The 57,671-nt window shown below is 40.2% G+C and carries 51 protein-coding genes (1 of these 51 running past the window's edge); 35 read left to right on the top strand and 16 right to left on the bottom strand.

Annotation, left to right across the window (positions count from 1 at the left end):
• From CH76_RS04345 to CH76_RS04365, 5 genes are all read left to right on the top strand, one after another.
• The coding region (locus CH76_RS04345) for an RluA family pseudouridine synthase (protein ID WP_036143504.1) at nucleotides 1-826 on the top strand (826 nt) is incomplete at its 5' end.
• A 94-nt stretch (nucleotides 827-920) separates the two neighbouring features.
• Nucleotides 921-2,291 (top strand): magnesium transporter, encoded by a 1,371-nt coding sequence (mgtE, locus tag CH76_RS04350; RefSeq protein WP_036143628.1) that lies wholly within the window; start codon nucleotides 921-923, stop codon nucleotides 2,289-2,291.
• Nucleotides 2,292-2,355: 64 nt separating this feature from the next.
• A complete protein-coding gene (locus tag CH76_RS04355; protein WP_036143506.1) occupies nucleotides 2,356-3,930 on the top strand; it encodes a sensor histidine kinase in 1,575 nt (524 codons plus the stop codon).
• 2 nt (nucleotides 3,931-3,932) lie between these two features.
• Nucleotides 3,933-4,604 carry a response regulator gene (locus CH76_RS04360; RefSeq protein ID WP_036143511.1) on the top strand — a complete coding sequence of 224 codons (672 nt, stop codon included), beginning with the start codon at nucleotides 3,933-3,935 and terminating at the stop codon, nucleotides 4,602-4,604.
• Between the two features lie 114 nt (nucleotides 4,605-4,718).
• On the top strand, nucleotides 4,719-6,023 hold the full coding sequence (locus tag CH76_RS04365) for a CitMHS family transporter (protein ID WP_036143515.1): 1,305 nt from the start codon (nucleotides 4,719-4,721) through the stop codon (nucleotides 6,021-6,023).
• A 32-nt stretch (nucleotides 6,024-6,055) separates the two neighbouring features.
• On the opposite strand, the gene CH76_RS04370 is transcribed toward CH76_RS04365, so the two are convergent.
• Genes CH76_RS04370 through CH76_RS04380 form a run of 3 tightly spaced genes read right to left on the bottom strand, consistent with a single transcriptional unit; the run spans nucleotide 6,056 to nucleotide 7,779 of the window.
• Nucleotides 6,056-6,490 carry a GNAT family N-acetyltransferase gene (locus CH76_RS04370; protein ID WP_036143518.1) on the bottom strand — a complete coding sequence of 145 codons (435 nt, stop codon included), beginning with the start codon at nucleotides 6,488-6,490 and terminating at the stop codon, nucleotides 6,056-6,058.
• 1 nt (nucleotide 6,491) lies between these two features.
• Entirely contained in the window at nucleotides 6,492-7,004 is a 513-nt protein-coding gene (locus CH76_RS04375) for a 2'-5' RNA ligase family protein (protein ID WP_036143521.1), read from the bottom strand.
• A 55-nt stretch (nucleotides 7,005-7,059) separates the two neighbouring features.
• Nucleotides 7,060-7,779 carry an esterase family protein gene (locus tag CH76_RS04380; RefSeq protein ID WP_036143524.1) on the bottom strand — a complete coding sequence of 240 codons (720 nt, stop codon included), beginning with the start codon at nucleotides 7,777-7,779 and terminating at the stop codon, nucleotides 7,060-7,062.
• Nucleotides 7,780-7,884: 105 nt separating this feature from the next.
• Between CH76_RS04380 and CH76_RS04385 the strand changes: the two genes are divergently transcribed.
• The 4 genes from CH76_RS04385 (at nucleotide 7,885) to lpdA (ending at nucleotide 11,210) form a co-directional block, all read left to right on the top strand.
• On the top strand, nucleotides 7,885-8,466 hold the full coding sequence (locus CH76_RS04385) for a phosphatidylglycerophosphatase A (protein ID WP_036143527.1): 582 nt from the start codon (nucleotides 7,885-7,887) through the stop codon (nucleotides 8,464-8,466).
• An 84-nt stretch (nucleotides 8,467-8,550) separates the two neighbouring features.
• The gene (locus CH76_RS04390; protein ID WP_036143530.1) at nucleotides 8,551-9,153 is read left to right on the top strand and encodes a thermonuclease family protein; all 603 of its coding nucleotides are present in this window, start codon (nucleotides 8,551-8,553) and stop codon (nucleotides 9,151-9,153) included.
• 105 nt (nucleotides 9,154-9,258) lie between these two features.
• On the top strand, nucleotides 9,259-9,783 hold the full coding sequence (locus tag CH76_RS04395) for a YceI family protein (protein ID WP_036143533.1): 525 nt from the start codon (nucleotides 9,259-9,261) through the stop codon (nucleotides 9,781-9,783).
• Nucleotides 9,784-9,872: 89 nt separating this feature from the next.
• Nucleotides 9,873-11,210 (top strand): dihydrolipoyl dehydrogenase, encoded by a 1,338-nt coding sequence (gene lpdA, locus CH76_RS04400; RefSeq protein ID WP_036143631.1) that lies wholly within the window; start codon nucleotides 9,873-9,875, stop codon nucleotides 11,208-11,210.
• Between the two features lie 36 nt (nucleotides 11,211-11,246).
• Here the strand turns inward: lpdA and CH76_RS04405 are convergent, their stop codons facing one another.
• Nucleotides 11,247-11,522: an amphi-Trp domain-containing protein gene (locus CH76_RS04405; RefSeq protein ID WP_036143536.1), complete on the bottom strand. Its 276-nt coding sequence runs from the start codon at nucleotides 11,520-11,522 to the stop codon at nucleotides 11,247-11,249.
• Between the two features lie 109 nt (nucleotides 11,523-11,631).
• On the opposite strand from CH76_RS04405, the gene CH76_RS04410 reads away from it, so the two are divergent.
• Complete coding sequence (locus CH76_RS04410; protein WP_036143539.1) at nucleotides 11,632-13,011, top strand: right-handed parallel beta-helix repeat-containing protein; 1,380 nt, start codon at nucleotides 11,632-11,634, stop codon at nucleotides 13,009-13,011.
• Nucleotides 13,012-13,013: 2 nt separating this feature from the next.
• Nucleotides 13,014-14,402 (top strand): aldehyde dehydrogenase, encoded by a 1,389-nt coding sequence (locus tag CH76_RS04415; RefSeq protein WP_051910234.1) that lies wholly within the window; start codon nucleotides 13,014-13,016, stop codon nucleotides 14,400-14,402.
• 36 nt (nucleotides 14,403-14,438) lie between these two features.
• Here CH76_RS04415 and CH76_RS04420 read toward each other — a convergent pair whose 3' ends face one another.
• Nucleotides 14,439-16,007 (bottom strand): nitrogen regulation protein NR(II), encoded by a 1,569-nt coding sequence (locus CH76_RS04420; RefSeq protein WP_036143542.1) that lies wholly within the window; start codon nucleotides 16,005-16,007, stop codon nucleotides 14,439-14,441.
• 129 nt (nucleotides 16,008-16,136) lie between these two features.
• Here CH76_RS04420 and CH76_RS04425 point away from each other — a divergent pair, with 129 nt between their 5' ends.
• From CH76_RS04425 to CH76_RS04450, 6 genes are all read left to right on the top strand, one after another.
• On the top strand, nucleotides 16,137-17,606 hold the full coding sequence (locus CH76_RS04425) for a UDP-N-acetylmuramoyl-L-alanyl-D-glutamate--2,6-diaminopimelate ligase (protein WP_036143545.1): 1,470 nt from the start codon (nucleotides 16,137-16,139) through the stop codon (nucleotides 17,604-17,606).
• A 105-nt stretch (nucleotides 17,607-17,711) separates the two neighbouring features.
• Entirely contained in the window at nucleotides 17,712-19,286 is a 1,575-nt protein-coding gene (locus CH76_RS04430; RefSeq protein ID WP_036143548.1) for a peptide chain release factor 3, read from the top strand.
• A 59-nt stretch (nucleotides 19,287-19,345) separates the two neighbouring features.
• Nucleotides 19,346-22,405, top strand: a complete 3,060-nt coding sequence (locus CH76_RS04435; protein ID WP_036143550.1) for an efflux RND transporter permease subunit — start codon at nucleotides 19,346-19,348, stop codon at nucleotides 22,403-22,405.
• Nucleotides 22,406-22,419: 14 nt separating this feature from the next.
• The gene (locus CH76_RS04440) at nucleotides 22,420-23,520 is read left to right on the top strand and encodes an SDR family oxidoreductase (RefSeq protein ID WP_369792359.1); all 1,101 of its coding nucleotides are present in this window, start codon (nucleotides 22,420-22,422) and stop codon (nucleotides 23,518-23,520) included.
• Between the two features lie 230 nt (nucleotides 23,521-23,750).
• The gene (locus tag CH76_RS04445) at nucleotides 23,751-24,518 is read left to right on the top strand and encodes a TerC family protein (RefSeq protein ID WP_036143556.1); all 768 of its coding nucleotides are present in this window, start codon (nucleotides 23,751-23,753) and stop codon (nucleotides 24,516-24,518) included.
• A gap of 80 nt (nucleotides 24,519-24,598) precedes the next feature.
• Nucleotides 24,599-25,945 (top strand): TrkH family potassium uptake protein, encoded by a 1,347-nt coding sequence (locus CH76_RS04450; protein WP_036143557.1) that lies wholly within the window; start codon nucleotides 24,599-24,601, stop codon nucleotides 25,943-25,945.
• A gap of 43 nt (nucleotides 25,946-25,988) precedes the next feature.
• Here the strand turns inward: CH76_RS04450 and CH76_RS04455 are convergent, their stop codons facing one another.
• Nucleotides 25,989-27,728: a B12-binding domain-containing radical SAM protein gene (locus CH76_RS04455; RefSeq protein ID WP_036143559.1), complete on the bottom strand. Its 1,740-nt coding sequence runs from the start codon at nucleotides 27,726-27,728 to the stop codon at nucleotides 25,989-25,991.
• A gap of 168 nt (nucleotides 27,729-27,896) precedes the next feature.
• On the opposite strand from CH76_RS04455, the gene CH76_RS04460 reads away from it, so the two are divergent.
• Complete coding sequence (locus tag CH76_RS04460) at nucleotides 27,897-28,343, top strand: MarR family winged helix-turn-helix transcriptional regulator (RefSeq protein WP_036143562.1); 447 nt, start codon at nucleotides 27,897-27,899, stop codon at nucleotides 28,341-28,343.
• 37 nt (nucleotides 28,344-28,380) lie between these two features.
• Here CH76_RS04460 and CH76_RS04465 read toward each other — a convergent pair whose 3' ends face one another.
• The 3 genes from CH76_RS04465 to CH76_RS04475 form a co-directional block, all read right to left on the bottom strand.
• A complete protein-coding gene (locus CH76_RS04465; protein WP_036143563.1) occupies nucleotides 28,381-29,079 on the bottom strand; it encodes a hypothetical protein in 699 nt (232 codons plus the stop codon).
• Between the two features lie 52 nt (nucleotides 29,080-29,131).
• Complete coding sequence (locus CH76_RS04470) at nucleotides 29,132-29,746, bottom strand: CPBP family intramembrane glutamic endopeptidase (RefSeq protein WP_036143565.1); 615 nt, start codon at nucleotides 29,744-29,746, stop codon at nucleotides 29,132-29,134.
• Between the two features lie 86 nt (nucleotides 29,747-29,832).
• Nucleotides 29,833-30,045: a DUF2187 family protein gene (locus CH76_RS04475; protein WP_051910235.1), complete on the bottom strand. Its 213-nt coding sequence runs from the start codon at nucleotides 30,043-30,045 to the stop codon at nucleotides 29,833-29,835.
• Nucleotides 30,046-30,200: 155 nt separating this feature from the next.
• Between CH76_RS04475 and CH76_RS04480 the strand changes: the two genes are divergently transcribed.
• From CH76_RS04480 to CH76_RS04505, 6 genes are all read left to right on the top strand, one after another.
• Nucleotides 30,201-30,389, top strand: a complete 189-nt coding sequence (locus tag CH76_RS04480; RefSeq protein WP_036143567.1) for a hypothetical protein — start codon at nucleotides 30,201-30,203, stop codon at nucleotides 30,387-30,389.
• A gap of 150 nt (nucleotides 30,390-30,539) precedes the next feature.
• Complete coding sequence (locus CH76_RS04485; protein WP_036143570.1) at nucleotides 30,540-31,400, top strand: NAD(P)-dependent oxidoreductase; 861 nt, start codon at nucleotides 30,540-30,542, stop codon at nucleotides 31,398-31,400.
• A 61-nt stretch (nucleotides 31,401-31,461) separates the two neighbouring features.
• Nucleotides 31,462-32,766, top strand: coding sequence for an MFS transporter (locus CH76_RS04490; RefSeq protein ID WP_036143572.1), 1,305 nt, complete (start codon nucleotides 31,462-31,464; stop codon nucleotides 32,764-32,766).
• Between the two features lie 74 nt (nucleotides 32,767-32,840).
• Nucleotides 32,841-33,749 carry a chemotaxis protein gene (locus CH76_RS04495; RefSeq protein WP_036143575.1) on the top strand — a complete coding sequence of 303 codons (909 nt, stop codon included), beginning with the start codon at nucleotides 32,841-32,843 and terminating at the stop codon, nucleotides 33,747-33,749.
• A gap of 105 nt (nucleotides 33,750-33,854) precedes the next feature.
• Complete coding sequence (locus CH76_RS04500; RefSeq protein WP_036143577.1) at nucleotides 33,855-35,402, top strand: Ppx/GppA family phosphatase; 1,548 nt, start codon at nucleotides 33,855-33,857, stop codon at nucleotides 35,400-35,402.
• The gene (locus CH76_RS04505; RefSeq protein WP_036143579.1) at nucleotides 35,402-37,546 is read left to right on the top strand and encodes an RNA degradosome polyphosphate kinase; all 2,145 of its coding nucleotides are present in this window, start codon (nucleotides 35,402-35,404) and stop codon (nucleotides 37,544-37,546) included. The genes CH76_RS04500 and CH76_RS04505 overlap by 1 nt, the downstream gene beginning before the upstream one ends.
• A 33-nt stretch (nucleotides 37,547-37,579) precedes the next feature.
• Here CH76_RS04505 and CH76_RS04510 read toward each other — a convergent pair whose 3' ends face one another.
• Nucleotides 37,580-38,476, bottom strand: coding sequence for a hypothetical protein (locus CH76_RS04510; RefSeq protein ID WP_036143581.1), 897 nt, complete (start codon nucleotides 38,474-38,476; stop codon nucleotides 37,580-37,582).
• A 199-nt stretch (nucleotides 38,477-38,675) separates the two neighbouring features.
• Here CH76_RS04510 and fadH point away from each other — a divergent pair, with 199 nt between their 5' ends.
• From fadH to CH76_RS04565, 11 genes are all read left to right on the top strand, one after another.
• Complete coding sequence (gene fadH, locus CH76_RS04515; RefSeq protein WP_036143584.1) at nucleotides 38,676-39,443, top strand: 2,4-dienoyl-CoA reductase; 768 nt, start codon at nucleotides 38,676-38,678, stop codon at nucleotides 39,441-39,443.
• Nucleotides 39,444-39,542: 99 nt separating this feature from the next.
• Nucleotides 39,543-39,980, top strand: a complete 438-nt coding sequence (cbpB, locus tag CH76_RS04520) for a cyclic-di-AMP-binding protein CbpB (RefSeq protein ID WP_036143586.1) — start codon at nucleotides 39,543-39,545, stop codon at nucleotides 39,978-39,980.
• A 49-nt stretch (nucleotides 39,981-40,029) separates the two neighbouring features.
• Entirely contained in the window at nucleotides 40,030-40,923 is an 894-nt protein-coding gene (locus CH76_RS04525; protein WP_036143588.1) for a LysR family transcriptional regulator, read from the top strand.
• Between the two features lie 127 nt (nucleotides 40,924-41,050).
• Complete coding sequence (locus CH76_RS04530; RefSeq protein WP_036143590.1) at nucleotides 41,051-43,333, top strand: hypothetical protein; 2,283 nt, start codon at nucleotides 41,051-41,053, stop codon at nucleotides 43,331-43,333.
• Nucleotides 43,330-44,265, top strand: coding sequence for an ABC transporter ATP-binding protein (locus CH76_RS04535; RefSeq protein WP_036143592.1), 936 nt, complete (start codon nucleotides 43,330-43,332; stop codon nucleotides 44,263-44,265). The genes CH76_RS04530 and CH76_RS04535 overlap by 4 nt, the downstream gene beginning before the upstream one ends.
• Nucleotides 44,262-45,104 (top strand): ABC transporter permease, encoded by an 843-nt coding sequence (locus tag CH76_RS04540; RefSeq protein ID WP_036143594.1) that lies wholly within the window; start codon nucleotides 44,262-44,264, stop codon nucleotides 45,102-45,104. The genes CH76_RS04535 and CH76_RS04540 overlap by 4 nt, the downstream gene beginning before the upstream one ends.
• An 11-nt stretch (nucleotides 45,105-45,115) precedes the next feature.
• Nucleotides 45,116-46,369 carry a hypothetical protein gene (locus tag CH76_RS04545; RefSeq protein ID WP_036143596.1) on the top strand — a complete coding sequence of 418 codons (1,254 nt, stop codon included), beginning with the start codon at nucleotides 45,116-45,118 and terminating at the stop codon, nucleotides 46,367-46,369.
• An 11-nt stretch (nucleotides 46,370-46,380) separates the two neighbouring features.
• Nucleotides 46,381-47,373, top strand: a complete 993-nt coding sequence (locus CH76_RS04550) for a MoxR family ATPase (protein ID WP_036143598.1) — start codon at nucleotides 46,381-46,383, stop codon at nucleotides 47,371-47,373.
• A complete protein-coding gene (locus tag CH76_RS04555) occupies nucleotides 47,370-48,218 on the top strand; it encodes a DUF58 domain-containing protein (RefSeq protein ID WP_036143600.1) in 849 nt (282 codons plus the stop codon). Before CH76_RS04550 ends, CH76_RS04555 begins: the two co-directional genes overlap by 4 nt.
• A gap of 11 nt (nucleotides 48,219-48,229) precedes the next feature.
• Entirely contained in the window at nucleotides 48,230-49,945 is a 1,716-nt protein-coding gene (locus CH76_RS04560) for a BatA and WFA domain-containing protein (RefSeq protein WP_036143602.1), read from the top strand.
• Nucleotides 49,929-52,478, top strand: coding sequence for a VWA domain-containing protein (locus CH76_RS04565; RefSeq protein ID WP_036143604.1), 2,550 nt, complete (start codon nucleotides 49,929-49,931; stop codon nucleotides 52,476-52,478). The genes CH76_RS04560 and CH76_RS04565 overlap by 17 nt, the downstream gene beginning before the upstream one ends.
• Nucleotides 52,479-52,509: 31 nt before the next feature.
• On the opposite strand, the gene CH76_RS04570 is transcribed toward CH76_RS04565, so the two are convergent.
• The 6 genes from CH76_RS04570 to CH76_RS04595 form a co-directional block, all read right to left on the bottom strand.
• Nucleotides 52,510-53,703 (bottom strand): tetracycline resistance MFS efflux pump, encoded by a 1,194-nt coding sequence (locus CH76_RS04570; RefSeq protein WP_036143607.1) that lies wholly within the window; start codon nucleotides 53,701-53,703, stop codon nucleotides 52,510-52,512.
• Nucleotides 53,704-53,797: 94 nt separating this feature from the next.
• The gene (locus tag CH76_RS04575) at nucleotides 53,798-54,871 is read right to left on the bottom strand and encodes a PotD/PotF family extracellular solute-binding protein (RefSeq protein ID WP_036143609.1); all 1,074 of its coding nucleotides are present in this window, start codon (nucleotides 54,869-54,871) and stop codon (nucleotides 53,798-53,800) included.
• Nucleotides 54,868-55,665 (bottom strand): ABC transporter permease, encoded by a 798-nt coding sequence (locus CH76_RS04580; RefSeq protein WP_036143611.1) that lies wholly within the window; start codon nucleotides 55,663-55,665, stop codon nucleotides 54,868-54,870. The genes CH76_RS04575 and CH76_RS04580 overlap by 4 nt, the downstream gene beginning before the upstream one ends.
• Complete coding sequence (locus CH76_RS04585; protein WP_152553286.1) at nucleotides 55,662-56,468, bottom strand: ABC transporter permease; 807 nt, start codon at nucleotides 56,466-56,468, stop codon at nucleotides 55,662-55,664. Before CH76_RS04585 ends, CH76_RS04580 begins: the two co-directional genes overlap by 4 nt.
• A complete protein-coding gene (locus CH76_RS04590; protein WP_036143614.1) occupies nucleotides 56,461-57,564 on the bottom strand; it encodes an ABC transporter ATP-binding protein in 1,104 nt (367 codons plus the stop codon). Before CH76_RS04590 ends, CH76_RS04585 begins: the two co-directional genes overlap by 8 nt.
• 22 nt (nucleotides 57,565-57,586) lie before the next feature.
• On the bottom strand, nucleotides 57,587-57,671 hold the end of the coding sequence (locus CH76_RS04595) for a helix-turn-helix domain-containing protein (protein WP_036143616.1). The gene runs 452 nt beyond the window's last position; 85 of the gene's 537 nt are visible here — the last part of the coding sequence; its start codon lies off the right edge, out of view; the stop codon is at nucleotides 57,587-57,589.

Genomic DNA, 57,671 nt, shown 5'->3' on the forward strand with positions numbered 1-57,671 from the left:
AGCAGTTGCGGCGTATGGTGTTTCTAAGCGTGCATTAACGGCAATAAAGTTTACAGGCGGAAAAATTACAGTAAACGGTGTCGAACAAAATGTACGTTACCCTCTAAAAGTAGGGGATGAGGTTGTTATAACCTTTCCACCAGAGGAAAGAAGCGCAGGGCTCATACCAACCTATCAGCCATTACACATCGTCTATGAAGACGAGGCATTGTTGATTATTGATAAACCTGCTTACCAAAGCACGATACCTTCACGTGAGCACCCTACTAATAGTGTAGCTAATGATTTATGTGGTTATTTTGAGCAACAACAACTGCCATCAACAGCTCATATTGTTACGCGTTTAGACCGTGATACGTCGGGTTTAATGTGCATTGCTAAACATCGCCATGTCCATCATATAATGAGTGAGATGCAACAACGTGGTGAACTAAGCAGACAATACGAAGCTATCGTAGCAGGTCATGTGGCGAGCAACCAATCCATCATTGCGCCAATAGGCCGCAAAGAGGGAAGTATAATTGAGCGTACTGTGTGTGAACATGGGCAATATGCGCATACAGATGTTACAGTAGTAGAGTATGCTTTTTTACAGGAGTTGCCGATTACGCATGTGGCACTTCAATTATATACAGGGCGCACACATCAAATTCGGGTGCATATGGCTCATATTGGTCACCCACTTGTAGGTGACACTTTATACGGTGGCAGTACAAAATTACCGCGACAGGCATTGCACTGTGCTTGCATTCAATTTAAACATCCACTCACACAGCAGCCTATGCATTTTAAGAGCAAATTACCATCAGATATGGCAATAAGCTGATGTGATAAAAAAAGAGTTTGCCCAAATGACGAGAGACTACTATTATAAGTACAGTAGACAATGAGCTATTGGAAGGAGGAGACATGACGTGACAATGGAAAAAACAGAACACGAAGAGATTGCCTATGACGAAGGACATTTATTAGAAATGTTACAAGACGCGGACAGCGCAACATTTCGTGATGAATTTTTATCTTTGCACTCGTACGATCAGGCGCAGTTTTATGAAAAGGTGGGCCCTGATATACGTAAGCAGCTCTATGCGATTTTGTCTCCTAAAGAGATGGCAGATTTGTATGAGGGCTTAGAGGTAGACGATGATGAGTACGAAGCATTTTTACGTGAAATGGATACGGCATACGGAGCAGAGATGCTGTCGCAGATGTATACCGATGATGCTGTAGACGTACTTAATGAGTTAGACGATGACCATCGTGAAAGTTACCTCGAAATGATGGACGATGATGTTGTAGACGAAATTAATGAGCTACTTGGCTATGCAGAGGATACGGCTGGTTCTATTATGACAACGGAATATGTTGCAATCCCTGAGGCATCCACTGTAGCAACCGCCATGACTATTTTACGTAAAGAAGCACCGAATGCGGAAACCATTTATTATGTATTCGTCGTAGATGAGGCGCATCGTTTAACAGGCGTTGTTTCGTTACGTGATTTAATCATAGCTGACCCAGCAGCGCGCATTCACGATATTATGAACGAGCGTGTTGTGATGGTGCATGTAAAGGATGACCAAGAAGAAGTCGCACAAATTATGAAAGACTATAACTTTTTAGCGACACCTGTTATTGATGATGCAGGCGTGCTCCTTGGTATTATTACTGTCGATGATATTATTGATGTTATTGATGAAGAAGCCTCTGAGGATTACTCAAAACTAGCCGGTATCTCGGATATGGACAAGTTTGATATTAATCCATTTCAATCGGCAGCAAAGCGTTTGCCTTGGCTTGTAATCTTGCTGTTTTTAGGTATGCTTACAGCCAATTTAATGGGGCAGTTTGAGGCAACGCTCGAAAAAGTAGCATTGCTAGCAATATTTATCCCTCTAATTGCAGGGACAAGTGGTAACAGCGGTACACAAGCGTTAGCAGTAGCTATTCGTGGTATTGCAACAGGTGATCTTGAAGAAGAAAGTAAGCTCAAACTTTTAATACGTGAATTATTTACAGGTATGATTATGGGTGTAGTATGTGGTTTATTAATCATTGGTATTGTGTACTTTTGGAAGGGCGAGCTACTGTTAGGTATGTTAGTAGGCGCAGCGATTTGCTGTTCAATTATTGTGGCAACATTAGCAGGCTCATTTATTCCATTATTAATGCACCGTTTAAAAATTGACCCAGCAGTAGCATCAGGTCCATTTATTACGACATTAAACGATATTACGAGTATTTTAATTTACCTTGGCTTAGCAACGGTATTTTTAAGTCAAATTGGTTAACCTACTAGGGTTGTTTAGTAAGCATAGCTTATTAAACAGCCCTACTTTTATATAGGAGGGCATAATGAAGCTAACATTTAATAGTAAATTGGCTTTGGTAATGACAGTGTTTGTTGTTTTTGTAGGTACAATCCTTACCATTGTCGTTTATACCTTTATGAAGGATGTTGTAAAAAATCAGACGGGTGACAGAGCCTTAGCTGTTGCTGAGAGTGTAGCTCATATTCCATCAGTGCGCGCAGCATTTGATAGTGAAAATCCGACCGCAACTATTCAACCAATTGTGTCACCCATCATGGCGGCAACAGGAGCAGAGTTTATTGTAGTTGGTGATCGAGAAGGCATTCGAATTGCACATCCTATTGCTGAAAATATCGGTAAGCCTATGATGGGTGCGGATAATGACCGTGCTTTTTTAGGGGAGTCATATATTTCGGAGTCCGTGGGCTCCCTTGGCGAGTCATTGCGTGGTAAGGTGCCGATTAAAAATGAAGCGGGTGATATTGTAGGCGTAGTATCCGTTGGTTTTTTTATTAAAGACATTGAAACAATCACGCTTATTGCCACTAAAAAATTGGGCTATATGTTGCTGTTGATTACGCTTGTAGGTGTGGCGGGAGTATTTACAATTTCATATGTATTAAAACAACAATTACACGGGTTAGCGCCTGACGAAATGGCTAAGCAATTTATTGAGAAGGAAAATATTTTGCAGTCCACACAGGAAGGGGTAATTGCTACAAATAAAGACGGGCAGATTACACTTGCCAATTATCAAGCCGAAAAATTATTAGGTATTGATGCCACTTCCTTAGTTGGACAGCAAGTGGCACAAATTTTACCGCAAACGCATGTAGCAGAAGTTGTAGCTACTGCTCAAAAATTGCGAGACTACGAAGTTACTATTGCCGAGGATGTGCTGTTAATTAATGCGATACCTATGATGGAAGCGGGGAGGTTGCATGGTGTTGTAGCAACGTTTAGAAGCAAAAATGATATGGACTGGTTACAACAAGAGCTCACTAAAACACGTCAGTATGCCAACGCATTACGTTCACAAACGCATGAGTTTTCAAATAAGCTTCATGTGATTTATGGGCTACTGCAATTAAACGAGCGCGAAGAAGCAATGGCGATGATTAAAAGAGAGAGTGAGCTTTCAACTACGATTATTTATCGCTTGATTGATAATATTGTGGACACCTATGTCAGCGCGATGTTGATTGCTAAGCTTCACGTAGCACAAGAGAAGCATATTAGCGTTATTATAGACGATACAAGTGAGCTTTCAACGCCACTTAGTGTTGCGCAGCGTCATGCTTTACTAACCGCACTTGGTAATGTACTAGATAATGCTATGGAGGCTGTTAGTGAACAAGATGAGCCACGTATTTATTTATATTTTACTGATATAGGCAATGAAATGATTTTTGAAGTAGAAAATAGTGGTGTTATGGCGACACCAAGCAATAAAGAAGTAATTTTCACACGTGGCTACACAACAAAGTCAAAAGGAGAAACGCATGGCGTTGGACTTGCTGTATCACGTGAGCTATTACGTGGGGTAAAAGGGGATATTTATGTAGAAGATAGTCAAGAAGATACGTGCTTTATTATTACAGTACCAAAGGGGAGTTAGCCATGTATAATGTGGTAATTGTGGAGGATGATTTTTACGTAGCAAGCTTGCATAAAAAATATGTTGAGCAACATGCAGATTTTACTGTAGTGTATAGCGCGCGGACAGGAGCAGAGGTATTAGCATATTTAGCTACGCACCCCGCGCCTCATTTAATTTTATTAGACCGCTACATTCCAGATGTAATAGAACTAGATTTGTTATGGACGCTTCGTACAATGTATAGGTCAGTAGATATTATTATGATTACAGCCGCAAAGGATGGCGAAATGATTAGGCAAGTGCTACGAGCGGGTGTGCTAGATTATTTAATTAAGCCAGTAGAGTTAACGCGCTTTACAGCAAGTCTTGAGCGCTTTGCGGCACGTACACATCAGTTGCAACAAGGGCAAGTGGGGCAACAAATGATTGATGCCCTACTTGGTATTACGCATGAAGCAAAAGAGCAACAACAATATCCTAAAGGTATTGATGCTTCTACACTACATAAAGTTGAAGCTGCGTTACAGGAAGCAAAGCAGGGCCTCACAGCCGTTGCTTTAGCTGCAACACTCGGTATGAGCCGTTCAACTGCACGCCGTTATTTGGAGTATTTAGTTTCGGTTAATCGTTTAGTAGCAGAGTTACAATATGGGGATGTAGGCAGGCCAGAGCGCCATTATAAAAACGTATGAACAAAATGAACAAAATGCAACCTATTACCAAAATATTCACCAATAATTCTGACATATGGTAAATTGAAAACAGATTTTTAAAATGAAATCGTTTTCATACAAGGGGGAAAGCATATGTTAAGTATTATTGGTTTAATTGCTATTTTAACAATTATTATTTTATTAATTAGTAACCGTGTAACACCAATCGTTGCTTTAGTACTTGTACCAATCGTCGCTGCAGTTGTGGCAGGATTTGGTGCAGAAGAAATTGGTGAGTTTTTTAAAACAGGTTTAAGCTCAGTGATGAACGTAGTTGTTATGTTTATCTTTGCTATTTTGTATTTTGGGGTAATGCAAGATGTGGGGCTATTTAATCCGTTAATCAACTTTATGATTAAGATTTCTAGAGGTAATATTATTGCGGTAGCTGTAGCAACCGTTGTCATTGCGGCAGTAGCGCATTTAGATGGCTCAGGTGCTTCAACATTTTTAATTACAATTCCGGCTCTATTACCATTATATAAGCGCCTTCGTATGAGTCCATATTTACTATTGTTACTAGTAGGTATGAGTGCGAGTATTATGAATATGGTGCCATGGGCAGGGCCATTAGGCCGCGCAGGCAGTGTCATTGATATGGATCCAACAGCTTTATGGCGCCCATTAATTCCCGTACAATTAACAGGTCTTGCCATGCTAATAGTATTAGCTGTTTTATTAGCACTGCGCGAAAAACGTCGTATTGCTAAGTTACCACCATTAGCTGAAGCGCCAGTAGAAGTAGAGGAGGCTAATGAGCAACTAGCTAGTGAGTTAGCACGCCCTAAATTATTATGGGTAAATGCACTGTTAACAGTTGGGATAATTGCTATGCTTGTAAAAGGTATTGTACCTGCTGGTTTTGTATTTATGGTCGGCTTAAGTATTGCCTTACCGCTTAACTTCCGCGGTGTAGATAATCAAATGGCACGTGTTAAGGCACATGCGCCAAGTGCGTTAATGATGGCTTCGATTATTTTAGCGGCAGGTTCTTTCTTAGGTATTTTAAATGGTACAGGTATGCTTGATGCATTAGCGACAGATCTTGTGCAAATTTTACCTGTTGCTGTTGTGCCATTTTTACACATTATTATTGGTATCTTTGGTGTACCGTTTGATTTAGCGCTTAGCACAGATGCTTATTACTTTGCGTTACTACCGATTGTTGAGCAAATTGTTACAGGCTTTGGCGTGTCTTCTGTATCAGCCGTAAATGCTTTAGTTATTGGTAATATTATTGGTACATTTGTCAGCCCTTTCTCGCCAGCACTATGGTTAGCGCTAGGATTAGCGGGTTTAGAGATGGGTAAGCATATTCGTTATTCGTTCTTTATTATGTGGATGTTTAGTATTGCACTTGTATTATTTGCTGTACTAATTGGTGTTATTGGTATGTAAAATAAAAAGGAAACGCAGCTGCGTTTCCTTTTTTAGATCGTTTTTTCCATTGAACGATGAGGGATACCCGCATCTAAAAATTCGACAGAAGTAACGACGAACCCTAATTTTTCGTAGAAGGGAATAGCGTAAGTTTGTGCATTCAGCTTCATTGCAGTGAATGGTAGCGTATGCACATGCTTTTCGATTTCCTGCATAATAAGCAAACCAAGGTTTTTACCACGGTAGTCGCGTTCAATACAAACGCGTTCAATTTTGGCAACGCCTGGCTCACTTTCACGTATGCGTGCTGCGCCGACAACTGTGTCGTTTTCGTATAAAACGAAGTGCACCACATCATCACTCGTGTCGAAGTCGTCAATCTCTAGATGTAATGGAACATTTTGCTCTTCAACAAAGACTTTTTTGCGTACAGCAAAGGCGTCTTTTTTTTGTTGCTCGGTACGAGCGATAATTACGTTGTACACATTATTCCTCTCCCGTCAGTCGAAATGTATCGTAAGTTGACCAAGAACCGTTTTCTAGTTGGTACATCAGGTGAATGCGATCAATCGCTTCCTTAGCATCAACGCCCACCATGCGGAGCTGACCAATAATATCATCATGCTCAGCATCTGATAAATCTTGTCCGATAGTAATGTGTGGTGTGAAAACATGCTTTTGTTTGTGCTGTAGCGTATCTACTAATGCATTATGAATCGCATTAATTTGTTCAGTTGGCTCAATGCGGAAATAAATCGCATTGGTTACTGGTGAAAATGTACTAATGCGCGTTGCATGCATATCAATTGGTGCAAAACGTTTAGCAATTTCGCTGACCTTGTCAACGATTGTATCTAGCTCAGTTTCTTCTGCCGTAAATGAATCAATGAATGTAAAATGCGGCGGAATTTGTGAGTAATGTGTATCATAGCGCTTGCGATAGTGATTAGCTAAATCTTGAATTTTTTTGGATGGAAAAGCGACAATACCGTATTTCAATATTCGTTACCTCCCGATAAAAGCGTATTTTTGTCTAGTATAACAGAAAGATTCGTTAATTAAAATTTTTAATCAGCGCACGACGTAAGTCAGGCTTCCAGTATTTCCATGTATGAATGCCGTTAAACTCCTCGTAAAATAGCGGATAGCCACGCTCTACCATTAGCGCGTGTAGCTCGCGGTTAGGTGTAAGGAAGTCCTCATACGTGCCAGCTGTTGTTTTAACACGGTCTTCGCCTGTGCCAATGATATGATAAATCGAGATTTGCGTGGGTGTAGTAAACTCACGTACAGCCTGCATAACATCCTCATCCACATAAGGGGATTGTAAAATAGCTTTACCAAAAATATTAGGATACGTTAGTGCAGCCATTAAGGAAATCGTCGCCGCCATTGAGTCACCGATTAAGGCGCGCCCCATTGCTAGCTCATTAGTCGCATAATTACTATCCATATAAGGCACTAGCTCATCGGCTAAAAATTTTAAATAGCTGCGGTATTTACTGCCGCTTGGAATATATTTATCTTTGCGGTCGTGCACATCGCGGTAGGGTACGAAAACAATAATAACGTCTTCAATCTCCATATTATCAATTAATTCGTCGGCTAAGCGTGTTATGCCACCAAGTTGAAAATAATCGTTGCCATCAGAGGCAATTAATAATTGGTACGCTGTTAATGGGGTGTAGTTAGCTGGCACATAAACATAGAGCTGAAGCTCCTCTTGTAGGGCGTCACTAAAAAATACAACATCTTGAATTGAACCTTTGTCCACATCTGCCACTCCTCACATAAGTTGTATCGAAATTGTACCATATTAAAAAACTAAAGGTATAATAGAGGAGTTGTACGAAAATAAATTGAGAAAAGAGGTCAAATTATGCATGACAAAAGTATCCGTGTACACTCAGAGGAGGTAACACGCGCAACGAAGGAAGCGTTAATTCGTCGAGGTGTAATGATTGAAGATATCGCAGACATTGTGTATGAAATGCAAAGCCCTTATAACGAAGGCTTAACAATGCAACACTGCATCAGCTCAGTGGATCGTGTATTAAATAAACGTGAGGTGCAGCATGCTGTGCTTGTGGGTATTGAACTAGATGAATTAGCAGAAAAGAAAATGCTGTCAGCACCCCTACAACAAATTATTGAATCAGACGAAGGCTTATTTGGTGTGGATGAAACTATCGCACTTGGCTCGGTATTTACATATGGTAGTATCGCAGTAACGACATACGGGCATTTGGATAAGCAAAAGGTAGGGATTATTAAAGAGTTAGATACAGTACCTGGCGACCATGTGCATACATTTTTAGATGACTTAGTTGGCAGTATTGCTGCTTGCGCTGCATCACGTATTGCGCATCGCTGGCGTGACCTTGAGGAGATGGGGCAAACATTTGCGTCCGTTGATCCTACAGGCTTTGGTAAGAAGGTTAAAAAACTAGCAGAAATTTAAATGATATCGACAAAGTCTTTAGCGGCTTTGTCGATATTTTTCTTGTATAATGGAAAACGAAAAAAGAAAGGTGAGGAAATTAATATGAAAATGAAGGACGTTAAGTCATTAATTTCAGGCGGTGCTATTTTAATTGGTATTGTACTGTACATGATTTTTGCGGATCCACCGCCTGATAAAGATGCACTGCCGGACCATATTACGATTGAACAAGTTGAGCAAGCGACGGGTAAGGAGCGTATCGAAGTTGATTTTATTCAAGCGTATGATGGCGACACAGCCCAAATCAAAGTGGATGGCAAAAAAGAAAAGGTGCGTTTTTTAATGGTAGATACACCTGAAATGAATTACCAAAAAGGCGATCCAATGCCACTAGCAGAGGACGGCAAGTATTTTACAAAGAAATTATTAATGGAAGCACGTCATGTTTATGTAGTGTTTGATGAAGGCAAAGAAACGGATCACTATGATCGTTGGTTAGCTTATATTTTTGCAGATGATAAACTTGTGCAAGAAGAGCTATTAAAAGAAGGCTTAGCAGCAGTGCGTTTTGTAAATCCAGGTAATGATACATTTGAAAGCGAATTTAAAGCTATTGAACAAAAAGCACAAGACGCTAATAAAGGCGTTTGGAAATATGATAACTATTTACAACGTGACGGCTTTCACCCAGAAGTGGTGCAATAAAAAAGTATGCGGCTCTTGGAGCGGCATACTTTTTTTGTTGAAAAGTGTTTTGAATTCGAGATAAGTGGTAATATATATAATAACCACACATTAGGAGGAATTAGCATGGCAACTTATAACGTAGATACAAATCACTCAAGTATTGAATTCGTAGTAAAGCATATGATGGTGAGTAAAGTAAAAGGCTTTTTTGAATCCTATGATGCACGTATTGAGGCAACAAACTTAGAAGATTTAACAACTGCAGCAGTGACATTTAATATTAATGTAGACAGTATTAACACTCGTAACACTGACCGCGACAACCATTTGCGTTCTGCAGACTTCTTCGATGTTGAAAAACATCCAACGATTGAATTTACTTCAACAGATATTACACGCGATGGTGATGATTATAAGCTAACAGGCGACATGACGATTCGTGGTATTACAAAACCTGTTACCTTTGAGGTAGAGTACAATGGTAAAGGCAAAACACCAGACGGCGTAGAAGTGTACGGCTTTGAAGCAGAGGCTAAGCTTAACCGTGAAGACTTTGGCTTAACATGGAACGCAGCACTTGAAACAGGTGGCGTGCTTGTCGGTAAGGACATTAAAATCCGCGTACAATTAGAAGTAAATCCAGCCTAAGAGTAAGGGTGTTTCGCTTTAGCGAAATGCCCTTTTTTGCGTTGCAAAGGCAAAATGTAAATGCTATGGTAAACGCAGAGGTGAAGCGTATGAAAAATTATGATTTAGCGATTATTGGTGCAGGACCTGGTGGCTATATTGCAGCTATCCATGCAGCTAAAAATGGTATGAAGGTAGCGCTAGTTGAGCGCAAAAAAGTGGGCGGTGCTTGTTATAATGTTGGCTGTATTCCGTCGAAAATTATGTTAGAGCACAGTAAACTCGTTCAATCTATTGAACGTGGGCGCACATGGGGTATTAACACACCAAAGACGGAGATTGATTTTCCTAAATTAATGCGTCGTAAGGATACAATTGTTAATGAGTTAATTGACAATATCCAGCACTACATCGAAAAAAACCAAGTGTTCTTTTATGCGGGTGAGGCAAGTGTTGCGGATGATTTAACGATAACAGTTGGTGAGGAGCGCTTTACTGCAACAGATATTATGCTAGCTACAGGCAGTAAGCCGTTTGTGCCACCATTTGAAGGGCTAGAAACAACGAGCTATTATACAACGGACACATTTTTTGATATGACGGAGTTGCCAAAAGAACTTACGATTATTGGTGGCGGAGTTATTGCGATTGAAATGGCCTTTGCATTAGCACCTTTAGGTACAAAAGTAACTGTGCTTAACCATAGTGAGGATATTTTACAAACAGAGGAGCCTGATGCGCGCCCAATTATTAAAAAGCGCATGGAGGAGTTAGGCATTAATCTTGTGCTTGATTTTAAATTTGAGCGCTTTGAGGGTAATGTTATTCATACATCTATTGGCGAAATGCCATTTGAAAATTTATTATTTGCTACAGGTCGTCGTCCTAATGTCGAAATCGCTGAGGCACTTGGCTTGGCGTTTGATGGACGCTTAATTGATGTTAATTTACACTGCGCAACATCTAAGCCGCATGTTTATGCGATTGGTGATTTAATTGGTGGCGTACAGTTGGCTCACTCAGCAAGCGCTGAGGGCATCCATGTGGTGGAGCATTTACTAGGACGTAATCCTAAACCTGTACAACAAGACGAAATCCCACGCTGTGTATATACACACCCTGAGATTGCCACATTTGGTTTGCTAGCACATGAGGTTAAAGAGCCTTATACGATGATTGAGTTGCCTTTACGTACAAACTCTAAAGCATTGATGGAAGGTAATACGGAAGGCTTTGTTAAATTAATCGTAGCAGATAATGACCGTCGCATTTTAGGCGCTTGTGTCATGGGCGATAAATCTACAGAGCTACTTAACTCCATCCTAGCTGCTAAAACAGCAGGTGCAGATATTGATATGGTAGCAAATATGATTTACCCACACCCAACGATGTCTGAGCATATTGGTGAAGCTGCGCGTGAAGTGTTTGGACGCGGCATTCATATTTAAAGCAAAACCACGAGCAAAATCGCTCGTGGTTTTTATTTATTCGATGATTAGGCTGCGCTTGTGGTCGTTAGGGCGCCATTCTAGTTCAATCTCAAATTTGTATTTGCCGTTTCTTTCTTGGTATTCGACTTCTAGTAACGGTGATGCTGAGGGTTCGACCTCATGCGTTTGCTCACCTTGGGTTAAGGTAAATTTACCTTCTTGCTCAAGTTTGTCTGCAATGGTGCGTAAAAAGGTTGCTACCTCTTGCTTAGACATGCGTTGTTTGTAGTCAATCATGATGTTCGCTCGTGTGCTCTTTTTTGTTGTCATCACTATCACTCCTATCATGGTATTGCCTAAATTATATAATACTTAGCGTAGCATTTCCATAATACAATAATGGTGATAAAGACCGATATAAAGAGGAGGAGGGGATTAGATGTCTATTTTAGATAACTTACAACGTATTAAGGATCAATTATTTAACCGCAAGCATCCATTTGCAGAGGAGAGCATTCGCTTTAAAAAAACATATGTGACAGGGTACACGATGCTACTATGCGTTGATGGCTACCCGAGCGAAATGGCCAAGGACGAGCTACATAAAACATTACAGCTATTTGATATTCCTGTAGACTTTGCTAAGCTAGCCATTCAACAAGCGATGGCGGCTGAGGAAGCTTTAGTGCATAATATTTTGCAAATTTTGCGAGTGCCCGTACATAAATTAGTATTTATGCTGGATTTATACGAATCCGCACAGCGTGATAATAAAATTACTGACAAGGAGCAAGCTTTCCTTGTATTATTTGAAGAATTATTGCAGCTAACGTATGCCGAAATTCATTTCGTACGTAACTTCCGTATGGCCATGCTAAGAGATGATCATGATGTTGCAGGTAAGGTAGTACAAGCGGCACTTGAGCAAGAGGTTGAAGTACCATTAAATGAACTGAGCTATTTTTTACCAGGTTTTGTGTATGAGGAGCGCTTAACTACAATGTCGCTCTTTACAGGGCAAAAGCGTAAGCTAACTTATGCTACACAATTGCAAGGTGAGATTACAGTGGGGCAAGGCGCAGAGCTTGATTTAAATGGTATGACTGTAACTTTTGGCAACAATGCTTCTATTATTGTAGATGGTGGCGTATTGAAAGCGGACGGCGCAACTTTACAAGCGTCAATGGATGCTAATCAAACTATGCTCTCAATACGCAATGTTACACAGTTAACTCTAATGGATGTAACGTTTAATGGCGCAAATAATGTGCGCGCATTACAAATGGATAATGCGCAAGTAACACTAGAGGGCTGTACATTTGAAAAGTGCTTTGCAGAGGAGCGCGGAGGAGCGATTTATTTTGCCAATAGCGAACAATTTGCATTGCGTGATTGTACGTTTGAGCAATGCTCAACTTTAGGTAAGGGCGGTGTACTTTATATTGCAGGTACAGAGGCTACGCATATGAGGTCACGCACCTTCTTTGGTTTCCGCACGGGTGGCAAGGTCAAGCGTGTTAATTTATTAATTGATAACTGTACGTTTATAACGAGCCGTGCAGAGATGAGTGGCGCATTGCATATGTATGAAGCAACAGCACAAGTGCGCAACTCTAGCTTTACAGCCTGTACTTCACGTACAGGAGGTGCAGCCATTGATGCGTACGCATGTAGCGTTAAGGGCGAAAATAATACGTTCATACAGTGTCAAGCAGGGCTTAACGAGGCAGTTGTAGTTGTAAAAGGTGATACAATTGAAGCGCCAGCCGCATTTGGAACTTTTGAGGAGTGCGAGCCGCAAAATTTATTACAAAAGTGAGGATGATGATTATGCAACAACTCATTACTGAGCATATTACCGAACAGCGTCGTTATTATTTAAGTGGCGCAACGCGTGATAGTGATTTTCGTAAGCAACAATTACTCAAATTGAAGGCCACGATTTTAAAGTATGAGCAAGCGATTACGTCAGCCCTTTATGAAGATTTACACAAGAGTGAGTTTGAGGCCTATGCCACAGAAATTGGGCTAGTGCTAGAGAGCATTAATTATATGGTAGCCAATGTGGACGAGTGGATGACGCCAGAGACAGTAAAAACAGCACTACCTTATCAACCAGGTAAAAGTTTTATTATGCGTGAGCCTTACGGGGTAACTTTAATTATCGCGCCTTTTAATTATCCTTTCCAATTAGTGATGGAGCCGTTGATTGGTGCAATTGTTGGTGGTAACACAGCCGTCGTAAAGCCATCCGAAATGACTGCTGCAACAACTAAGGTAGTTAAACAAATTATTAAAGAAACTTTTGAGCCGCATTATATTGCTGTAGTAGAAGGTGAGAAGGATGTTGTACAGGCATTAGTTCATGCGCCCTTTGATTATATTTTCTTTACGGGTAGTGTGGCAGTAGGTAAAGTAGTAGCTCGTGCCGCTGCTGAACGATTAACGCCGATTGGTTTAGAACTAGGTGGTAAATCGCCTGCAATTGTTGACCATACAGCTAACCTTACGATTGCTGCAAAGCGTATCGCTTGGGGTAAGTTTACTAACGCGGGTCAAACGTGTGTTGCGCCTGATTATGTGATGGTACATCGCAACGTTGCTGAGCGTTTTGTAAAGGAATTAAAAAAGGCAATCCGCACATTTTATGGTAAGGATGCGAAGCAGAGCGAGGATTATGGCCGTATTGTTAATGACCGTCATTTTACGCGCTTAATGAAATTAGTTGGTGCGGAGCATGCAAGCATTTGTTATGGGGGGATGCATGATGCAGCTACGCGTTATATTGAGCCAACCCTTTTATACGATGTGGATTTTTCGCATGCGAGTATGCAAGACGAAATCTTTGGCCCAATCTTACCGATTATTATTTATGATGACCTAGGCTTTGCCCTTGCAGAAATCGCGACGAAGCCAAAGCCACTTGCGGCCTATTTCTTTTCAGAGCATAAGGGTGCACAGGACTACTTTTTAGCGGCGCTTAGCTTTGGTGGTGGCTGCATTAACGATACTATTACTCATGTGGGCAGCACGTCGTTACCATTTGGTGGCGTTGGTACTTCAGGGGTAGGTGCGTATCATGGTAAGGCTAGCTTTGAAAGTTTTACACATGCTAAATCCATTTACCAGAAATCAACTAAGCTCGAAACAAATTTATTATTTCCACCGTATAATGACCGTGTGAAGCTCGTGAAAAAGATTATGAAATAAAAAATGAAGTGCTCCTAATAGGGGCGCTTCATTTTTTTATTTACAGGGAAAGGCGATAGTAACGGTAGTACCAACGTTAGCTTCACTATCAATTGTAATCGTGCCGCCGTGTTCTTGTACAATTTTATTTGTAATAATCATACCGAGCCCTGTACCAGTTTGTTTAGTTGTATAAAAGGGGCTGAAAATATGCTGTAGTGTTTCTTTATCCATGCCAATGCCTGTATCAGCAATAGAAATGGCAATCATATTTTTTTGTTCAAAGAAGCGGATGTATACTTCTCTTTGTGGCATATCTTGCAATGCTTCAATCGCATTTTTAATAAGATTAAGCAATACTTGTTTTATTTGGTTTTCACTGCCGCTGATTTGTTTTTGGTGAGCCTCCCAGCTAATACTAAAGTCAATTTTATGCTTATCAAAAGAATGCGTTAAAAATTCCTCAGTTTCGCGGAGCACATCATCTAAATAAAAGTTTTCGGGTACACGTGCCTGCGGCTTTGATAAAATTAAAAACTCTTCTACGATTAAATCAATACGCTCAATCTCCTTTTGCATAATAGAAAATTGGTCATAGTAGGGTGAGTTAGTATCACTGCTCATCATTTGTACGAAACCTGATAATACGGTCATAGGATTACGGATTTCATGCGCTAGCCCTGCAGCTAATTCGCCTGCAAGATTTAGTTTTTCAGTTTCGCGGAGCAGGCGCTCATTTTCTTTTAAGTACGAGATGTCACGCGAGATTAAAGACGTTGCAGTAACTTCGCCTTGCTCATTTAAAATTGGGGATAGTGAAATTTGCGCTTCAAAATATGAGCCGTCTTTTCGTTGGTCATATGTCTCAATGAGTTGATAGCTTTCGCCGCGCATTAACCCTTGCCTGCGTAGCTCAGCTGCAAATGTATTCTCCTTTGGTACAAGCGGTAGCTTTTTGCCGATGCACTCTTTGCGTGTCCAGCCATATAAATCTTCAAAAGCGCGGTTAACTTGGATGATGCGCCCTTCTAAATCAAACACAGCAATACTGTCTTTTGCGGAGTTGAAAAATAAATGCAAGTAAGCGTCTGACCATGCCATTTGTTTTTCTTTAGAGTCATGTAACACTTCCATCGAACGCCATGAGCGTTTTAATAAATAAAATTGTAGCCACGCGAGTAGCGTCATTAAAGCAAGTGTAAATAATAAATAATACGCAGAAGTGATATCAATCGACACTTTTTGCGGTAAAATTTTTAATAAAATCACGCTTTCGATGATGGCTACTACAGAGATGGTAATGTTAATAGCGAGTGACTCGTAAACAGAAGCCATTAAAATAAATAAAACAAACCATGTAATGCCAATATAGTGGCAGTGTAAATAGTTAAAAATTAAAATAGAAATATTACTACCAATTAATAAAATCCACTGCATAATTTGCGGCGGAATTTTTGTAAGACGTAGCCCTAAAAATAGTAAGCAAAATGACAGACCGACATAGGGTAAATGTGTGAAAAACGGAAAAATCGTTGTGAGTACAGCGAGTGAATAAACAACAGTGCCAACGATATATAAAAAGAGAAAAAGCTTGTTACGATTATTTAAAAAAGTAAATTGTTCCATCACTAACTCCTTTTGTATGATGATATCCATCATACATGATTCAACAGTATCAAGAAATCAAAAATTTTGTTATGATTATAAGAAAAGAAGTGGCACATAGCGTTAGTATGTGAAATGGAGGAACGAACAATGTATGCAGGCGAATTATTAACGGTTTTACCTGTCAAACGCGTGATTGGTGAAGTACCGTCCCACGTTACAGAAATTGCGATTGACTCGCGCGCCTTACAGCAAGACAGTATGTTTATTTGTATTAATGGATATACGGTGGATGGGCATGATTATGCGCATAAGGCAATTGAGGCAGGCGCAACAATTATTGTGACAGAAAGAGAGCTTGAGTTACCTGAGGGGGTTACGCAGGTTGTTGTACGTGATACGACACGCGCACTCGGTTTATTAGCCGCAAAATTTTATGATTACCCATCGCAAGATATGTTTATGATTGGTGTTACAGGTACCAATGGTAAAACATCAGTGACAGGCATTATTCAAAATATGTTACAAAGTATGGGTACTAAAGCAGCGTTAACGGGTACGATTGGTTTTAACCTTAATGGTATTTTGTATGAGTCGGCCAATACGACAAGTGATGCACTTAGTACACAGCAAATGATTTTCCGTGCCAAAATGGAAGGCTGTCGTGTTATGACGATGGAAGTATCGTCGCATGGCTTAGCACTTGGCCGTTTAGCCGGCGTTGACTATGACGTTGCAATATTTACAAATTTAACGCATGACCATTTAGATTTCCACGGTACAATGGAAGACTACGGTCAAGCGAAGGGTTTATTATTCTCTCAGCTTGGGCAAGATTTAGAGAAAAATAAATACGTTGTATTGAACGCCGACGACCCTTGGGCAGAGCGCTACGCTAAAATGACGCCATTCCCTGTATGGCGTTACGGCTTTGATAGCCCGCGTGCTGACTTTAAGGCCAGCAATTGCTCATACGAGGATTTTAAAACACATTTTGATATGCAAACACCAGAGGGGACCTTCCGCGTACACATGAACTTACTTGGTGACTTTAATGTGTATAACGTATTAGCAGCGGCTACAACGTTTTATGCACGCGGCCATGCTATTGAGCAAATCATTGAGCACATTGAAATGCTACCACCTGTTAAGGGACGCATGGAAAAAGTGCCGAGCGATTTACCAATCGAAATCTTTATTGACTACGCTCATACACCTGATGCGATTGAAAAGGCCATTCAAGCAGCGGAGCCATATAAACAAGGTAAAATCATTTTCCTTGTAGGTACAGGTGGTAACCGTGATAAATCAAAACGTCCTGCTATGGCAGAAAAAGCCTCGCGCGCAGAGTACGTTATTTTAACAACAGACGACCCACGTTACGAAGAATATGACAGTATCACAGGTGATCTTGCTAAAGGTATGACGCATGATAACTTTGCTTGCATTGGTGACCGTGCAGAGGCTGTACGTCATGCAATTGAAGTAGCCGAGCCTGGTGATATGATTATTTTTGCAGGTAAAGGGCATGAGGACTTCCAAATTATCGAAAACACGAAATACCCACATAGTGATGCAGACATTGCTATCGAAGCTGGGATGAAAAAATTTAACGTGTGAGAGGGGGGCACAGCCCCTCTTTTTATTTGCACAAATTGGTGAAAACAGTTGTCAGCATAAGGAATAATCTTTTATGATGGCTAAGATAGGAAAAGGAGATTACTAATGAATAATTTAAAACAAGAAATTGAAGCACGTCGCACGTTTGCAATTATCTCTCACCCCGATGCGGGTAAAACAACCATTACAGAAAAAATGTTGTACTTTGGTGGCGCAATTCGCGACGCTGGTACAGTTAAAGGTAAAAAGTCAGGCAAGTTTGCGACATCTGACTGGATGGAAATCGAAAAACAACGTGGTATCTCAGTAACATCTTCTGTGATGCAGTTTGATTTTAACGATTGCCGCGTAAATATTTTAGACACACCAGGGCACCAAGATTTCTCTGAGGATACGTACCGCACATTAATGGCAGTAGATAGTGCTGTCATGGTAGTCGATGCAGCTAAAGGTATCGAGGTACAAACGTTAAAACTATTTAAAGTTTGTCGTATGCGTGGTATTCCGATTTTTACATTTATTAATAAATTAGACCGTCAAGGTAAAGAGCCATTAGAGTTAATGGAAGAGTTAGAAGAAGTGCTTGGTATTCAATCGTATGCAATGAACTGGCCAATCGGTATGGGTAAGGAGTTTTTAGGTATTTATGACCGCTACAATAAGCGTATTGAGCAGTTCCGTACAGATGAAGACTCGCGCTTCCTACCATTAGATGAAGACGGCGAGTTAGCGGTAGATAATGATATGAAGAAAACATCTTACTATACGCAAGCTATGGAAGACATTATGTTATTAGAAGAAGCGGGCAACCAATTTTCTGAAGAAAAAATTCGTCGCGGCGAATTAACACCAGTATTTTTTGGTTCGGCTTTAACAAACTTTGGTGTACAAACTTTCCTTGAAACATATTTACAGTTTGCGCCAATGCCACAGCCACGCTTAACACAAGAAGAAACAATCGTTGATCCAATTGAGTCACCAGAGTTCTCAGGCTTTATTTTTAAAATCCAAGCCAATATGAACCCAGCCCACCGTGACCGTATCGCTTTCGTACGTATTGTATCAGGTGAGTTTGAACGTGGTATGAATATGACACTATCACGTACGGGTAAATCATTTAAAGTGACACAATCGACACAATTTTTAGCGGATGATCGCGAAACGGTAGATAAAGCAGTTGCCGGCGATATTATCGGATTATATGATACAGGTACGTACCAAATCGGTGATACAGTTGTGGGTGGTAAGAAGACTTTTAAATTTGAGGCGCTACCACAATTCACACCAGAATTATTTATGAAGGTAACAGCGAAAAACGTTATGAAATCGAAGCACTTCCATAAAGGTATTTTACAATTAGTACAGGAAGGCGCAATTCAATATTACAAAACATTGCACACAGAGGAAGTTATTTTAGGTGCGGTTGGTCAATTACAATTTGAGGTATTTGAACACCGTATGAAAAACGAATATAACGTTGAGGTTCGTATGGAGCCAATGGGTAATAAAATTGCACGTTGGATTGAAAACGAAGAAGACGTTAAGGAATCAATGTCATCAGCACGTAGTATGTTAGTACGCGACCGTTATGACAATTATGTTTTCCTATTCGAGAACGACTTTGCTATGCGCTGGTTTGCTGATAAAAACGACAATATTAAATTATATAGCTTACTGTAAAACAAAACGCGAATTAGGTACGTCCTTATTCGCGTTTTTTATAGAAAGGAATTGGTAGGATGAATATTAGTAATTTTTCGATTAAACGACCGACCCTAACGATTGTTTCGATGTTACTGATTATTTTATTAGGTGGCATTTCGCTACTAAAAATACCAGTAACACTTATACCAGAGTTAAATCCGCCGATTGGTGTAGTCGTTACCTCATACCCAGGAGCTAGTCCTGAGGAGGTTAATGAGAAGGTTACCAAGCCGCTTGAAGCAACGCTTGCTACCTTGCCAGGCATCGAGCGGGTGCAATCAACCTCACAGGAAGGCTCCAACCTAATTGTGCTGGAGTTTAACTGGTCAACCAATATTCAAGACGTACAGCTTGATGTATTGCAGCGTATTGATATGACACCGTTACCTGATGATGCAGGGAAGCCGAGCTTTTTAAAGTTTGACCCATCACAGTTTCCAGTTATTCAATTAGCGTTACGTGCACAAGATACGGATGCAGATATACGCGTCGTGGCTGAAGAGTTAGAGCAAGAGCTACTGCGTACAGAGGGTGTAGCTAGTGTTAATATTTCAGGTAAAATTGTAGAGGAAGTTACGATTACGTTAGACCCTAAAACGATGGAAGAAAAGGGGCTAACGCAAGCGGACATTGTCCAAATTGTACAGGCTAATAATGTTTCCATGCCAGGTGAGCCTGTCGAAACTACAGATGGTCAGCTACTCACGACACGTATTATTAGTACGCTAACATCACCAGAGGATATTGAGGCACTCATTGTATCTGTTAATCCATTAACAGGTGAGGCATTAACCGTAGGTGACGTAGCAAAGGTAGTACGTGGTGAGCAACCATCTACTAGCGAAACTTATGCTAATGAGCGACCTGCTGTGCTAATGTCTGTGCTACAAGAGTCAGGAGCCAATACGGCAGATGTGTCGGAGCAATTTAAAGTAAAGCTCGATGAATTATTACAAGACGAACGTTATAAAGGTATCGAAGCAGATGTGCTATTTGACCAAGGTGATTATATTAATATCGCCATTGCAAATATTGGTCAGTCTATGATTGTTGGTGGCTTGTTTGCTATGCTTGTATTATTTGTCTTTTTACGTGGCATTAAGAGCCCTATTATTATTGGCGTAGCCATTCCTTACTCAGTCATTGTGACATTTGTGTTGATGTACTTTGCTAACTTCTCACTTAATATTATGACGCTTGGTGCGTTAGCGCTCGGGATTGGTATGCTAGTGGATAACGCCATTGTAGTCATCGAAAACATCGAACGACACCTTGGCTTGGGCGAGGACCCTATCGAAGCGGCTAAAAAAGGTACGAAGGAGTTAGCTACAGCAATTACAGCATCGACCTTAACAACCATTGCCGTTTTTGTGCCTGTATTATTTATTGAGGGGCTCATTGGGCAAATTTTTACAGAATTTGCGCTAACGATTTCGTTTAGTTTATTTGCATCATTAATGGTGTCACTCACAGTTGTGCCAATGCTAGCGAGTCGTATGTTAAAAACAAAAACTGAAAATATTGTAGAGAAACGTAGTCGCTCAGGCTTTTATACACGCTATGCGCGCGTAGTTAAACAATCTTTAAAACATCGTGCACTTGTACTAAGTGTGATTTTTGTACTGTTCATTGCCTCAGCCTATGCATTAATGACGCGTGGTACAGAGTTTTTACCAGCGACGGATGAGGGCTTTGCCTCAATTAATGTACAATTACCAAACGGTGCTTCATTAACCGAAACAAAAAAAGTAGTGGATTTGGTTGAGGAGCGTTTAAAAGAGGAAAAGGATGTTGAGGTGTATGTTAGCTTAATTGGTTCAACACAGGAGTCGGCAGCACGAGGACAAAATGTCTCTAATCGTGCTGAGATGTATGTGAAAATGAAGCCAGCGAGTGAGCGTAAACGTACAATATTTGAGTTTGCCGAAGAAGTAGAGGGTGATATTGCTAAGCAGATTAATGAGGACGTAAGTGTGCAGTTTAATGTTTCTACGTCATCAGGCTCAGCACCACAGCAATTGACCTTCCGTTTAACTGATACCAATAGTAAACGTTTAGCAGAGAGTGCAGATACATTAAAGGCTGCACTTGAGAAGAAGGATGGTATAACAGAGGTCTCTCATGACTTAGAAAACACCATCGAAGAAATTCAAATTGAAGTGAACCGTGAAGCGGCTAAGGATTTAGGTTTTGTGCCTGCACAAATTGCTCAAACGGTAAATCAAATGACGCGCGGTCAAGTTACAACGCAGATGATTACGGAAGACGAGCAGGTGCTTGTTGTAACGACAGGCTTTGGTGATGCTTATCGTAAAGATGTTAATGCGTTAAAAGAAATGCAACTTCGTTCACCAGCAGGTACATTTGTTAAGTTAAAAGAAATTGCAGATGTAGAAGTAAAGGAAGGGCCTGTTTCGATTCGACGTTCAGATCAAACTTCAGCCGTTGCGTTCTTTGTAAAATATGCATCAACTGAATCATTAGGTAATATGTCGAAAAAAGTTGACGAAGTAATTGCAAAAACAAAATTGCCTGCAACAACTGACGTTGCCTTTAGTGGTGACCGTGAGCTTTATGATAGCTCAATTGATGACATGATTATGGCTTTGATTTTAGCTGTACTGCTTGTGTACTTTGTAATGGCAGCTCAGTTCGAATCGTTTAAATACCCATTTATTATTATGTTCACTGTACCATTGATGGTTATTGGTGTAGCAATAGCCTTCTTACTAACAGGTACAATTATTAGTGTAACGGCTGTTATTGGTATATTAGTGCTCGTCGGTATTGTTGTAAATAATGGTATTGTCTTTGTAGACTATATTAATCAGAAGAAGGCGCAAGGTGTACCTTCATATGAGGCCATTATTATGACAACAGAGGACCGCTTACGACCTGTTATTATGACAGCAGCTACGACGATTTTAGGTTTGCTACCATTAGCGCTTGGCATTGGTGAAGGTACAGAGATGAATCAGCCAATGGGTATTGCGGTAATTGGTGGGTTATTAACATCAACCTTATTTACGTTATTTGTAGTACCAATTATTTATAGCTTGTTTGATAAAGAAACACGTAAAATGAATCGTCGTTAAACGAAGCAAAGGGGATGTTTTCGTTGAGAACTTATTTTTACACAGGTTTTCCTGGATTTATCACGAGCCGCTTAATTGCGGAGGCATTTGAACAAAATATTTGTGATGAGGCGTATGTGGTAGTGGAGGAGTGCCAAAGCTTAAATGCCGAGGTAGTCGCTGCTACGTTGTTAACACGCTATCCTACAAAGCAAATTCATATTATAGAGGGCGATATTACGCTTCCTAACTTAGGTTTAACAGATGTAGTAGTAGAGGAGCTAGCACCGAAAATTTCGGTGCTATGGCATCTTGCAGCGATTTATGATTTGGCTGTAACACGCACCCTAGCATGGCGTGTGAATGTGCATGGCACATCAATGGTCAATGATTTTGCTAAGCAGTTGCCAAATTTATCGCGCTATATGTACTTTAGTACAGCGTATGTGGCAGGTACACGCACAGGTAAGCTCAAGGAAACGGAGCTATCTACACCTGCAGCTTTTAAAAATTATTATGAAGAAACTAAGTTTGAAGCAGAGCTACTTGTTGAGGATTGTAAAGCAGAGCTACCAATTACTATATTACGCCCAGGCATCGTATGTGGTCATGCTACAACAGGCGAGACAAATAAATTTGATGGGCCGTACTTTTTAATGAATCTGATTGATCGTTTAAGTAAGCTACCCACTGTACCTTATGTTGGTAAGTCAAAAGCAAAAACTGAGCTCAATGTCGTGCCTGTTAATTATATTATTGAGGCTGCTACGTATTTAGCGTTGACTGACGAAGCGATTGGCGAGACAGTTCATTTAACAGATCCTAACCCACACCCTATCCAAGAAGTTTATCGCATTATGGTGAAGGAGATGACAGGGCAATATCCATTTGGCAATATCTCATTAAATGTAGCTCGTCGAGTACTAGCAAATAAAAAGCTACGCATTTATTTTGGTGTTGAGCAACAAGCGCTCGATTATTTAGCATGGCAGGCAAATTTTGATACTACAGTAGCTGAACGTCTATTAAAAAATAGTACAGTGAAATGTCCAGATTTTATTGCTATTTTACCTGTGTTGATTACCTTTTACGAAGCACATAAAAAGGATAGCGCAAAGCAGGTTAAAATCTTATAAAATATTTGCGCTACTTATGTACGCATGCTATAATTATTGTACAAATGAATAGACCTTATTGACATTTCGTCAAAGGGGAGTAGCTATAAACGATACTTATCGTTTACTTTACGTTCGTCATTACGTGATACTATCACCGGACGTAATAACATTAACTTGTTTAGCAAGACCTTTGCCTATCATAGGCAGGGGTCTTTTTGTTTTGTATAAAACAAAAGGAGTTGTTGAACATGGAAGCAATATTATTAGAGTATGCATGGGTACTATTGGTGCTTGTTGCATTAGAAGGTTTACTAGCAGCGGATAACGCTATTGTTATGGCAGTAATGGTAAAACATTTACCACCAAAGGAACAAAAGAAGGCATTATTTTACGGGTTAATTGGTGCATTAGTCTTCCGCTTTGCGGCACTATTTTTAATCGCAACACTCGTTAAGTATTGGCAAATCCAAGCAATTGGTGCAGCATACTTATTATTTATTTCAATTAAAAGTTTGTACGGTATTTGGAAGCATAAAGATGTTGAGAATGCCGACATCCAACCGAAGAAGGAATCAGGTTTTTGGATGACGGTAGTAAAAGTTGAGATTACGGATATCGCCTTTGCGATCGACTCAATGTTAGCTGCAGTAGCTATCGCGATGACGTTACCACACTTAGGTAACTTTGATATTGGTGGCATTAATGGTGGTCAATTCCTTGTGATGTTCTTTGGTGGTGTGATTGGTCTAGTTATTATGCGTTTCGCGGCACAATGGTTTGTTAAGGTGCTTAACGATTACCCATCACTTGAAGCAGCAGCCTTTATGATTGTTGGTTGGGTTGGTGTGAAGCTTGTAGTGTTAACACTTGCACATCCTGGCGTAGGCTTAATTGCAGAGAGCTTCCCGCACTCAACACTATGGAAAGCAACGTTCTGGATTGTGTTACTGGGCATTGCTTTAGGCGGTTATTTTACCGGCTTACGAAATAAAAAGAAAGCTGAGAAAAATGCTTAACGTCTGCTAAAAATACGCTATACTGAGGGAAGAACAGTTTTTGAGCTGTTCTTCCTTTTATTTTGTAAGGAGGTTAGTTCATGCCGTGGAAGAAGGAAAAGAAGGGGATAACGCCGTTCCGTTTAATAGTATCGTATTACTTTATTGCGATGTCGATTTCTTTCTTGTTACTCCGCTTGCCGTGGGTACATCAACCAGGGGTTGAAGTATCGCTGATAGATAGTCTTTTTACAGCGGTTAGTGCAGTAAGTGTAACGGGCTTAACGACTATTACGATTGCAGAGTCCTATACTACCTTTGGTTTTGTCATGCTGTTAGTTATTTTACAGCTAGGTGCTATTGGTATTATGTCGCTCGGTACATTTGTATGGTTGTTAGTCGGTAAAAAAATCGGCATGCGCGAGCGCCAATTAATTATGATTGATCATAACCAATCTAATATTTCTGGTGTCGTTAATTTAATTCGAGAAATTATAAAAATCTTATTTGCCATAGAGTTGTTTGGTGCAGTTGTACTGTCCATCCATTATTTAAAGTATTTTGATACATGGCAAGAGGCAGTTGTACAAGGGGTGTTTGGTGCAATATCTGCTACAACAAATGGTGGCTTTGATATTACAGGATTGAGCCTATTACCATTTCATAATGATTATTTTGTGCAATTTATTACTATGCTACTTATTGCGCTTGGTGCAATTGGCTTCCCTGTATTAATTGAGGTTAAGCAGTATTTACGTAGTAAAAAAACAAACTTCCGTTTTAGTTTATTTACCAAAATTACTACATCAACCTATGCCATTTTATTTGTGGTAGGTGCGCTTGTGATTTTAGTATTGGAGTCTTTCCAGTCATTTAAAAATATGACGTGGCATGAGGCGTTATTTTCTGCGATGTTTCATTCCGTATCAGCTCGTTCAGCGGGTTTAACAACTTTTGATGTTACTACTTTTGGCGAGTCCACCAATTTATTTATTAGCTTTTTAATGTTTATTGGTGCTTCGCCAAGTTCAGTGGGTGGCGGTATTCGTACGACGACTTTTGCGATTGCGATTTTATTTTTAATTACCTTTGCACGAGGGAAAGAAGATATTCAAGTATTTGGGCGAGAGATTTATTTGATTGATGTTTTTCGTTCGTATGCGGTAATTATCTTAGCTATTTTTATGGTCCTGGTTGCTACTATTATTTTGTTAATTACAGAGCCACAGGCATCGCTAATGCAAATTGTGTTTGAGATAGCCTCCGCCTTCGGTACGTGTGGGATGACGCTTGGTATTACAGGTGACCTTTCGACAACAGGGAAAATTGTAATCATGCTTCTGATGTTTATCGGGCGTGTAGGGTTAATTTCCTTCTTGTATTCGATTGGCGGTAAAACGAAGAAGACCAAATTCCACTATCCAAAAGAACGTGTGATTATTGGTTAAACTAAAACAGGTAGACCGAATGAGTTGTCGGTCTACCTGTTTTTTAGTTGAAAGTTGTAAAGAAAGGCGAGCTATCTTTGCGGAAGTACGTTAATAAATACGTATCTTCAGTTACGATACGACCTTGTTTTAGGTAAGTAGTAACGTCAAAGGCAAAAGGTACAACTAATGTATGCTTAAACAGCTCACGTTGTTGCACACCTAACGCCGCAAAGTCTTCACCTGCGGTTGTAGCATCGCGATCAAGGCGCTCGTAAATAGCCTTACGCGTATCGTCTGCTAAATGATTTTGCCACCAAAGCTTACGCGGTTGGAAGTGATGCGTGCTTAGGAAGTCAAGCTGCATCAAACTTGTGATGATGGCGATAGGTGCATCCTCACGTGTGTGCAAGAATTCAAGTAAGCGCGTAAATAAATCTTCTAACTGGTGACCAATACGTGACCAGCCTTTATTTTCCCAGTACGTACCAAAGTCTTGGAAGAAATCAAATGGTGTCTCAAATACTTCTGTTACTAAGTATTCGATTGTATGATCCATGCGGTGGTCATTCCAATATTTTTCGAGCACATCTTCTGCATGTTTAATACGTACGATATCATCAAAAGTAAGCACATTGTTTGAGAAGATTTCGTAAGGCGCTACATCAACATAAGTGTAGCCATATTTTTCGGCTTCTAAGCGCAAACCTGTACCACGTAATAATTTTAAAAAGCCAAGCTGTAACTCCTCAGGACGCATAGCAAAAACATCATTAAACGTTTGGCGGAAGCTAGTGTAATCCTCTTCAGGTAGTCCGGCGATTAAATCAAGGTGTTGATCAATCTTGCCGCCTTCTTTTACCATCGTTACCGTACGCGTTAGTTTTTCGAAGTTTTGACGGCGTTTAACAAGTTCATTGGTTTCGTCATTTGTTGATTGGATACCAATCTCAAAACGGAACAAGCCAGCAGGTGCATTGTCATTTAAAAATTGAATGACTTCAGGGCGCATAATATCCGCAGTGATTTCAAATTGGAACACCACGCCAGGTTGACGCTCGTCAATTAAAAATTGGAACATCTCCATAGCATAGCTACGACTAATATTAAACGTACGGTCAACGAATTTAATCGTACGTGCACCATTATTCATTAAGTAGCGAATGTCTTCTTTAACTTTTTCACGGTTAAAGTAGCGCACGCCAACTTCGATAGATGATAGACAAAATTGGCAAGAGAACGGGCAGCCGCGGCTCGTCTCGATATATTGGATGCGTTTACCAAGGAATGGACGGTCTTCTTCTAGACGGAAGGGGCTTGGCATTTCACGCAAGTCCACTTTAGGTGCTTGAGGATGAAGCTTTACTTTATTATCCACAAGGTAGCAAATATTAGGCACCTTTTCTAAAGGGATTTCGCCGTTTTCATAACGTAATAATTCTTTGAAGGCAATTTCGCCTTCATTCATTAAAATATAATCAATTACGCCATCAAGACGACGCAGCCAATCATGCACATCGTAGGATACTTCAGGGCCACCTAGTACAATTTTTACGTTAGGTAGTACCGTGCGTAGCATGCGCGCGACGGTAATGGTTTCTTCGATGTTCCAAATATAGCAACTAAAGCCGATGACATCAGGCTTCTTTTGAAATAAATCAGAGACAATATTAAATGCAGGGTCCTTGATTGTATATTCGGCAATTTCGGGATTAAACTCAGGCTGTGCGGCTACTTTTAAATAGCGTAGTGCTAAGTTGGTATGAATGTATTTGGCATTAAGTGTAGCTAAAACAATTTTCATTAAACTATCTCCTTTTCTACTCTACTCATTGTAACAATGAAATAGTGCTCACTCAATCAACATATTCGTCTGTTTTGTTACTATATTGCGAAAAAATCAGCGCTTTGACAATCCTTTTCGAAAGTCGCTATAATATGTTAAGCATGAAGAAGTGAGAAGGTGAGTAGATTGGCGTCAGAAGAAGTGAAGCAATCACTGAAGTTATATATTGTATTGTCACGTGCGCACAAGGCCATTAATGAGGAGTTACACGGATTTTTTCAGGCAAATGGTGTAAATCCTACAGAGTTTGCGGTACTTGAGCTGTTATATCATAAAGGTCGCCAGCCATTGCAAGTTATTGGCTCTAAAATTTTATTAGCAAGTGGCTCGATTACGTATGTTGTTGATAAATTAGAAAAACGCGGCTACTTAAACCGCGTGTCATGTCCACAGGACCGTCGTGTGACGTATGCAGAGATTAGTGAGGCAGGCGAGGCCTTTATGGCTGAAGTTTTCCCGCAACATGAGTTGATGCTACATGATTTGTTAGGCGCGCTTGACGAAGAAGAAAAGGCGCAAGCGATTACTTTATTAAAAAAATTAGGGCGTTCTATTAAAGATTTGTCCTATTAAAAAGAACCTCGCTAGTAGTAGCGAGGTTCTTTTTTGTTTATTTTTTTGTAATAGTTGAAGCCATTTGTAGGAATGAAGCTAGTGCTTGTGCATCTGCTTTATCATAAATTGTTAATTGACCAACTAAGCCATTTTGTTCGAAAGCTACAACATAAACTAAATCATCATCAAATGATGTTTTCCAGCCAGTTGCATTACCAAGTGGTGCTAGCTCAGCTGCTGTTAATTCAGTTGGCTCACCAATAGCTTGCATATACATTAATGCATTATCTTTTACAGAAGCAAATGTATCTTCTTCTGTTGTTGCTACTTGTACGCGCATTGATAAGCTATTATTAGCAGAAGAAATAATTTGGTCACGACCAGGCTCTTCAGCATTTAATGTAAAGCCATCGTTTAATGCTACAGTGTAAGGCATTTGTGTTGAAGCTGTACCGTTAGCTTGTACAGTTTCTTTTGGTTCTTCAGCTTCTTTAGCTGGCGTGTTAGCTGTAGATTTTGTTTCGACTTCTTCAGTAGCCGTTTGTTCTTCAGTAGCCGCTTTTGGCTCTTCTGTTTTTTCGGCTTCAGCAGTTTCTTTCTCTGTTTCTTTAGCTGCATCCTGCTCGTCTGTTACAACCTCAATCGGCTCTTGCTCGGCTTCTTTAGCTTGCTTGGTATCATCACCTTGTCCACAAGCAGCGATTAGCATAGCTGACAAAGCCAGTGTCATTGTAAGTGTTAATTTTTTTGACATGTTAAAACCCTCCCTTTATTAACTATAGGACGTAGTTTGTTCTATAGTAGTTTCATTGTAATGGTAAAACGAGAAACAGTAAAAGAATAAAAACAGTGTGTGTAATAATAATGAGGGGCATACTTCTTTTCCATTCATATAAAAAGCCCCAAAGTAAACTTACCGTAAATGCAGCCATCATCCCAGGAGTAAAGCCGCTAGGGAGAAGTACAATAGCACTAAGTAATGCGGTTGTAACAACTGCTAGGCTTGTTTTCATCATGCTTTTTAATAATTGTTGAACATAGCCGCGCCAAAATAATTCTTCACCGATAATAATAATAAAAATGAGCAATACGTAATGCCCGATATGTGCTGGGGCAAAATCATTTAAAAATTTTGTGATGGGTTTTGCAATTTTAAATGAAAGCATTGGTGCAATTTCGTAACCTAGGCGGATAATGCCATAGGAGATTGTACCATAGCCAATTCCAAATAATAAATAATGCCACGTAGGCAGCTCATCAAAAAATTTAGCGTTCAAAATGGCAATCGCTAAACAAACTAAAATTGTGAAAGTGTAAAGATACCAAAAGACCGCCTTATTATCAAATGTAATAAACAGCATGATCAACATAAATAGTAAGGAAAAGAGAAGCGTTCCCTTTTGTTTACTTGTTATTTGCATTTCATTAACCTCCGTTTACTATACTAACAAAAAAAGAGCTAGCCATCATTAGTAAAAATGGCAAGCTCTTGAACAAAGCGTTTGTACTATTGTGAGTCAGCAATAATTTTATAGCGTTTATGATTGATTACAGTGCGTTCTTCCATACCTAATTGCTCAAAGTTCTCCATGTACGTTAAGTTAACAATTACAGAGTTCTCGTTTATTTTTTCGACGATGCCTTGTAGTCCGTCTCTAAATTCGATAATATTTCCAATTTCCGCTACAATGATATCTTCTTCTTCTTTTTTCTCAGTCATCTCTGTCAGCTCCTTCATCGGCTAATAGTATATAGTCTACCTACTTTTTTGAAAAGGTAAAGCATTTTACTGCAATTTACTTAACGCTAGCAGCCGAGTACTATAAACTATAGTTTACACGAAAGTGAACAAAATAATAAGTGAGGTGTTTTGACATGACAGACTATGCACAACAATTAGAGCAACTAGCGAAAGGCGAGATGGTAAGTTTAACAATTGCTAAAGAAGATTTTTTAGCTTTTCGTGAGGTATTAATTAAACATCCACAGTTTAAACAATTTAGAGGTGAGGCACTACAAGGTGCTACAATTGTGTATACCTTTTTACAAGAAGCCCGCGCATAAGGGTTTATCTTTTTAGTAAATGGGAATTAACTTAATGCATACTTATTTTCCCCATTTCATTTATCGAGGCATTCGTCATCTGGCGAATGCCTTTTGTGTTTGTATTTTTCTGAACTTTACACTACTATTTTTACAAAGGGGGATTTTTTTATGACATCAATCGCATTTATTGGTACGGGCGTAATGGGTAAAAGTATTGTCTTACATTTATTAAAGGCAAATCATGACGTGACAATTTATACACGTACAAAGGAAAAAGCGCAATCTCTTATTGAGGCAGGTGCAACATGGGCGGCGTCACCAAAAGAAGCAGCACTTGGTAAGGAAATAATTTTTTCGATGGTAGGGTATCCACAAGATGTGGAGGAGGTACTATTAGGTGAGCAAGGTGCATTACAAAGTGCAACAGCAGGCACAATTATAATTGATATGACAACATCAGAGCCAACGTTAGCTAAAAAGATTTATCAACAAGCGTTAGCGCAAGGTGTACATGCATTAGATGCGCCTGTTTCAGGTGGAGATGTTGGCGCACAAAATGGCACGCTTTCGATTATGGTAGGTGGTGATGAGGCCGTCTTTCATCAAGTGCATAGTTTACTCGAAGTCTTTGGCGAAAATATTGTATACCAAGGTGAGGCAGGTGCAGGGCAACATACTAAAATGTGCAATCAAATTGTAATTGCCTCAGGGATGATTGGCGTGAGCGAGGCAATGGCTTATGGGCTTGCGGCAGGTTTGTCTATGGACCATGTACTGCAATCTATTACAACGGGCGCAGCGGGCTCATGGGGGCTTAGCAATTTAGCACCGCGTATGATTGAGGGTGACTATGCACCAGGCTTTTATATTAAACATATCGTGAAGGATATGGGGATTGCACTGCGTGAGAGCGCACAGATGGGTATTACGTTACCAGGACTAACTTTAGCTAATGACATGTATGAAAAATTAGTAGCAGAGGGTTATGGCGAGGAAGGCACACAGGCCTTAGTCCGCTATTATAAATAAAAACAGTAGCGCTCGTGATTAACGGGCGCTTTTTTACTCAAACAGAAGGTGAGGGCTTACTATGAAGCAAGAGCAACAACATCGCAATCAGCTCGCACTCTATTTATCACTCCCTATTTTATCATGGGCATTTTATGATTTTGCGAATACGATCTTCTCATCCAATATTAATACAATCTTCTTTCCTTTTTATATGGATGAGGTATTAGGAAAAAATGAAGTCATGCAACAAGTGGCGAGTACATTTATTTCATATGCCAACGCGCTCGCCAGTTTTTTTCTTGTTGTATTTTCACCATTGTTTGGTGTGATGGTGGATAAGACAGGGTATAAAAAACGATTTATTGTATGGTTTGCTTCCATCTCTATCTTCTTTACTTTTATGATGGGAGTTTTTGCACCGTTAGATGTGCCCTTTACGTATATGGGCGTACCGGGTAGTTTACTACTTGTTGTAGTCAGCTTTGTTATTGCAAAGTTTTTCTTTAATGCGAGCTTAGTATTTTATGACTCGATGATGCCAGATCTCGGCACGCGTGAAGAAATGCCGTTGATTTCAGGCTTTGGTGTAGCTGTAGGTTATTTTGGCACGCTTGTTGGTTTATTGGTGTATTTATATGTGGGGGATTCGGATTTCCACCGTAGTTTTATCCCAACTGCCATTTTATATTTACTATTTTCATTGCCACTCTTTTTTATTAATAAGGATACACCTATTCCTAAAGAGGAACGCGAGGCCTTTAAATTTTTTGATGGCTATAAGGAGATTTTTCAAACCTTTAAGGATATGAAGGGGCATCGTAATATTTTTACTTTTATGATTGCCTATTTCTTTTTAAATGATGCGATTGCAACGACGATTGCGATGATGGCGGTATATGCAACGGCAATTATGGGCTTTACGTCAGGGCAATTTATTGTGCTGTACTTAGTATCCACAGTGTCTACAATTATTGGCTCACTAGCCTTCGGTTATATTACTAAGCGCATTGGTGCACATAAAGCGGTGTCACTGGTAGCCTTGTTAATGATTGTTGCGCTATGTTTTTCAGTATTTGCGACAGCACAATGGATGTTTTGGATTGCAGGTAGTTTATTTGGTGTATCACTGGGCTCAATGTGGGTAACATCACGTACGCTAATTATCGAGTTGTCACCAGAGGAAAAAAGAGGGCAATTCTTTGGACTATTTGCCTTCTCGGGAAAGGTCTCTTCTATCATTGGTCCTGCCGTTTACGGAACCGTCACATTTGCCATGCGTGATTATGGAACGCTCGCAAGCCGCGTGGCACTGTCTACATTAATTGTTATGACAATCATTGGGCTCATTATTCATTTGCGTGTAAAGGATAATTCAGTAAATTAGCAAGTAGGAGAAATGTCTTGCGTGTGATACAATTAGGGTATATTACTAACCTATAAAGTAAAGGGGCGACTCTCTTGGAACAAACGGGAATTTTACTCGAAAGTGGCACAAATGAGCTTGAAATTGTGGAGTTCGATGTAGCCAATAATAAATTTGGGATTAATGTTATTAAAGTAAAAGAAATCATTCAGCCAATCCCTGTAATTTTTGTACCGCACGCGCATGAGCATGTCGAAGGTATTATTCAATTACGTGGTGAGGTACTACCTGTTGTTGATATGCTAAAAGTGTTAGGCATTCATAATGTTGAGCGTAGCCCACAGCAAAAATATATTGTGGCAGAGTTTAATAAACAACGTGTGGTTTTCCATGTAGATAATGTGACGCAAATTCACCGTATTTCATGGGATCAAATCGAAAAGCCATCTGATATGTACCAAGGCGGTGCTTCACAAGTGATTGGTGTGATTAAGCAAAATGACCAAATGATTTTACTGCTTGATTTCGAACGCATTATGCTTGAGATTAATCCAGAGTCAGGGATTAATGTAGAGTCTGTTAAAAAGTTAGGTAAGCGCGATCGCTCGGATAAAAAGATTGTAGTAGCAGAGGACTCACCTTTACTACGCAAGCTATTGCATGACACATTAAATGAAGCAGGCTATGCTAATGTTGACTTCTTCGAAAATGGTCGCGATGCGTATAATTATTTAGAGACGCTTGTTAAAGCTGACCCAAGCAAGGACATTACGCAGCATGTGCAAATGATTATTACTGATATTGAAATGCCACAAATGGATGGTCACCATTTAACACGCAAAATTAAAGAGCATCCTGACCTTGCTGTATTGCCTGTCATTATCTTCTCAAGTTTAATTACGGATGACTTACGACATAAGGGCGAACGTGTAGGTGCAGAAGACCAAATTAGTAAACCAGAAATAGCAGAATTAATTTTACGAATTGACCAATTAATTTTATAGTTGTGGTCCATCGCTAGTGTCCATCAAGTATAAGAACAATGCGTTGGATAGCTACAGGCTTTCTAGCGCATTTTTTAAATCCCAAGCGGAAAGAGGGGCTTCATTATGCCAACTAAAATGAAAACAGCCATTATTGACATTGGCTCAAATACCGTGCGTCTTGTAATTTATGATTATGATGCACGCGAGGGGCTACATGAATTAGGCAATATGAAAGTAGTTGCACGCTTACGTACGCATATTTTGCCAACGGGCGAGATGACAGAAGAAGGCATCACCTTACTTGAACATATTTTACGTGATTTTATTGAAATGATTGAGGATTTTGGCGTTACGGATGTGCGTGCAGCAGCTACTGCGGCGATTCGTCAAGCGGCCAATCGTGATGAAATTATAAAGCGTATGTCTAAGAAGCTTGGGTTAAAAATTGATTTATTGTCTGAAGAGCAAGAGGCTTATTATGGCTTTGCAGGTGTAGCCTATTCACTTGCAACACCGTCAGCTGTCACTATTGATATTGGGGGCGGCAGTACGGAAATTACTTTATTTAAAGACAAAGAGCTTGTGCATTCTCATAGTTTTCCGTTTGGCACGGTATCCTTAAAGCAAATGTTTGTTAAGGGAGAAGTGCTATCAACAAACGAGCAAAAGCAATTAAATGACTATGTGCGTGAGCAACTCTCACAAATTGCATGGATTAAAGATTGCGAGCTACCTGTGATTGGTATTGGCGGTAGTGCGCGTAATATCGCACAAGTGCATCAGCAACGTCAAAACTATGGCTTAACGGGTGTGCATGGCTACGAAATGACAGCACAAGATTTACGTAAGCTAAATGATTACCTTGGCAATATGACTTATGATGAGCTAAAGCAACTAGACGGGCTATCTTCGGACCGTGCAGATATTATTGTGCCTGCACTATCTGTGTTCCGCATTTTACTTAATATTGTTGGTACTACAAGATTTCAGTTAACTAAAAAAGGTTTGCGCGAGGGGCTTGTAATGGAGCGCATCCTTGAAAAAGACCCACAAGCTTTTGATAAATATAATGTGTTTGATACACATGCTAAGCAATTAGCCGCTGAGTATCGTCGCAGTGATTTAGAGGTCGAAAACCTTGTCCATTTAGCTGAGCGTATGTATGAGGAGTGCTGTCGTCTTAACTTTTTTACCTACCAAGTAGCAGATAAAGAGCTGATTCGTAAGGCGGCTAAAGTATTTGCGATTGGCGAATATATTGAGCTTAGCTCGTCCAGTCAACATACATTTTACTTGATTGCAAATCAGGCGATTGATGGGCTTAACCATGTTGAGCGCATAAAGGTAGCCTTACTTGCATCTTATAAAAATAAAGATTATTTTTCTCATTTTGTTGAACCATTTGAATCATGGCTAGAGGAAGATGAATTACATAAACTTCGAGACTTCGGTGCCATGTTAAAGTTTGCGTATGCTTTTACTATTTCAAAGCGCGGTGTTGTGCAGGATTTAGCCATGACACATAGCGGTGATTGTGTAACCTTGACGGTGCAGTTGCAGAAAAATGCAGCCGCCGAAAAATACCAAGCAGAGCGTCATAAAAAACATTTAGAGCGCGTAATTAAAGAAGACATTATCATCCAATTTAACGAGGAAGGATTGAATAAATAATGACAGAAGCAATTGATGAAACACAACAAAACCAAATGAACTTATTAGAGGAGATTGCTAAACCTCAGTATTATAATAACCGCGAGCTTAGCTGGTTAGCATTTAATGAACGTGTACTAGAAGAGGCTGAGGATATTCATAACCCATTACTAGAGCGTTTAAAATTTCTCGCTATCTTTAGCTCAAACTTAGATGAGTTCTTTATGGTACGTGTGGCAGGTCTTCAAGACCAAGTGCGTGCGGGCTTCCATAAGCCAGAAAACAAATCAGGCTTTACACCTACCGAGCAGCTAACACGCATTGCAGAGCGCACACAGGCACTCGTTAAGCGTCAATCTGAGGTATACAATCATTTAATGCATAATTTATTGCCTGAGCATAATGTATTTATGAAGGACATTAATCAATTAACAGCAGAGCAAAACCAATTTGTAGATGAGTTATTTGCTGAAACGATTTTCCCAGTAGTGACGCCAGTAGCTGTAGATGCCTACCGTCCATTCCCAACGTTGCTTGGTAAAACATTAAATATTTTAGTGTTACTTGAGCAAGAAGATGCGGATCCAGAAAACCGTCAAAAGGTAGCTGTTGTACAAGTGCCGTCTGTATTAGGGCGTTTTATTGAGTTGCCAACCGAGCAAGAAGGCCATAGCGAGTTTGTCTTGCTTGAAGACGTGATTACAAAGCATATCGAACAACTGTTTTATGGCTACACTGTAAAATCAGCTCAAGCTTTCCGTTTAACACGTAATGCCGATTTAACGATTCATGAAGAAGGCGCACGTGATTTACTAGTAGAAATTGAAAAAGAATTAAAGAAACGTAAATGGGGCGTAGGTAGCCGTTTAGAAGTTCGCAAGGGCGAAATGAGCGACGAAGTGTTAGAGTACTTACTTAAAGAATTTGAAATCGAAGAAGCGGATGTATTCCATATTAATGGCCCACTCGATTTAACATTTATGTTCCCGTTTGTGAAAGCCATTTCTGCAGGGCGTGAACAACTAGAGTATGAGAGCTTTATCCCACAACGTCCGTTAGATTTATGCTCAGATGAAGATATTTTTGAAAAATCTTTACAACAGGATGTATTTTTCCACCACCCATACGAATCATTTGCGCCAATTGTAGACTTTATTGCAGAGGCAGCAGTCAATCCAGACGTGCTAGCAATTAAGCAAACACTTTACCGTGTAAGTGGTAACTCACCAATCATTCAAGCGCTAAAACTAGCGGCTGAAAATGGTAAGCAAGTTACAGTGCTTGTAGAGTTAAAGGCACGTTTTGATGAAGAAAACAACGTGCACTGGGCAAAACAATTAGAGCAAGCAGGTTGCTTGGTCATTTATGGCATGAATAACTTAAAAACTCACTCGAAAATTACATTAGTAGTGCGTCGTCGTCAAGGTAAAATTGAGCGCTTTGTTCACCTGGGTACAGGTAACTATAATGATGCAACAGCTAAAATCTACACAGATATGGGTATCATTACAACGGACAAAGAGTTTGGCATTGACGCAACGAACTTCTTTAACTATTTGAGTGGTTACACTGAAAAACCTAAATTTAATCATTTAGTTGTAGCACCATTTGATATTCGTGATGAGTTTATTAAATTAATTGATGATGAAATTGCTTGTCACAAACAATATGGTAACGGACATATCCGTGCAAAAATGAACTCTTTAACGGATAAAGATTTAATGATGAAGATGTATGAAGCATCAATTGCAGGGGTTAAAGTAGATTTAATTATCCGAGGGATTTGTTGTATTCGCCCTGGTATTCCAGGTATCAGTGAAAATATCACGGTAACTTCTATTGTTGGTCGTTTCCTTGAGCACTCACGTATTTATTGTTTCTACAATAATGGTGAGGATAAAATTTATTTATCATCAGCTGACATGATGACGCGCAACATGATTAAGCGTGTAGAAATTTTATTCCCGATTTATGACCAATCTGCTAAAGACCGTATTAATCATATTATGGAATTACAAATTGCAGATACAGCGAAGGCGCGTGTACAAGGTGCTGATAGTAAATATCGTTATAAAGATGCAGATCGTGGGCTAGATGCAAAATTAATTAATAGTCAGGAAATCTTTTTACAAGAAGCCTTGCGCCCATTAAATAACGAAGAATAAAAAAACGCCACACTCAGCTGAGTGTGGCGTTTTTTATTGTGCTGCAAATTGTTCGAGGTATAAAATATTAGCTTCTTCTTGTAAATAACTTGGGTTAGCTAACCCGGCTTGTTGATTAATTGTTTCGCCATTAGAACGAATCCATCGAATCATTTCGCCATTTTGGAAGTAATAACGATTTTCAGAATCTACAGAGTTTACATTAGGATAAGAGTAAACAAAAAATAATTCGTTATTCATGTAATAAAAATGGAAAGTCATTTCTTCATAATGATAAGTAACTTTGCGATAAACTTCTGACTCATAAAAGGTCGTGTCACCTTGATGTGTCACATTCATCTGGTTGGCTTGTGCGTTAGCCTCAATTTGATTGAACCATGTACGAATGACTTGTACCTTTGCTTCAACGCTATCATCAAGCATAGGTTTAGCATTATGCTCAACTAAGGCAATTGACGGTGAAGGAGGTACTTGTAGCTGCACGCTCTGTTTCTTTTTAGTTAGTACGATGCTATGTGGCGCTGTGGTAGAGCTACGAAAATAAATATGCCCAGCAATAATTTGTTGTGGGCGTAACTTTTTTATTTTTGCAAGATCTGTGCCGTGCTCATCAGCTGTAAGCCAATCGAGCTCCTTACCAATATCTTGTCCATTGTCATCTACAATAGCAACATTAGAAAACGCTGATTTAAGCGACACACTGTCGTTGCTAGTATTTTGCACAGTAACAGCAATCCCTTGATAGCTTTCACCATTAGGCGCTGTGTACGGTAGGCTTTCATTTAATGTAATGTACAAATCATTAAATGCGACTTCGGTTGGATAGCTAGTTGTCTCTGTCGTTGCATGTTCCTTCTGAGGTGCACAACCTGTTAAAAGTAAAATCATGCCGAGCATTAAGAGCAATGTTCGTTGTAACGATTGAAGCATGATGCGTAAACACCCTTTCTGTCTATTGATAATGGTAATCGAAAAGCTGAAATAAATACATAGTTTTTTGGATTTTTGTAGAGAAAAATGATTTTAAAAATGATAAAAAAGATTTTTCGAGAGAATATTGTATGACAAAATGTGTGTAGTGTAGTACGATTATGAATGAATATTCAGTAAATGAGAGAGGATGAGGAGTATGTTAGCAGGTAAAACAATTATTGTAACGGGCGGTTCGAGCGGTATGGGATTATACATGGCCAAGCAGTTTGTGACAGAAGGCGCTAATGTTGTCATTACAGGGCGTAACGAGGAGCGTTTAGCAGAGGCCAAAGCTTTTATTGGGGAAGCAGGTCATACTATCGAAACATTTGCGATGGATGTGCGTGACCCAGAGGCAGCGAAAGCTATGGTAGCTTTTGCAGATGAAACGTTTGGCAATGTAACAGGTTTAGTGAATAATGCAGCGGGTAATTTTTTAGTACCAGCCGAAAAGCTGTCAGCAAACGGCTGGAATGCTGTAATTGATATTGTATTAAATGGTACATTTTACTGCTCATCAGCCATAGGTAATTACTGGATTGAAAAAGGGATACAAGGTAGCATTATTAATATGCTTGCGACATATGCGTGGGGTGCAGGTGCTGGTGTGGTACATTCGGCGGCAGCTAAGGCAGGCGTGATGTCCTTGACGCGTACGTTAGCAGTAGAGTGGGGCAGCCAGTATGGCATTCGTGTTAATGCCATTGCGCCAGGCCCTATTGAACGTACAGGTGGCTCTGAAAAGCTCTGGGAATCTGAGCAAGCAGCAGAACGCACGATTAACTCTGTACCTTTACGACGCTTAGGCACACCAGAGGAAATTGGTAATCTTGCAGCATTTATGATGTCTGACAAAGCAACTTATATGAACGGCGAATGTGTAACGCTAGATGGCGGCCAGTGGTTAAATGCCCATCCTTTCTAAAAAAAGTCAGTGATTTCAATATAGTGTAATATATAATTATGGTATGATAGGAAGTGATTGACCTGTTCTCACGAGAGAGCGATAAAGGAGAAGACTACTATGATTGTTTCAAGGAATAGAGATTTGTTAAACATGGGGATTCAAGACTTTATTATTTCATCTGAGAAGGTTGCGCATGTGCAAAGTATGAACAATGCAGAGCATGCATTACTCGTGCTAACACGAACAGGCTACTCAGCAATCCCTGTGCTAGATATGAAGTATCGTTTGCAAGGATTACTAAGTATGAAAATGATTACAGAATCAATTTTAGGGCTTGAGCATATCGAATTTGATAAGCTAAGCACAATTAAAGTTGAGGATATTATGGACACGAATGTGGCTGTATTAAAAAATACCGATACGTTTCAGCGCGCATTAGAGCTTGTCATTAACAATGCTTTTTTATGTGTGGTTGATGAAGATAATATGTTTGTAGGGATTTTAACACGTCGTGTCGTTTTAAAACAATTGAAAAAGTACGTGTATTCAACGTAATATAAAGGTGCTCAGTTGAGCATCTTTTTTCTTTTAAGGAGGCAACATTGTGACTGCAGTAACAGAGGCAAAGCTACTTAAAATATTAGCAGAGGAGCGCAATATGCGAAAGGCAGCGGAGCGTTTGTTTTTAACACAACCCGCACTATCACAGCGCTTAAAAACATTAGAAAAAGAATGGGGCGCGCAGTTATTTATTCGTTCGCAAAAAGGTTTGATGCCAACACCTGCAGGCGAGCTTGTGATTGCGCATGCAAATGAAGTACTAGAACAACGCGAACAAATTTTTGAAACAATACAGGGCTTAACAACGAAAGTTAATGGCACATTAAAAATTGCCTGTGCCTCAATTATTGGGCAAAACTGGTTGCCTAAAGTATTAAAGGAATATGTGAGTCAGTTTCCTGATGCAAAAATTTCGTTAATGACAGGTTGGAGCTCAGAGATTGTGCGCGCACTTTATGATGGTGAGGCGCATGTAGGGATTGTACGTGGTCAAGTGGACTGGAAAGGGCCTAAGGTACATTTGTTTAGAGATACGTTATATTTAGTAGACCGCGAGCTAGAAACGCTAGAAGACGTACTGCAGACGCAACGTCCCTTCATCCAGTTTAAAAGTGATTCCAATTATTATCAAGAGATACAACAATGGTGGCAACATCAATTTTCTTCTAACCCACATCGTCAAATTTTGGTTGATCAAATCGAAACATGCAAGCAGATGGCGATGAATGGTATTGGCTATGCTATTTTGCCATCCATTACGTTAAATGGTGAAGAAAATGTTAATAAAATACCTTTGATTAATAATGATAGGGAACTTGGCTTAACGCGTGACACGTGGTTAATTGGCTATGAGTCAGCGTTTGAACTACGCCAAGTGCAGGCGTTTTCGGAAGTAGTGCAAAATCATGCACGTTGCTTATATGGACTTTATGATTAGCGTTCGCATAAAATGCGAACGCTTTCTTAATGACTTCTTAAAAAAAACTAAAGCTTTGCGACATTGCACCTTTTTGCGCACAATAGCGTTTACACTATAACTACAGATGAAAAAAGGAGTGGAGTGTATGCGCCAACAAAACTTGCTACGTTTGCTAATTATTGTGGCAACAATTTTTATTTTTGTGCTACCTACAGCAAGAGCGTCAGCAAAGTCTACGTTAGAAGTAGAGGTAGATTTTCCGATTACAGATAAATTAAAATATGATACGGCTTCGCCAGCAGTACTTACGATAAAAAATAATGGTGAAGATTTTTCAGGCGATATTGTTATTTCGACAGATAAAAACAATTACACAGCAACGACTGCGGAGTCAGTTGATATCGCGAGTGGTGAAGAAAAACAACTACATGTAGAGCTGGGCGGTGCAATGATTGCACAAGACCCTAAGGATGCTTTACCTAAAGTTATTAAATTTTATGCTGGTGGTATCGAAAAGGGCAAAAAAGTAAATGCGAGTTATAAGTTGGTTAAAACGCCACAACTTTATCCAGATGATACGCCATTTATTTTTACATTAACATCAAATCCAGACCGCTTACAGGCACTAAGCAATCAGCTAAAAAAAGAAACGACAGAATTTGTGCAAGTACCATTAACGAAGGAAACATTCCCGAGTTATGCAAATGGTCTAGCTTTGGCTACTACAATTATGATAGATGATGTAGCTGTAGCAGATTTAACAGCGGCACAGCAAGACGCTTTGTTAGCTTGGGTAAAGCAGGGCGGCGCTATTATTGTAGGTACAACAGCTAATTCACTAGGTGCATTAGACGCGTACTTGCCATTAACTAAAGGTGCTAAGCAACAACTGGCACTGACAAAAGAATTAAGTGTCCCTGGCTATTTAACAACCATACAGCCAAATGCAACAGTTAGTAGTACAACAGCACAAGGCGAAACATTAGCGGCAAAACAAGTGCTAGGTAAGGGGAGCGTTACACAAGTAGCTTTTGCGCTAGGTGATCAGCCTTACAATAGCAATAAACAATATGGTGAGTGGCTCGTAACTAACCTAGCATTTGGTTACACCACTACAGCAAGTGGTCAGCACATGGTTAGTGAGTATTACAAAAATGGTAGTGCTACATTTGATGCACTTAATATTTCGGCCTCGGGTATTTTACTCGCTATTATTTTATATGTTGTGATTGTTGGACCTATTTTATATGTTGTTTTAAAGAAAATTGATAAGCGTGAGTATGCATGGGTTATCATCCCAACATTAGCAGTAGTAGTTGCTGTTGCTTTATTTGGTTTTGGTGCAAAGGATCGCTTAGCTAAACCGCAAACACAGCAAGTAGCGACCTATATTATTAATGAGGACAGCAGCTTATCAGGCACGTACCTTACATCACTGTTAACAAACCGCAGTGGTAAGTTTGCATTTACATTTGATGATACAACGACAGCATCAGCAATCGAAGCAACTAATTTTGGCACAAGTGTACAGCAATCCTATACGAAGGATCAACAGGTTGTATTTAAAGACGCGCGTTACTGGTCTATACAGCAAGTACAAGGTGATAGCTTTATCCCAAAACTCGGCAAGTTTGATACGGCATTAGTTGTGAGTAATGGGCGAGTAGAGGGCACAATCAAAAGTAACTTCCCATTTGAGATGAAGGATGTAGCTATTTCGACAGGGATTGACCGCATCCCACTTGGCACAATTAAACCAGGTGAGACAGTGCAAGTGTCAGAGGCTATCCCAAATCAATTTTTACAAAGTGCAGAGGTTACGATGGATGCCTATCAGCTAACGTCAAATGCAACAGGACAAAATATAACAGAGACGCTACATCAAGCAATCAGTGAAGCGGCTGTTGCACAAGTGCAGGAGCTTCAAACACCAGTAATTATTGCTTGGACAGACGAGCCACTCGTTGGTTTAACGTATGATGGTAAAGCTAAACAACAAACACTTAACTATGTAGCGCAACCATTTACAGCAGGGCTTGAGTTACAAGGTGACTTTACGATTACAGGCGATGTACTGCCTAAAAAAGTTTACGATGAACAAAGCAATGAGCTTTATACAACAGCGATACAAGGCGATGATGAGTGGTATTTTGAAGGCACGCATACCATTATTGAGTTACAAGTACCTGAACAAATGTTAAAAGATATTGCAAGCATTAAGCAGATTGCAGTGAGTGATAGTGGTTCTGGTGCTAATGTTTTGATTTGGAATGCAACTACTAAAAATTATGAAGAAATTGCTAGTATGCCTGAAAATGCGAGTAGCGCTACTTATATTGAGGGCAATCGTATTAAGTTACAACATATAGCGCCAGAACACCAAAGCTATACATTACCAATTGTTGAATTGAAAGGAGTGGCACAATGATTGAAATTACAGGCTTAACGAAGCGTTATGGTGATTTTTATGCCTTAAACGATTTACATTTAACATTAGATGATGGTGTGGTATTTGGTTTTGTTGGCGCAAATGGTGCAGGTAAATCTACAACGTTTTCGATTTTAGCTACGCTTCTTTCGCCAACTAGTGGTGATGCATTAATTAATGGTAAGAGTGTAATACGAGAGCCAGCAGCTGTACGTAAGGAGATTGGTTATATGCCCGATTTTTTTGGGGTATATGACCAGCTTAAAGTAGATGAGTATCTTGATTTTTACGGTGCGAGCTACAATATTAAAGCGAGTGAACGCAAAAAACTAATCCCAGAGTTATTAGAGCTTGTTAACTTAACAGCTAAACGTTATGAGTATGTAGATTTATTATCACGCGGTATGAAACAGCGCCTTTGTTTAGCACGAGCACTCATTCATGATCCTAATGTGTTGATTTTAGATGAGCCAGCTTCAGGCTTAGACCCGCGTGCGCGTGTTGAGATGCGTGACATTATTCATCGCCTTAAAGATTTAGGTAAGACAGTACTCATTTCGTCACATATTTTGCCAGAGCTTGCAGAGATGTGTGACGAAATTGGTGTGATTGATAATGGCACTTTAATTGCACATGGTAATGTGGCTCAAATTCAAGCAGAGCTACAAGGGGATGCACATATTACAGTAGAGTTAGGTTATGGTTTAGAAGAAGCGCGTGCCTTTTTTGAGGACAACCCACTCGTAACGGCTATGGTAGCAGACAAGGCTACGATGCAATTACAGTTTAGTTTTAGTGGCACTAAAGTTGAGCAAACAGAGTTGCTACGAGCGGCAATGATTGCTGACCTTGCCATTACAAGCTTTACAGAGCAGAAAAAAGATTTAGAGGATGTCTTTATGGCTATTACGAAAGGAGCGGACTTAGCATGATGGATAAATTATATAATCCTGTTTTGATGAAGGAAATGAAGTTGCGTTTTCGTTCGTTTAAAAGCTTTTCAGGTCTCCTATTTTATTTAGCGGTCCTTTGCATTTTTATTACGGGCTTTGTAATGGTAGCTACAGAGTTTAAGGGCTATGGCTATATTGAGCCAACGATGAGTTATGCATTATTTGTGTTGCTAAGTATTGTCCAAATGGCGTTAGTAATGTTTATTACACCAGGTGTTACTGCAGGAGCAATTAGTAGTGAGCGTGAAAAACAAACGCTAAATATCTTATTAACTACTACACAAAGTTCAGCTCAATTAATTATTGGTAAGCTATTGTCTTCTATTGCCTTTATTGTGTTAATGCTCGTGGCAGGTTTGCCGATTTATAGTTTAGTATTTTTATTTGGTGGTGTATCACCAAGTCAAATGCTAACGACGTTTGCTTTTTATTTTGTAACGTTAGTGACGATTGGGAGTATTGGTATTTTCTTTTCGACGATTACAAAAAAGACCATTGTCGCGATGATTGCGACATATGGTGCAATGATTTTTTTAGGCGCAATTACAGCCTTTTTATTTTTTGTAAGCATGGTGATGGCTGGCTCGGGCGTAGCTTCGACCTTAGGTGGTTATTTAGCTTACGCTTTTGCATCCATTAATCCAGGCGCATTGATTTTAACATTAACAACACCAGAGCTAAAGTTGGTGTTTGAAGAAATGACAGGGGTGCATTTCCCTGTATGGCTAACGTATTTATTATTTTATAGTGCGGTTACTGTTTTATGTTTAACAGGCGCTATTAAAAAGTTGCGCGCTAATATGAAAACACAACGCTAGGAGGAAGCACTATGACATTACAGCAATGGATAAGACGTGCGCAGCGTTATTTGCAAATGCAGCAGGCGCTACCACTTATACAGTGGTGGTTGATGCTGATTGCACTTAGCTATGCTGTTAGTTTAGTTGTTTCGCGTTTATTTATTTTCACCTATTCCATGGAGGTTGCCGCTAGCATAGCTACTGTATTTACAGTAGCTATTGTTATATACGGGGTTATACAGCGCGTAACAAGTGAGCAAGCAAAACAGCGGTTAGATGCGCAGTTTTTACATAATGAATTAGTAACAGCGCTCGCTTTTTCTTCGGAGGAACTAGGAGAGGTTTTGCAACAGCAAGCATTAACACAAGCACCGCACGCTTACAAACGTCTTGAGCAACAACAGCCTAGCGCATGGCGACCACGCATATTGTTTTTTACAGGGCTTTTTGTATTAATTGCGGTAGCAAGTGTTGTATTTCCGTCCATTCCGCAACAGCAAGCAAGGGAAATTAAACTGACGAGTGCTATTACGCAACAGTTGCAAAAAGACGTAGCAGCAGTAGCTGACAAGGCAGCCGATAAAAAGCTTGAGGAGCTTGCCGAAAAGTTAGCGGATATGAAGCAACTAGAGGATATGCTTGAGCAAGTTATGAAAGACCAAAAGGAACTTGCGTTATTACAGCAACAATTACAAAGCATGTCAGAGGCTGAGCAGCAAAAATTAGCGTCTGTTGTAGCCTCACAGAAAGATTTAACTGAGGCTTTGCAACAGGTGCAAACTTCACTTGAACAATCAGAGCTTACGTTAAATCCAGGCGTTCAGGCTGCGCTAACTAAACAACTTGTGCAGGCAAATGAAGCGCAGCAACAGAGCAAGCAACCTGCTCAAAACGGTGCAGGCGATGGCGCTGGTAATAGTGCTAGCAGTGGTGCAGGTGATGGACAAGGACAAGGCTCAGGCTCAGGAGATGGACAAGGCTCAGGTGATGGACAAGGTAGTGGTAGTGGTAGTGGTCAGGGCAGTGGTGACCGTGAGTTAGGTGAGCAAGCACCGCGTTTAGGCGAAGCAGGAGACACAAATGTAGATGGTGCAGACTTTACACCAACAGAAGAAACCCAAGAAGCGCGGGGCAACGTATTATCCACTAAAGGACAGGCGCGTCACTATCAACAAGCGATACAAGAGAGCCGCACACAGTTTATGGAGAGTGCAGAGCGCAAGCAACTACCAACGGAATTACAAAAAGCTGTGCAATTTTATTTTGATGCAGCTAGCAAATAGGAGGATGAACGATGTATACAGCACAAGATTATGAGCAATTACAACAGCGTATGCAAGCCGTGCGTGACGAAATCAACCGCTTTATTGTCGGACAGGATGAGGCTATTGATTTTACGCTTTACAGTATGCTAGCGGGTGGTCATGTTTTACTTGAAGGCTTACCAGGTCTCGGAAAGACGATGTTAATTCGAACAGTAGCAGAGGTAATGGATTTAAGTTTTTCGCGTATTCAATTTACGCCTGATCTTATGCCAGCAGATATTACAGGTACTAGCATGATTGAGCGTGATAGTGAAGGGCGACAGCGTTTTGTCTTTCAAGAAGGCCCGATTTTTAGTCAAATAGTGTTAGCAGATGAAATTAATCGTGCTACACCTAAGACGCAATCTGCTTTACTTGAAGCAATGGGCGAAAAAACGGTAACTGTGCTAGGTGATACAAAGCCGATGCGCAGCCCATTTTTTGTGTTAGCTACACAAAATCCTATAGAGATGGAAGGAACATACCCCCTACCCGAAGCACAGATGGACCGCTTTTTATGCAAGGTACAGTTGCCTTACCCAACTAAGCAGGCTCTTGTAGAAATTATGAAACGCACTACAGGCGCACAAGAAGTTCAATTAACGAAAAAAATGGACACAGAAGTGTTAGTACAGGCGCAACAAATGACGCGTGAAGTGATGATTGCAGACGAAATGTTAGCCTACGCTGTAAACCTTATTTCAGCTACTCACCCGCAGGCAGAAGATGCGATAGCAGAAGTTAAGCAACTTGTACTTTATGGCAGTGGACCACGTGGCTTACAAAGTTTAATTAAGTTAGCAAAAGCACGCGCTATTATGAACGGACGTTTTCATGTAGCGATTGGTGATATTAAGGCGGTTGCGCTACCCGTGTTACGCCACCGAATGATGCTAAATTATGAAGGAGAGGCTTTAGGGCATACAGCGGATGATATTTTACGTATTTTATTAGAGCGTGTGCCACAGGATGGTAAGCTATGAGTTTACTCACACCCGCACTTATTGCACAGCTGAGTCGTTATAGCCTTGCGACAAAAAGTAGGGCGCGAGGACAACATAAGGGAGCGCATCGCTCAAGTCGTGTAGGTACGTCATTGGATTTTTCGGATTACCGTAGCTATCATCCAGGAGATGATGTACGCCAAGTAGACTGGAATGTGTTTGCGCGTACCGAAAAATATTTTATTAAACGTTTTTTAGATGAGCAGGAGATGCGCATTCACATTATGTTAGATACAACAAAATCTATGCAATTGTATGGCAAGGCGGTGTTTGCTAAAACACTTGCGATAGCGCTAGGCACAATTGCCTTACAGCATGATGATCGTATGAGTTTTTCTTATGACAATAAGACTGCACCGTTTCGTCAAAAGGGAAAAACAGCGCGTAGTGCGCTCGCTCATTTTGTTGAGCACGCTACAGTGACACAGGATTTTATGGTAGATGCAAGGCAACAGTTGCCAAAGGATAGTACGATTATTTTTATACTTACAGATGGACTAGCTCCACTTGCGCACTATGAGGGACTTGTAAAGCAGGCGGTGCGTCATGCAAAGGATGTGCGTTTACTTCGTGTACTAAGTGAGGAAGAAGAGATGTTGAGTCTTAGTGGTGATGTACAACTCATTGATAGTGAAACAAATGAGCAAGTAAATGTATCGCTAACGTCAACAACGCGTGAGGCGTATGAGCAGCGTTTTACAGCGCATGCACAGCAACTACGAAAAATCAGCGCACAGCATGGTGTGCTACAGCTTGAGCTAGTAGTAGAGCAGGGAATACCGCATGCTATCGCACAACTTGTACGCCATGCGTGGCTACAGTGAGGTGAAGGACAATGGGCTTTACAACGCCATTATTTGCGCTGAGTGCATTACTGCCACTCATCGTCATTTTATATTATTTCTTTCGCAAAAAATATGACCCTACCACCGTATCCTCTACATTATTTTGGCAAGAAGTTATGCGTGAAACACGCGTGTCACCTTATATTCAACGCTTACAAAAAAATAGTTTACTGTGGTTACAGCTTGCGGCACTTTTACTTTGTGTGTTGGCATTAATGCAACCTTACAATAAAAAGGAAGTAATGGCGGAGGAGCAAGTAATTTTTATTGTGGACACGTCAGCTACTGTAACGGCAGATGCAACATTTACTAAGCATAAGGCAGCCATGCAACAATTAATTAAACAGATGACTAATAATGAAGTTACGATTATTACTACAGGTGCAACGCCAACAACTGTTGTACAACGTGAGCGCAGTGCAAAAGTGCTTGAGCAACAAGTAGAAGCGCTGCAAGTAAGCTATGAGCGTGAGTATTTAGAGAAGGCGCTTGCAGTAGCACAGTCCTATGTAGGTAATAGCCCAACGGCGATTTATATTTTTTCGGATGGCGTAGACAGACAATTGTTGCCAATGGATAAAGATAATACTCGTTTTGTAGTGAAGGGTAGTGACCCTAAGCTAAAAAATATTTCTTTGCGTCGTTTTGTGGTGACTACAGAGGGAGAGGGCATGTTAGGGCTTGTACAAATTGTTAATGACAGCAGTCAAGATGCCAGTGTGCCGCTGACTATCACAGACAGTAAGGGGCAACAACTGCTTCATAAAAAAATAGCTATCTCATCAGGCGAAACAGTAACTCAGACGTATGAGTTAGCACGTACGGCTTATGCGACAGCAACGATTGATGTGCAGGATGACTATAGCGCAGATAATACGAGTAGTGCGGTAGTAGAGGGCGAAACATTAGCGATTAGTATGTCACCTACGCTGCATGAGTTAATTATTAAAGGTATGCAAGCTGTAGCACCAGCAGTTAAAGTGAGTGCGACACCTACTAGCGAGAGTTTTTTTGTTACAAATCAAACGAGCGCACTGAGCCATGGACAACGTATTTTACTGATGGGGCGTGATGATGCTAAGTTAAAGAAAGTGACAGGAAAAGTTACTACTGAAGACGATACTTTATTTAGTTTTGCTACATTTCAAGATGTCGTTGTACAGCGTGTATATCCGCCGATTGAAGGCGCAACGACTATCGCACACGTAGGAGATGCACCGTTCATTCAACGCACGGCGAAGGGTGATATTGTTGTGCTAATCGAACTCACCGCAACAGACTGGGCTATGTATGCTGATTTTCCTTTATTTTTATGGAGCGTACAAAATAGTTTAACTACTAAGAGCTCAGCACTTGGGAGCTTTTCGCCTAATTACGAGGCAATACTTGCTGTTGAAGCGGGCGACTTTGATATTTACCAAGATGATAGTTATATTACATCGGGCACGGCAGGTCAGCCTGTGCATATGCCTACTAAGCCAGGCGTTTATCAATTACGTCAAGGTGAGCAAGTACAGTCCTTTGTCGTTCAATTACAGCCCGAGGAGCGCATATTGCCAAAAGGTACAACTTTTGCATTGGGTGAGGCCAATCAAGCGCAAGGTAAAAAGAGTGCGCAAACTTTTGTGCCATTACTACTTGTGCCGATTATTTTATTGTTAGTTATCGAGTGGGAGGTGCAACGCAGACGTGGATTTACGAATTGATTTCCCAGTAGCTTTACTGTTATTGCTACCATTAGCAGGCTATTTTATTTTTACTTACCTCCGTCAGCCATTGCGTAGCCGTCGCTTTAAAACAGTTTTTACATTACGTGTTACAGCAATAACTTTGCTTGTAGTAGCACTAGCTTCGCCTTATTTATTATTACCAATCAAAGATGAGCAAGTTTTGTTTTTAGTGGATCGTTCAGCTTCTATGCAACAGCACGAAGCTGAAGCCTTACAGTTTATTGAGCAGAGCCTTACGCATAAAAAGGCGCATCACCTTGTAGGTATCTATAGTTTTGGCGAGGGGTTTCAAACAGAGGCGTTGTTGTCAAAAAAGCTTAACAAGTTACCCGCACTCAGTAAATTTGAAGGGCGGGGTAATACCAATATCGAACAGGCACTCCAAGTGGCTAGTGGTGTGATTGATAGCAATAAAGCAACACGTATTGTGTTACTAAGTGATGGTAATGAAACAGTAGGTGAAGTAGAGCAGGCGTTGCAGCGCCTCAGCCCCTTAATTACAGTAGATACCGTGCAACTAACCGACAGCTACCAAGCTGATGTTGCTGTAGACAATGTAGCTTCACCTGAGCGAGCCTTTGTTGGTGAGCTACAAACCATAACAGCTGATATTAGCGCGACGGAGGCGACAACAGCAACACTTGGGCTATATGCAAATGATGTGCTTCGTCAAGAAAAACAAGTGGCGCTTGTTGCAGGTGATAATCAATTTACCTATCAAGAGCCAGCCGAAATGGAAGGCTTAGTACGTTACGAAGTACGCATTAATCGTGAGCAAGATGCCATTATCGAAAATAACTCCTATGCTAGTATGACGCAGGTAAAAGCACCTCCACATATTTTAGTCGTACAAGGTGAACATAAGCCGACACCAGCGATTAGCCAAGCATTAGGTACAAGCATTAGGCACACAACACTAAAGGCTAGTGAACTACCACAGTCTCTTTCAAGCTATTTACAATATGATGCGATTATTTTTGATAATGTGCCAGGTTATAGTGTTGGAGAGGCGCGCATGCAAGTTATTGAGCAAGCTGTGCATAGCTTTGGGGTTGGTTTTATGATGAGTGGTGGCGAGATGAGCTTTGGTCTTGGAGGCTATGCTAAGTCACCTATCGAAAAAATATTACCTGTAGATATGGAAGTAACGGGTAAGCATAAGGTGCCGAGCACAGGGCTAGTTATTGTACTCGACCGCTCGGGTAGTATGAGTGGCGAAAAAATGCGACTTGCTAAAGAGGCAGCTGTGCGTGCTACAGAGATGTTACGCGAGGAAGATACATTAGGTTTTATTGCATTTGATGATAAGCCGTGGCGTATTATAGCTACTGCACCTATGAGCAATCGTGATGAAGCTATCGCTAAAATATTATCCGTAACAGTGGGTGGTGGCACTGAAATTTATAGCTCATTAAAAGAAGCCTATGCCGATTTAGCACCGCTAGATTTACAGCGTAAGCATATTATTTTAGTGACAGATGGACAGGAAAACACGCGCAGAGATTACCGCGCAATGACGGAACAGGGGTTAAGTGACCAAACGACGCTTTCTACCGTATCTATTGGCGCAGACGCAGATCCTAAAGCGCTAGAGAAGATGAGTGAGATGGGGAGCGGGCGCTTTTACAATGTATTGGATGCCAATATGATTCCGACAATATTAGCACGTGAAACAGCTATGATTTCGCGCACATATATTGAAGACAATCCATTTTATCCACGTATTTATAATGTGCCAGCGTGGTCAACTTTGTTTGCTGATGGTGTACCACAAATGAACGCTTATATTGCAACGACTGCTAAAGAAGGCGCAACTGTTATTGCAGATAGTGCTGAGGAAGACCCTGTGCTTGCACAGTGGCGCTATGGAATGGGAACAAGCATAGCCTTTACATCTGATGCTAGCGGTGCATGGGCGGGTGATTGGGCGCGTTGGGACAAGTGGCAAAGCTTTTGGCAAAAGGCCGTAGCTGAGTTATTACCAACATACAATGAAACACCGTATGCAATTAGCCAAATAGGGGATACCTTTACGCTAGTTGACCCTACCAATCGTGCGAGTTTGCTTGAGGTACATGCAGTAAACGAACAAGGTGAGCAACTTGAGGTGACACAGCAAGCAGTGACGGCAAGTAAACTTACATTCCAAGTGACCGCAACACCAGGCACTGTATTTTTAAGTGTGGATAATGGAACGGGCGATATTTTCCGTCTTGGTAAAACCATTCCGTATAGCGAGGAATATAAGCAACAACCAGTTGATATAAAGCAACTTGAACATATTGCTCACCAAACGAGCGGCCAGGTGTTAACAGCGCCAAAGCAAGCCTTTCGCAAGTTGGCACAAAAAAGCGAGGCTACACAGCGGATTACAGTGCCGTTAGTGGTAGTAGCGATGCTGCTGTTCTTTATGGATATTACGTTACGACGTTTTACAGGTGTGATACGTCGCAAGTCTAAGCCTAAACAACAGCCAACTACAACGATTATGGATAAATTAAAGCAATAAAAAAAGATTGGCCTTGGCCAATCTTTTTTTATTACGCTTCTGCTTTTAATAAATGCGGTGCTTTCCTAGAAGCCCAACCAAACGCTAGTACAAAGCAAGCAAGTAGTACACCTGTCCCGACAAAGTAAGGGAATGCACGATTGGCATCAAATAAAGTCCCTGCGAGTGCTGGCCCAATCATATTGCCAAGACTCATATACGCATTATTTAAGCCTGCTGCAAAGCCTTGCTCATTGCCTGCAAGTTTTGAAATTAAGGTGTTAACAGCAGGACGGATTAACGTTGTTGCTGTTGAGAAGATTGTTGCTACTAGTAAAATTACAGCAAAGCCTGACACAAATAGCATAGTGATCATAGCGAGCGCTGCAATAATTAAGTTAACTAAAATGATTTTCATTTCGCCAAAGCGTTTAAATAATGGCTCAATCACAAACATTTGTGCCACAACACCGACTGCGCCCCCAACAGTTAAAATAATGGCGATATCCTCTGGGGTATAGTCAAATTTTTGTGTCACAAATAAAGAAAGTGTCACTTGGAAGTTGGCAATACCGAATGAGAAAATTAGCATGATAACTAGCATGACAAAATAAGGCGTATGAATAGAGCGTGCCATTTGTTTAATCAGATTTTCATTCTTCTTGTCCATTTTTATTGTTGGTTTAATTGAAGGCAAAACAAAGAAGGATAGGATAACTGCAATAAGTGCAAAAATACCTGCCATATAAAATGGGAAGTGTAAGCTAACTTTTGATAAAAAGCCACCAATGCCAGGCCCAATCATAAAGCCGAAAGACATTGCAGCACCAATCATACTCATCCCTTTGCCACGCTCTTCATATGTTGTAATATCTGCTACAAAAGCCATAACGGGTGGCACAATAAAAGCAGAGCCTAAGCCACCAAAGAAACGAGAAAGAAATAATAAGGGAAGTGAAGTCGCTAAGCCAAATGCTACTTGCGCTAAGCCATATACTACTAATCCAAATAAAATTAAATTTTTACGACCGTAGCGGTCTGATAAATTACCAGCAATCGGCGAAAAAATAAACTGCGAAAACGCGAACGTCGCAATTAAAAAGCCTAGCACCTGTCCAGCTACACCGAACGTTTCGAGATATCTTGGCATCACAGGAATGATTAAGCCAATACCGCTCATTGTAACGAACATCGTAAACATTAGTGTATAAAGTGCGACTTTGTTTGAAGATTGTGTTTGGGACATAGAAAGTCCCCCTTTCTTAAAAACTCATACATCCTATCATAAGATAAAAATACTAAAAAGTCGCTACATCATTAGTATGACATAGCGACTTTATTTAACGAATGCTCATTTTAAAACGCAGGAAGAGCTCATTATAAATACCGATGTACTCTAGCCCTAAATCACGATATACCTCAAGTGTTTCACGTTGCTCAATGGTAGGGTAAAAGCGCTCGTCGTTAACAACGTCTTCATCCATCAAAGCAAGTGCTGCTTGGTTAGGTGTTGAGTAGCCAACATAGTCAGCGTTTTCAGCAGCTGAATCAGCTTCAAGCATGAAGTTAATAAATTTATGTGCGCCCTCTACGTTCTTAGACGTTTTTGGGATAACAATATTATCAAACCATAAGTTAGAGCCTTCATGTGGTACCGCGTAATCAAGCGCTTCATTTTCCGAAATCATATCTGCTGCTTGACCCGACCAAGTGAGAGCAACACTTGCTTCGTTATTAACCATAAGCTGTGTAGTTTCGTCACCAATAATCGCTTTAACGTTTGGTGCAAGCTCAGCAAGCTTTGCCTCAGCCTCAGCTAACTCTTTATCATTGGTTGTATTTAAGGAATAGCCTAAATTATTTAAAGAGATGCCCACAACCTCTCGTGCGCTATCTACTAAAAAGACTTGGTGTTTAAATTTTGGGTCCCATAAATCATTCCATGAATCAAAATTAACGTTACCCACTTTGCTTGGGTTAAAGACTACACCTACTGTGCCCCAAAAATAAGGGATAGAGTATTTATTATGAGGGTCAAAAGGTAAATCTAAAAAGTAAGGGTCAATATTTTTTAAGTTAGGGAGCTGCTGGTGGTCTAGTGGTATGAGCATGTCCTCCTCTAACATCTTTTCAATAATATATTCCGAGGGCACTGCAATATCGTATGCTGTGCCGCCTTGTTTAATTTTAGTTAGCATAGCCTCGTTTGTATCAAATGTTTCGTAGATAACGTGAATGCCTGTTTCTTTTTCAAACTCTTTTAGCAAAGCAGGGTCAATATACTCGCCCCAGTTATAAATTGTTAAAATATCTTTACCCGTTTTACCACCACTAATATTAAGTAGTTTAACCGTGTAGAGCAGCCCACCAGAAATAATGAGAATCGCAACAGTTGCTTGAATTAATTGTTTCATGCGTTTTTCTCCACCTTTCCTTTAGTGCGGTTTGTAACAAAGTAATAACCTACCACTACTAAGATCGTGACAAGGAACACTAAGCCAGAAATAGCATTAACCGTTAGTGACACACCTGCACGTGCCATAGAGTAAATTTCTACGGATAGGGTGCTAAAACCATTACCCGTTACAAAGAAGGTTACAGCAAAGTCATCAAGCGAGTAGGTAAGTGCTAAAAAGAAACCTGCAAAGATGCCTGGTTGGATATACGGTAAAATAACACGTGTTAAAATATCGCGTTTGCTTGCGCCTAAATCCTGTGCTGCATCAATAAGTGAGGTATTCATCTCTAATAGCTTTGGCAACACCATCAGCACAACGATAGGCACACTGAAGGCGATATGGGCAATCAGTACAGAGAAGAAACCTAGTTTGATGCCAATCATCGTAAATAAAATTAAAAAGCTTGCACCAATAATAACGTCAGGACTAACGATTAATACATTGTTTAATGATAGTAATGTATTACGCATACGCATATTTTTTAGCGATACAATACCGATAGCTCCAAATACACCAAGAATCGTTGAGATTAATGCAGAGAGCAGAGCTACTACAACCGTATTAATTAAAATAATTAATAGGCGTGTATCTTCAAATACTGCAGCGTAATGCTCTAATGTAAAGGATTCGAACTTATTCATAGTGCCACCACTATTAAACGAATAGAACACTAAGTAAAAAATTGGCGCATAGAGCACAATAAACACAAGGGCTAAATAAATTTTAGCTGTTAGTGATAGCTTTTTCATCGTACACGCCCTCCTTTACTTTTTTGTCCTGTTACCATCATTACAATGACCATGAAAATAATTAAGAATACAGCAATGGTCGAGCCCATACCCCAGTTTTGTGTTACTAAAAACTGCTGTTCAATCGCTGTACCTAATGTAATAACACGGTTACCTGCGATTAGGCGCGTAATCATAAACAGTGAGAGGGCAGGGATAAATACAACTTGAATGCCTGATTTTACACCGTCCATTGTTAGCGGTAAAATAACGCGACGGAAGGTTGTAATAGGTGAGGCCCCTAAATCACGTGCCGCATCAATCAATGTTGGGTTTAATTTATCCAATGAGTTAAAAATCGGTAAAATCATAAACGGAATAAAAATATAAACGGCAACAAACACAAAGCTAATGTCTGTAAATAAAATTTGTTGCTCAGGAATGCCGAATAATTTAACAACAGCATTAATTGGACCTGATAAGCCAAAAATACCAATGAACGCATAGGTTTTTAACAGTAGATTAATCCATGATGGAATAATAATGAGCAATAGCCATAACTGTTTATGCTTCATTTTTGTTAATAGGTAAGCAGTTGGGTATGACACAGCTAAAGTAAAGAAGGTAATTAAAAATGCATACCAAAACGAGCTAAGCGTCATTTTTAAATAAATTGACGAAAAGAAGGTCTGATAGTTCACAAAAGAAAAGTTACCCTCTAAATCGAGCAGTGAGTAATAGCCCACCAAAGCGATTGGCGCAATAACAAATAGCACAATCCAAAGCGTATAAGGAATGAGCGCTGTTTTATTTGCCTTATTCATCCTCATCATCTCCATACGCCTCAAGTCGCTTATCAAAATCTTCTTCAGATTCATTTAAGCGCATTACATGGATGGCCTCAGGATCAAAGTTAAGTCCGATTTGTTCACCCACCTCTGCTTTTTTCAATGAATGTACAAGCCATTCATTTCCGTCATGGTCATAAGTTGATAGCTCGTAGTGCACCCCGCGGAATAATTGCGTATCCACTTTAACGCTCAGCTTACCATTTTCGACTGTTGTAATTTCTAAATCTTCTGGGCGAATGACGATATCAATTTTTTCATTCAGCTTCATACCGCCATCGACACATTCAAAACGCTTACCAGTAAACTCTACGACGTAGTCTTCAATCATTGTGCCAGCTACAATGTTAGATTCGCCAATGAAATCAGCAACGAAGCGATTAATCGGCTCATCATAAATATCAACAGGTGTACCTGATTGCTGGATTTCGCCTTCATTTAATACAAAAATTTCGTCAGACATAGCCAGTGCTTCTTCTTGGTCATGCGTAACAAAGACAAATGTTTTGCCAAGGCGCTGCTGTAGCTCGCGCAGTTCATATTGCATTTCAGTACGCAATTTTAAATCTAGTGCAGAGAGAGGCTCATCTAATAAAATTACCTCAGGATCATTAACAATCGCACGTGCAATTGCAACACGCTGCCGCTGACCACCCGACATCTCGGTAATCTCACGCGGGCCGTAGCCTGCTAAGTTTACAAATTTTAATGCTTCCTCAACGCGTTCTTTAATTTCAGCTTCAGGACGTTTTTTAATGCGTAAGCCAAACGCTACGTTTTCAAAAACATTTAAGTGTGGAAATAATGCGTAATCTTGAAACACCGTATTAATTTGGCGTTCGTTAGCAGGAACGGCATTGATTTTTTTATCCTTAAAAAAGACATTACCTGTCGAAGCTTCTGTAAAGCCTGCGATGATACGTAAAATGGTTGTTTTACCACAGCCTGAAGGACCAAGTAAGGTGTAAAACTTACCCTGTTCAAGTTCTAGGTTAATATCTTTTAATACGACTGTGCCATCTTCATAAGCCTTTGTTACATGTTCAAAACGAATGATAGGTTGAGTTGTCATGATGAGCCTCCCTTTAAATAAGTTATAAGTATGAATTGGTCGCAACCCAGAACAGGCGAGACTGTCCTTTAGCGATATTAAATAATTGATGGTGCTCAGATGCATCA

The organism is Lysinibacillus sp. BF-4 (assembly GCF_000743635.1).
Classification (GTDB): Bacteria; Bacillota; Bacilli; order Bacillales_A; family Planococcaceae; genus Metalysinibacillus; species Metalysinibacillus saudimassiliensis.

Bases quoted from the DNA above. Each gene is read 5' to 3' on its own strand.
- mgtE (WP_036143628.1), top strand. From the start codon at position 921: ATGGAAAAAACAGAACACGAAGAGATTGCCTATGACGAAGGACATTTA.
- CH76_RS04355 (WP_036143506.1), top strand. From the start codon at position 2,356: ATGAAGCTAACATTTAATAGTAAATTGGCTTTGGTAATGACAGTGTTT.
- CH76_RS04360 (WP_036143511.1), top strand. From the start codon at position 3,933: ATGTATAATGTGGTAATTGTGGAGGATGATTTTTACGTAGCAAGCTTG.
- CH76_RS04365 (WP_036143515.1), top strand. From the start codon at position 4,719: ATGTTAAGTATTATTGGTTTAATTGCTATTTTAACAATTATTATTTTA.
- CH76_RS04385 (WP_036143527.1), top strand. From the start codon at position 7,885: ATGCATGACAAAAGTATCCGTGTACACTCAGAGGAGGTAACACGCGCA.
- CH76_RS04390 (WP_036143530.1), top strand. From the start codon at position 8,551: ATGAAAATGAAGGACGTTAAGTCATTAATTTCAGGCGGTGCTATTTTA.
- CH76_RS04395 (WP_036143533.1), top strand. From the start codon at position 9,259: ATGGCAACTTATAACGTAGATACAAATCACTCAAGTATTGAATTCGTA.
- lpdA (WP_036143631.1), top strand. From the start codon at position 9,873: ATGAAAAATTATGATTTAGCGATTATTGGTGCAGGACCTGGTGGCTAT.
- CH76_RS04405 (WP_036143536.1), bottom strand. From the start codon at position 11,522: ATGACAACAAAAAAGAGCACACGAGCGAACATCATGATTGACTACAAA.
- CH76_RS04410 (WP_036143539.1), top strand. From the start codon at position 11,632: ATGTCTATTTTAGATAACTTACAACGTATTAAGGATCAATTATTTAAC.
- CH76_RS04415 (WP_051910234.1), top strand. From the start codon at position 13,014: ATGATGATTATGCAACAACTCATTACTGAGCATATTACCGAACAGCGT.
- CH76_RS04420 (WP_036143542.1), bottom strand. From the start codon at position 16,007: ATGGAACAATTTACTTTTTTAAATAATCGTAACAAGCTTTTTCTCTTT.
- CH76_RS04425 (WP_036143545.1), top strand. From the start codon at position 16,137: ATGTATGCAGGCGAATTATTAACGGTTTTACCTGTCAAACGCGTGATT.
- CH76_RS04430 (WP_036143548.1), top strand. From the start codon at position 17,712: ATGAATAATTTAAAACAAGAAATTGAAGCACGTCGCACGTTTGCAATT.
- CH76_RS04435 (WP_036143550.1), top strand. From the start codon at position 19,346: ATGAATATTAGTAATTTTTCGATTAAACGACCGACCCTAACGATTGTT.
- CH76_RS04440 (WP_369792359.1), top strand. From the start codon at position 22,420: ATGTTTTCGTTGAGAACTTATTTTTACACAGGTTTTCCTGGATTTATC.
- CH76_RS04445 (WP_036143556.1), top strand. From the start codon at position 23,751: ATGGAAGCAATATTATTAGAGTATGCATGGGTACTATTGGTGCTTGTT.
- CH76_RS04450 (WP_036143557.1), top strand. From the start codon at position 24,599: ATGCCGTGGAAGAAGGAAAAGAAGGGGATAACGCCGTTCCGTTTAATA.
- CH76_RS04455 (WP_036143559.1), bottom strand. From the start codon at position 27,728: ATGAAAATTGTTTTAGCTACACTTAATGCCAAATACATTCATACCAAC.
- CH76_RS04465 (WP_036143563.1), bottom strand. From the start codon at position 29,079: ATGTCAAAAAAATTAACACTTACAATGACACTGGCTTTGTCAGCTATG.
- CH76_RS04470 (WP_036143565.1), bottom strand. From the start codon at position 29,746: ATGCAAATAACAAGTAAACAAAAGGGAACGCTTCTCTTTTCCTTACTA.
- CH76_RS04475 (WP_051910235.1), bottom strand. From the start codon at position 30,045: ATGACTGAGAAAAAAGAAGAAGAAGATATCATTGTAGCGGAAATTGGA.
- CH76_RS04480 (WP_036143567.1), top strand. From the start codon at position 30,201: ATGACAGACTATGCACAACAATTAGAGCAACTAGCGAAAGGCGAGATG.
- CH76_RS04485 (WP_036143570.1), top strand. From the start codon at position 30,540: ATGACATCAATCGCATTTATTGGTACGGGCGTAATGGGTAAAAGTATT.
- CH76_RS04490 (WP_036143572.1), top strand. From the start codon at position 31,462: ATGAAGCAAGAGCAACAACATCGCAATCAGCTCGCACTCTATTTATCA.
- CH76_RS04500 (WP_036143577.1), top strand. From the start codon at position 33,855: ATGCCAACTAAAATGAAAACAGCCATTATTGACATTGGCTCAAATACC.
- CH76_RS04505 (WP_036143579.1), top strand. From the start codon at position 35,402: ATGACAGAAGCAATTGATGAAACACAACAAAACCAAATGAACTTATTA.
- CH76_RS04510 (WP_036143581.1), bottom strand. From the start codon at position 38,476: ATGCTTCAATCGTTACAACGAACATTGCTCTTAATGCTCGGCATGATT.
- fadH (WP_036143584.1), top strand. From the start codon at position 38,676: ATGTTAGCAGGTAAAACAATTATTGTAACGGGCGGTTCGAGCGGTATG.
- cbpB (WP_036143586.1), top strand. From the start codon at position 39,543: ATGATTGTTTCAAGGAATAGAGATTTGTTAAACATGGGGATTCAAGAC.
- CH76_RS04530 (WP_036143590.1), top strand. From the start codon at position 41,051: ATGCGCCAACAAAACTTGCTACGTTTGCTAATTATTGTGGCAACAATT.
- CH76_RS04535 (WP_036143592.1), top strand. From the start codon at position 43,330: ATGATTGAAATTACAGGCTTAACGAAGCGTTATGGTGATTTTTATGCC.
- CH76_RS04540 (WP_036143594.1), top strand. From the start codon at position 44,262: ATGATGGATAAATTATATAATCCTGTTTTGATGAAGGAAATGAAGTTG.
- CH76_RS04545 (WP_036143596.1), top strand. From the start codon at position 45,116: ATGACATTACAGCAATGGATAAGACGTGCGCAGCGTTATTTGCAAATG.
- CH76_RS04550 (WP_036143598.1), top strand. From the start codon at position 46,381: ATGTATACAGCACAAGATTATGAGCAATTACAACAGCGTATGCAAGCC.
- CH76_RS04555 (WP_036143600.1), top strand. From the start codon at position 47,370: ATGAGTTTACTCACACCCGCACTTATTGCACAGCTGAGTCGTTATAGC.
- CH76_RS04560 (WP_036143602.1), top strand. From the start codon at position 48,230: ATGGGCTTTACAACGCCATTATTTGCGCTGAGTGCATTACTGCCACTC.
- CH76_RS04570 (WP_036143607.1), bottom strand. From the start codon at position 53,703: ATGTCCCAAACACAATCTTCAAACAAAGTCGCACTTTATACACTAATG.
- CH76_RS04575 (WP_036143609.1), bottom strand. From the start codon at position 54,871: ATGAAACAATTAATTCAAGCAACTGTTGCGATTCTCATTATTTCTGGT.
- CH76_RS04580 (WP_036143611.1), bottom strand. From the start codon at position 55,665: ATGAAAAAGCTATCACTAACAGCTAAAATTTATTTAGCCCTTGTGTTT.
- CH76_RS04585 (WP_152553286.1), bottom strand. From the start codon at position 56,468: ATGAATAAGGCAAATAAAACAGCGCTCATTCCTTATACGCTTTGGATT.
- CH76_RS04590 (WP_036143614.1), bottom strand. From the start codon at position 57,564: ATGACAACTCAACCTATCATTCGTTTTGAACATGTAACAAAGGCTTAT.